Source organism: Streptomyces sp. NPDC033177 (genome assembly GCF_055577715.1).
The window spans coordinates 1-57,671 of record NZ_JBVIPS010000014.1; the positions used below are offsets into that span (position 1 = coordinate 1).

Sequence of the window (57,671 nt, forward strand, 5' to 3'; positions counted from 1 at the left end):
GCCTCGACATACGAAGACGCGACCGCCTGGGCGGCATCCTCCACGAATACCAACATGCAGCCTGACCTGCACGGATGAGCTTTTCGGCAAGGACAACGTCCTCGATGTGTACGCCCGGCATTCCAACAGTCATCGCCCCCACCAGGCTCGCCGACAGCTCCCTCCCCTCGCCCGGAAGCACCCGACGCCCATGACCGCTGTGCCCGCTCACCGCGCTCTACGCACCCGAATACTCGGCGGCGTCACCAACGAGTACAGATATGCAAACTGACCAGGGGCGATGAGTTTCCGAACGGCACAAGATGGCGCAGGATCCGGACCCCGGATCATAGCCCGAAACGCAACGAATGGGCGTCCGCAAGAATTGACGTCGAAATCGTTGGCCATGAATTGGCAGGTTGCGGCTTATTGAAATTCACTTCGACCCCACCAGCATCGGGAGATACAGCCTCCTCTAAGGAACGTCACAGTCCAGCCACAAGCGGTCCGTGCCGGTGAAAAGAGTTCTTCCGGGCGTACCCTCTCAGCAGGCTGTACAAGTGGTTCTTTGGGAGTGGATGTGAGCGGACCCGGACCCAGCGGGGGAATCGATGCCAAGTGAATCGCACTTGCAGGCGCGATTCTGGCTGCGATAGGTCACATTGAGGGGCTCGCGACAAGGATCGTAATTTTCTCGACCAATGTTGTGACACTGCGTTAATAAATTAACACAGAAGCCTACTTGAATCGAAGGGTGACTGCGCACGTTCGAACAGCAATAGTCCCGTTTCGGGGCCCGATGATGCATGGCGGGACGATCGATGAGTCTGTTCGGTGACGGCCGTTCCTTCCTGGAGGCCCTCACACCCCAGGACCGCAGCGGGCTACTGGCGCTGGGCATGAAGCGCACCTACCGGCCGGGCGAGGTCATGATCCGGGAGCGGGCCACCGACACCTTCGTACTGATCCTGCGCTCCGGCTGGTCGGTGGTCTCCGTCGAGACCGAACGGGGTGCCCGGCTCATTCTCGCATTGCGTGGCGCGGGCGAACTCATCGGTGAGCTGGCCGCTTTCGACCAAGGGCCGCGCAGCGCCACCGCGACCGCCCTCGGCGAGGTCGAGGCGATCCTGATCGCCGGTCAGCGCTTCCGGAGCTTTCTCGCCGCGCGACCGCAAGCGACCGGGCTCATCATGCGGCAGCTCACCACGCGGCTGCGCCACGCCGACGTGGAACGCCGCGCGCTGGCCTCGGAATCGGTGCTGCGACGGCTCGCGGTGCGTCTGGTAGAGCTCGCGGAGCGGACGGGCCGGTCGGGCCGGGACGGCACGGTCGTGGAACTCCCGCTGCCGCAGCACGATTTGGCAGCGGCCATCGGGGCGACCCGGGAAGCCGTGGCCAAGGCGCTGCGTGTGCTGCGCGACCAGGATGTGGTGCGTACCGCCCACCGCCAGGTGACCGTCATAGACCCACAGGTGCTGCTTCTGCTGGCTGCAGGGCAGCAGAAACCGCCCCGCAGCGGCCTGCGAGGGAAATCCCCGCCGACTGTGTAAACGGATACATCGCCGGTCGCGCCAAGCGGCCAGGCTGTTCCTGTCAGCACGGCTAGCAGGGGGGCTCGAGTGAGCAGCACGGTGGGAGCGGTCACCAGATTCGTCGTCTTCGGTGACGCCTGTGGCTCCGGGCGCCTGGGGATGGATGCCAAGACGCGGATGCGCAGCGGCATGTACAACGTGTTCACGGAGGCGTTCGAGGCGATCGGGGTGGCTCCGGTCCATCGCCACCAGGAGGACCGGGGCGACGGGATCCTGGTCGCTCTCGATCCAGGGGTGCCGCCAACCTTGATGGTCGGCCGCTGGATCGAGACGCTGCATCAGGGGCTGCGGGCATGGAACGCGGGCAGTGCGCAGCGGCTACGGATCCGGGTCGGCATGAACGAAGGGCCCGTCCTCAACGACGGCCAGGGCCTGGTCGGCCGCGCTGTCGATCTCGCCTGCCGGCTCTGCGACAGCGGCCCGGCCAAGCAGATCATGGTCACCGCCGCCGGATCCAATCTGCTGGTCGTGGTCTCCGAGCGTCTGTACGCGGACGTCGTGGCCGAGGGCGGGCGCTATGTCGAGCCCGAGTGTTATCGCGACGCGCAGGTCACCGCCAAGGAGACGAATGAGCGCGGCTGGTTCTACATACCGCGGCTGGCTCAGCCGCCCATGGAAGGGCTGAGCGGTCCGGGCACCGACGCGGGGTCGGGCGCCGGTGAGGACCCAATCGCCGTCCAGGGGCCGGCCGCTGAGGACGGACCCGTGGACGGGAGCGGGTCCGGGGCGGGGGGTGGGCCAGTGGACGGGGGCGGCCCACCGCCTGCTCCGCCGGTACCACCTGCCGTGCCCAGGACGCAGATCCACGTCGCCGGTGATGCGATCCAGGTCAGCGACAGCACCTTCCACGGGCCCTTCACCGGGATCCGCAAGGACCGGCTGCCCGAGGGCCGACAGCCTCCGCACACCGATGAGGGAGGCAAGCGATGAGCAATCAGCCCGAACCGGCCGCCGTCGAACCGAACCCGCCCGCGCCGGCTCAGCCGGCGCCCGAGCCCGAGCCCGCCCCGGACGCCCCGCCCGCCGAACCAGAGCCCAACCCCTTCGACCTGGCGGGCCGCAACCCTCTCAGCGGATCGGGCGGCACCGGAGGATCGGGCACCGCCCACGCCGCGCGCCGTACCTTCGCGGCGGGCGGTGCGGAGCGGACCGTCGAGATCGGCGGCGACGGTCAGTACTACGAGGGGAACTACTTCTTCCAGATCGGCGCGGGACCGGTCCCGCGGTTGCTCAAGGGTGCCGTCCCCGCGCCGGAACTGAAGGAGTTGGGCGACGTCTACTGCGAGGCCGCCGGCTACCGGGGGATGAAGGAGCGGCTGCGGGCCGGGCGCCTCCTGGTGCTGTGCGCGGAGCGCGGCAGCGGGCGCGCCGCCACGGCCCTCGCCCTGCTCGCCGAGCTGACCGACAACCGGGTGACCCGCCTCGACCCCAGCCACGCCGTCCACCAGATCGAGAAGGAAGAGCTGAAGAAGGATTCCGGCCATCTTCTCGAAGTTACTCTCGGCGACGACGGCCGGAGCCCCGGACTGCCGACCGAACCGCCGCGCGGCCCGACCCGGCTGTCCGAACTCCATCTCGACCGACTCAGCGGCCTGTTGGAGGAGACCAAGGCATACGGCGTGGTGCTCGTCGAGAGCGGGGACCTGGCCGACCGGGTACTGCGCGGGCGCTACGGCATGCGCTGCCCGCCGCCACCGTGGCGGGACGTACTGGACCGGCATCTGCGCAAACTCCTCAAGGACGCCCCCGCGGACATCCCGGCCGCCGCCGCACTCGCCGACCGCGCCGATGTGGTGGCCGCCCTGGGGCTCGACGCACTGCGTCCCAGGGAAGCGGCGCGGCTGGCCGGGCTGCTGGCCCGACGGCAGCAGGGCAAACTGTCGGACGGGCAACTGCGCGACGAGTGCGGCACGTTCGTACGGGCCCAGGCGCGCACCTGGTTCGCGGGTGCCGACCGGCCCGGCACCTTGCCCGAGGCGCTGCCCGCGCTGAGTGCCGCCGCGTTCCAGATCGCCGTGGCCGTCTTCAACGGCTCCTCCTACAGCCTCACCAGCGAGGCGGGCGAACGCCTCGCCTGGGAGCTCGCGGTGACTCTCGACCCCGGGGAACCGGTCGGGCGCCGGCTGTTCGGCACTCACGCCGAGGACCGTCCCGCCATGGCCCGGTCGGTCGTCGAGGACGGTGAACTCGACCTGGGGGACGCCCAGGTGCCGGTACGCGCGATCCGGTTTCACGGTGCGGCGCTGGCCACCGCGGTGCTGCGGGAGGTCTGGCACTCGTATCACAACGTACGCGGTCCGCTCGCGCGGTGGCTGCGCGACCTGTGCGACGACCCACGGCCACTGCTGTGGGTGCGAGCCTCCATCGCCGCCGGGGTGCTGTGCTCATGGGACTGGGTGCACGGATCGGCGGAGATCATCCGGCCCATGGCGGCGTCGCCCGACAGCGCGGTCCTTCGGATGTCCGCGGCGACCGCGCTGGCGGAGGCCTCCCGTGAACCCTCGGTGCAGCAGGCCGTGTCCGTGCTGCTGAAGGACTGGGCACAGAGCGGGGACGACGCCCTGACTCAGACCGCGGCGCTCACCCACGGCTACGGCATGGCCGCCGGTTCCGTCGACGCCTCGCTCGACGCGCTGGCCGGCCTGGTGCGTGGCGGGGACGCCGGGGTGCTGTCCACCGCGGCGTTCAGCCTGACCCGGCTGCTCGCGGGCAGCGAGCCACAGGCCGTGCTCGGCCGGCTCGTCCACTGGCTGCACGGGGACCGGCGCGACCTTGCCGACCTGGTGCTGCTCACGGTGATCGGCACGCTCAAGACCCGCACCACCTATCTGTGGGGGCTCGAAGAACTGCCGGAGCTCGAGACGCAGGGCACCAGGCCGCTGGCCGTCGCCCTGCTGGCCACCCGGCCCCAAGTGGCCGATGACCTGGCCGGGTTGGTCCGGGCCGGCCTGGGCACCGCCCGCTCCGGTGCGGCGACGCTCACCGCTCTCAGTGCCGTGCTGCGACAAGCGGCCGGCGACGAGGAGCAATTGGACCTTGTCTGCGGCTTCCTGCCGCAGCTCGCCGGTGAACTCAGAGAGCGCAAGCGCCTCTACTACGAGCTGGACCGCATGGTCGGCGACCCCGAGGAACCGTTGGACAAGACCGCCGCGCGCCGGATGTGGGACGCGGTGCAAAAAGGAGCTGAGTCATGACCCCACCAGGGGCCGCGGGGGACAACCGCGATGAACACGGCACCGGACGGTACGGCGCCCAGGGCGGAGCACGCCCCGCCGGGCCGCTCGTCAAGGAGTGCCCGCCGCCGTACAAGAGGCACAGCGGCCAGGTCGCCGCGGTGCTCCTGTACGGCAACGGCGGGCACAGTGTGCTCTGGCCCGACCACCGGGACGATGTGAACAAGCCCTGGCTCCGCACCGAGTTCACAGCGTTCGAGGTGCTGCTCGGGCTGAACGTCACCGACTTCGAGCTGTCGCTTCCCGCCGCCGGTGACGCCCAGAACTTCGAAGCCAAGGTGAGCGTCGAGTGGGAGGTCGAGGACCCGTATCTGGTCGTCAGCCGTCGCGTCTGGGACGTCGAGGAGCTGCTGCGCGGCGCACTGCTCGACGGACTGCACCGGGTGTCCCGGCGCTTCCGCCTCACCGAGGCGGAGCTGGTGGACCAGGCGGTGCAGAGCGAACTACGCACCAGCCGCCTCGACTTGGGCCGCCCGCTGGGGCTGTGCACCACCATCCGGGTCATTATCGCCCTGAGCGAGTCGGTGCGGCGCAAGGTCGGGGAGCGCGACGAGGTCGACTTCGAGGTCTCCCTCGACGAGCGGAAGCTGAACGCGCAGCGACGCCGCGAGGACGCCGAGCGGCGGCTGTTCTGTGACCGTACCCGCGTGCTGGAAGAGGTGTTCCGGCGGGGCGAAGAGGCCGAGATCATCCACTTCATGGTGAAGAACCCGGAGAAGGAGTGGGACATCCGCCAGGCCGTCCGCAGTGAGAAGCGGGAGCGGCAGACGGACTTCCTCAACCTTTTCAACCGGATGATCGACACCGGGATCCTGGAACGCCATGACATCGGCGAGCAGATGTACGAAGTGCTGCAGTACCTCAAGGAGAGCACCGGCAGTGTGATCGACGGTGTCACGGACCGGCGCCCGGTCGAGGCGCCACTGCGGCGGGCCATCGGCGAGAGGACGCCCGGACGCGAGCCCGAGCAGCCCTCCTGGGAAACCGACGAGACGGGCGACGAGCCCGGACGAGAGCCCGCCGGGCGGAAGGCTCCCGGTGCGCCTGCGGACGAACCCTGGCCGCCACCGCCACCGCCACCGACGGCGGTGCACGAGCCGACGCGCGTCGAGTCCTCCTCGGAGCGCGACGCATACACCGAGTGGGCAGAGCAGGAGGAATCGGACGACTCCCACGCTTCCGGATCCTCGTCCCGCGAGTCACATCCACTGCCTTCCAACACGCTTGATTCCAGGCCCAGTTCTGCCTTCGACTGGGGGGACGACGAGTGAACGGCACACCTTCGCCTGCTGCCGCGGCCGATACCCGCTTCGTGGCGGAGCGGCTGCTGACCGTGGCCCGCGAGGACATAGGGCGGGCCGACACCAAGGCTGCCATCCTGCTGTCCGGCAGCATCGCAGTCCTGGCCGTCGGGTTGCCCAAGCTCCGGTCCGGGGCCCCGCGCACGGCCGCCGGTGGGGTGCTCCTGGGCGCCGGGGCGGCGCTGTGCGCGGCCGGGATGCTGATGCTGGTCTGCGTAATCCTGCCGCGCACCCGGATCGGCGCGGACCGCACCTTTCTGCGCGACTTCGCGCGCGGCGCCCCGGTCGAAGAGCTCCTCGACCGGCTGGCGGTGAGCAGCGCGGACGTCGTGGCCTGGCTGATGAGCCAGGCAAGCGTCCACGGCGCCGTCCTCGCCGCCAAGTACCGGTGGCTGCGCTGGGGGGTCGTCTTCCTGTCGGCCGGTACGACGCTGGCAATTCTCGGCGAGTGGTGGTGAGTGACGATGCGCAGAACACATAGCCGTACCCACGGAAGTTCCGCCCGGCGGTACGGGGTCCTGAGCGCGGCCGCCGCGCTGCTGACCCTGTCCGCGGTGCTGCCCGCGGGGGCAGACCCGGCCGCGGAACCGCGAGCGGCGCGGCCCGCTGCGGCCTCCGACGCACCCGCCCCGATCGACTTCGCCGTGGTCGTGGACCAGTCCAAGAGTCTGACCGACAACGACCTGGGCCTTGAGGTAGAGGCCGCTTCGCTGCTCACCCAGGGCGAGATATCGGAGCGTTCCCGGGCCGCCGTCATCGGCTTCGGCAGCTCCGAGAAGGACGGCCAGTCGCCCGTGCGGGAGGTGTGCGGGCTGACCGCCGTGGATGCCGCAGGCCGGCAGCGGCTCAGCGACTGCGCCAAGGAGTTGAATCACCGTGACTCCCAGCGGATGGGACCGGGCACCGACTTCCCCGCCGCCCTGCGCCAGGCGGTGGATCGGCTGACCGAGGACGGTCAGAAGTCCATTCCGAAGGTGGTGTTCCTGCTCACCGACGGCAAGCTCGACGTCCGCGACAGTCCCGAGTACGGCACCGACCCGGACAGCCGGCAGGCCAACGGGGCCAAGCAGCTCTCCGAGGAACTCGCCCGGGCCCGCCGGGAGTCGGTGCAGGTCTGGCCGCTCGGCGTCGGTGGTGACATCGACCGCAAGGCGCTGGCCGCCATGGCCGCGGGTGGCTATCGCAACGGCTGCGCGGACGTGCCCGGCGCCACCCCGCGAATGCGGGTGGTGGGCACCGCCGCCGAGATCGACAAGGCCCTGCAGGAGACCTTCGCCGCGGCCCGCTGCGCCCGCGTCGCGCAGGGCACCGTCGGCCGGCCCCCGGCCGATCTGTATGTGAACATTCCGCCCGTCGCCACCGACGGCTCGATCACGGTCAGCAAGCACGACCCGAAGGTCTCCGTCACCTACTACGACCCGGGCGGGCACAAGGTGCTCCCGCCCGGCGAGGCGAACGGCTCACGCTTCGAACTCAGCGGGCAGGACGGCCCGGTGGAGGCCCTGCGCGTACAGAACCCGGTGCCGGGCCGCTGGCGCGTCCATGTGACGGCGCCCGAGGGACACCGGGGCAAAGAGGTCGCCGTCCGCGCCATCTGGCAGGGTCGGCTGCGCTCCGTCGTGACGCTCGACCCGGCCGCCCCCCGGCCGGGAGAGCGTGCCGTGGTCGAGGTGCGGTTGCAGACCAGGGACGGTGTCGTCATCACCGACCCCGCACAGCTGGGCGGGCTCAAGGTCTCGGCCCAGATGTCCGGCAGCGGCTTCGACCCGTTCGTGGTGCCCCTGCGGGACGACGGCGGCAAGCCGGACGCGAAGGCTGAGGATGTGCGCTACACCGGGGAGTTCAAGGTGCCTGAAGAGGCGTCCGGGGCGCTCAAACTCATCACGGAGATGACCGCGCCCGGCGTGACCAGTGACCACCGTCCCCTGTATGCGCGGATCGCCATCGGTCAGCCCAAGATCACCGCAGGCCTCTCGATCGACCAGGCCACTGCGAACCGGGGCAGTTCGGTGAGCGGCAGCCTGAACGTCACCAACAGCGACTCCGTGCCGCACACCCTGAAGCTCGAACTCGCCGACCAGCCGCCGGGTACCGATCTACGAATCTCCCCGGCCGCCGAGCGCATCGCATCGGGTCAGCGCGACCAGGTGTCGTTCACCGTCAGGCTGGGGAACCGGCTGCCGTTGGGGGACTTGGCGGGAAAGATCACCGTCACCGACACCGGTGACAGCACGGTGCTCGACGAGGCCTTCCTCAACATCCGGATCACCTCCCCGCCCACCTGGTGGGACCGCTTCTGGTGGACCGTCATCGGCGGAGCCGCGCTGGCCCTGCTGCTCGCGGCCTTCCTCGCAATCCGGTGGGGCGAGAGGCGCAGGCGACGTGATCTGCGCGGGGTCAGGATCGAGCTGCTCGCCAAAGGCTCGCCTGCCGATGAGCTGACCGTCCAGAACGGTCAGAACGCACGCGGGGAATTCCACTTCACCGTCGCCGGGACTGACGGCGACGCCCCTGCGCTGCACCGCAGCCGATCCGGGGCGGCGGGGGCTTACCGGCTGAAACGGAAGGAGTCGGGCGAGTTCATGCTCAGGCCCAACCGAGAGCGGGAGCGCCTTCTCAAGCCCGGCGAGCCGGCCCCGCTCGACGGCGGTCTCGCGCTTCTCGTGCACGACAGCGCCGGGCGCGGCCCCTCGCGGGTCAGACGCGGCACCGGGCAGGGGGCGGGCGACGGCAAGCGGCCGAGGTGGGGCCGCCGAGGGCCGGTCGGCCCTCGCCCCGCGCGGACGCCCCCCGAGGGTCCGCAACGGCGCGCGCCCCGCAATCCCGGCGACAAGAGCAACTTCTGAATCACACCTGCGTGTTCACGAACTTCTGAGCCAGACAAGGGCGTTCACACGGCGCCTGGACGGGGAGACAGATGAAGATCAACCAGCCGATGCTCTTTGTAGGACTCGGCGGTACCGGCGGGCGTATCGGTGCCGAGCTCGAGCGGGGCCTGCGACGGGTGTTGTGCGGACCCGACGGCACCAAGATCATCGGCGACAGCCGTGCCCCCTTCCAACTGCCCGACTGCCTGCAGTTCGTGTACGCGGACTTCAGCGAGACGGACCTCGACCGGCTGCCGGTGAGGAGCGCCAAGAACACCGAAGCGGCCGCGTACGCCCGTACCTCGCGCGTCATCCACGACCTGCTGCCCACGCAGTTCGCCAACTCGCCCGAGGCCACCCGCATGCTGCGCGTGGCGCTGCACAACGAGACGCACCACTGGCTGCCGTCCGCCGAGCGGGAGCCCCGGATCTCGCCGCTGAACACCGGCGCGGGCCAGCTGCCGACAGTGGGGCGCGCCGCGCTCTTCGCGACGCTCCGCAACAGCCTCGAGCCGGTACTGCGCCCGCTGCGGGAGGCCATCAACGCGATCGGCGGCTCCGCGGGCGAACTGGGTGAGATGCGCGGAGGGCAGGGCGGGCGCATCACGGGGTGTGATGTGTTCGTGGCCTTCTCCGTGGCGGGTGGCACCGGAGCCGGGATCTACTACGACTTCATCCACCTGATCGCCCATGAATTCCAGCAGCGGGTGAAGAACCTGACGGGCCTGAAGATCTACCCTCTGGTGATCATGCCGTCGGCGTTCCCGCCGGAGGCGGGCGGCGGCCGCGAGGCCGAACTGAACTCCGCCCGCGCCCTGGTGGACCTCTCCCGCCTCGTGGACGACCAGAACGTGCCGAAGGCCTCAGCGGATTTCGGGGAGGACCAGCAGGTCGGTGCGGGTGTCTGTTATCCGGGGCACGGCCTAATCCAGATGCGCTCCTCCACCGTGGAGACGGCCATCCTGCTGGGCCTGACCGCCGGTCTGCAGCCCGAGGACCTGCGCCGGTCAATCACGGCGATGGTGATGTCGCTGATGGCTGCGGAGCTCGGTGACGAGCGGCCTCAGGGCCGGACGGGCAGTGACTACCAGTCGTTCGCAGCGAACTTCGTCAACAAGTCGACTGAGCGGTCCAAGCCGGCCAAGTCCGGTATCGGGCACCGGGGTTTGTCCACCAGCCTGGCCGCGTCGCTGACCGTGCCGGTGGACGACCTGGCGGAGCTGGTGGCGGGGCGGCTGCTCGCGCAGGCCATCATGGTCATGGACGAGGATGCCCAGCGGGCGGGTGACAACGGCAAGGCCCGGGTGATCGAGACGTTCGAGCGCTCGGGCATCCTACGGCTGTGGAACCGGGAAGCACCCGAGGTGCCCACACCCGACCCGCTGCCCAAGGGAACCGCGCTGATCCGTCAGGCGCTGCGCGACCGGATCGGCGACATGACGGCCCGTCTGGGCAAGCTGGAGCGGCAACTGGACCGGGAGATACCCGAACTGGTCGACGGGCTCAAGCCGGACGTGGCGGTGCGTGAACTCCTGGCCCATGTCAGCCCGTTCCAGCTGGAGAAGATCCTCGGCGGGCTGCCGGGACATCCGCAGCGCGAGACCGAGGCCGGATTCGTCGGCATGCTGGAGAACCGCAAGAACGATCCGGAGCAGCCCGAGGGCATCGGCATGAATGCGCCGCACATCCCTGCGATCAGGCGCCGGGCGGGCGGCCTGGTGCCTGCCCGCTGGGGCGACCCGGAGGTCCAGTACGCGCTGGACGAACAGGACGAGTGGTACTGCTGGCGGGCCAACCGGCTGTGGCACGAGGGCTGGCGGGGACTCGAGCGCCGCTGGCGTCCGCCGCTGCTGCGGGCGACCAACGAGGTCGCCGACCTCGTGGCCGCGCTGCGCGCACACCGTGAGGAGGAGGACGATCAGTTCAAGGACCGCCGCAAGGAGCTGTACCGCGACGACCGCAAGGGCGTGATGTATCTGCTGCCCCCGGCCAACAGCCTGCGCGGCTTCTACGACGACGTGTTCCGCCGGCTGAGCCAGCACGAGAATCTGCCCGACAACCCGGGCGCCGACACCCTGCTCGCCAAGCTGATCAGGCCCGAGCACTGGACCCGCGCGCTGGAGGCGGCGCATCGCTCGCCGCGCGCGGCCGTCACCGTCCTGAAGCAGGTCATCGAGGGCCGGGTCAAGGAGCTCTTCGGGCAGGTGGGTGTGGTCAACGACCGGCCGCTGCTGCCTCCCCTGGGCGAACTCCTGAAGGCGGCCGCGAGCGGTGAGGAAGCCCAGTCGGCCGTGGACCGGCGGCTGCTCGACCAGTTCCGCTCCCAGCTCAAGGCCCTGCTGCCCGTCGGATTCGTACCCGATGGCAGCGGCCCGCTGAAGGTGCTGATTGTGCATCCGCGCAGCGAGGCCGACCCAGCCGTGGCCCGCTATCTGGGCGAGCAGCTCAATCTGCCGCGTGAACTCGACCTCACCACGGAGTACCAGCCCGTGGACACCGAGGCGATCACCGTGGTGCTGTTCCGCAGCGGCATGAGTCTCACCGACATCTCGGAAGTACGTCAGGCCCTCACGCTCTGGTCCAACGCCCGGGACGACGACGGGGAGGAGGACTTCCTGCACTGGCGTCAGCGGCTCGGCTACCGCGACGACTGGCTCGCCAGCACCGAGAGCGACCGGCAGGGGATCCTGCACCGCATCCTGTGCGCGGTCTGGAACTGCGATGTGGATGTGCTCGGGGACACCGCGTCTCCCGAGGCGATCCGGATCCGCCTGGGCGAGGGCAACGCGGCGACGATCCAGCTGCGTCTCGAGGCCTTCGACTACGGGGTGTCGAGCTGGGCGGGACTGCTGCGGGCCTATGAGCGCTGGGCCCTGGTCGAATCGGGCGGCAGCGGGATCATCGAGGACGTCTGCACCAGGCTGATGCGCACCCAGCCCCGTGGCCTCACCACTATGTCCGAGCCGCCGTCGCAGCTCTTCACTCAGCTGGTCCATGAGGTGGCGCCCGGCCAGCTCACCCAACTCAAACAACTGGATGGGGAGTTCGAGGGCGAGGACAATGAGTGGCTGGTGCCGCTGCGGGACTTCTGGCAGCAGACCTTCCAGGGCGCCCTCGACCTCCGCTTCCCCGGGGCGGCCCGACGCGCCCGGTCCAGCCTGCGCGCCCTGGCGGACCGGTACGCCGACGGAGGCACCCATTCGGCGGGTGGTGCCGGTCACGGCAGCGGACCGGGTGCCGCACCGAACGGGTCGCAGAAAGAGGTGCCCAGGTGGGTCACGGAGCAGCGTTCCGAGGAGGCCCCGGTGGAGCAGCCCTCTTCCTGGAAGCCGTCCTTCGAGAAGCCGTCATTCGAGAAGCCCTCCGAGGACGACTCCTGGGCCGGGGACGGCGCGGACGGCCCCCGCGGCGGGGGCGAAGAGAGCGACGAGCATGACTGGCGCGACTGGAGCGGCGACTCCGGCAAGGGAGCCGAGGGGAGCAACAGGTGATCCCGGACCGAGACCCTGGCCGCCTGTCAGCCTTCTCCTCCGCCTCCTCCGCCGCCATGCCCCCGATCTCCGTCGATCTGCGCGCCGACACGGAAGGCTCCCGGCTCAGCACGGTCAGGGCCGCCCTGGAGCAGATCAGGTTGCCGGACACCCCGCGCTTCCTGATCGTCGACGAGGCGCAGCAACTAGTTGGCCATCAACTCCTGTACGAGCAGCTCTTCTCGTACGGCCCCGCACAGATCGTCTGCCTCGCGGTGGGCGCCGGTGACGGGCACACCCTGAGCAGGCCCTCCGTGCTGCGGCCACCCGAGACGGGGGTGCTGTGGATTCCCGACGTTCTCGCGGGCGGCGCACAAGTTCCCGGCGACTCGCTGCGCCCGCTCCTCGAACTCCTCGGGGAACCAGAGGTGTTCGACGCGGTCCTGGCCGGCCTCGCCTCCGTGCCGCACTCGACCGCCATACCGGCGGTCAGGGTCGTCGAGCACGATCTGGCACCGGAGGCCGCGAGCCGGTCCTGGCGGCAGGCCCTCGAGGCCCTGATCGGCGAGGACGTGGCCGTGCCCACCCTTGTCACCGAGGCGGTTCCCGGCGCCAGTGACGACGCCGTCCCCGGTGAATTGGCGCCGCTCCTCGGCGAGTCCGTGCCCCGGGGCCTCGCGCAGCGCAACTGGCTGCGGCCCGATGGCCCGGCAGCCGCCCAGCACAGGCAGTGCGACGAGGCGCTGCGGGACGCCTCGGACGGTTACGTACGGGTGCGCGGCGCGGCCGGGCTGTTCGGCACGGCACGCCGGGAGGTGGACCTGCCCGGCGACCTGGAGCGGCTCTCCGCAGGGCTGGCCGCATACCGCGACACCATCGAGGGCGCCCTCACCGACGCCGGCGGTGATCGGCTCCGCCCCGAGCAGCGCAGCCAACTGCTCAAGCGGGGCATCGCCCTGCCTGAGGCCACAGAGGTCATCGAGGCCTCCCGCGCCACCGTCGGGCCCGCCCTGCGGCGCTATGCGGAGCGGCTCCTCGCACGGCACCTTCCGCTGCGCTCGGTCGCCGCCCGTCTCAGCGCGGTCGCCAGCCGGTCCGCCCCGGCGGGCGGCGCCGTCCTGTTAGACCGGCTCGACGAGGTCTGCCCGCAGCGCACCGTGACCGCCCTGGCCGTACCTGTGCCGTTCTCCGCCGGCGGGGGCCCCGTGGTGGAAGTCGTGGGCGCCGCCCTGGTGCCCGCTTTGGCCGGACTGTGGCCTGGGCTCGGCTGGGCGCTCGGCCCGCTGATGGGCCTGGCCGTCGCGGCACTCGCCGTGCTCATCGTGCGGCGCAGGCCCAACCGTTCGCACGACGGCCGGCTGGACGGCGGTGGCCACGCGCGTACCGGGCTCCGCCTGCTCGCGGGGGTCGCGGGAGGCCTGCTCGGCGCGTTCGCGGGGCAGCTCCTCGCGCCGCCGACCTGGGTCGGCGCACTGTCCTTGCTGGTCGCGTTCGCCGCGGGCGCCCTGTGGTCGGTGTGGGACTGGACCGCGGCGGTCGACGACTGGTGGGCGCGGACCGACGCGGACTTCGGGACCCGGGCAGTGGCCGGACTCGATGAGCTTCTCGTCGAAACGGCCGTCCAGGACTGGGTGTTCGCCGATGCCCGGCGCCACTGCTCGGACGGTGCGCGCGCGGTGGCGGTACTGGTGCGCTCGCTCGCCGACACCGCCGAGGAGCGCCTCGAGGACCGTACCCACACCGATGGACCGGCAGGGCGGACCGAGGCCGCAGGCCGGCCCGCGACCGCTGGGCCGGACACGACGTGGGGCTCGGCGCACGGCGGCGTACCGGATCAGAGCGAGGGCGAGGCGCAGTCACTGGCTGATTCCTGGAGCTGGAAGAGCTGGAAAGACAGCGCCGCCGACGACGACTGGGAGGGTCTCGGCCGGCCTGCCGGGGCGCCGCAGCAGGGGCACACCGGGACGGAGCCGGCCCAACCGCAGCCGGTCGAGGAGGTGCCCGCCGGTCCCAGCACTGGCGTACGGCCCGAATCCGATCCGCCATGGCTGGAGCGGGAACGGGGCAATGGTGGCGCGGGTCTCGTCGAGACCCTGATCGGGGATCTCGCGCACGGTGTCACGCTGATCCTCGCGACCCACTGGGCCGGCCTCGAGCGCGACCCGTCGGCCGTCGCCCGCCTTCCGGTGCGGGAGCCGATGGACGCCCTGCTCGACGAGGAGAACGCCCGCCTCTTGCGCGACGGCGCGGCGGCACCGCCGCCTTTCGCCCCGGATACCCAACTCCGTCCGGGAGCAGCGGAGTTGCTGGGAGTGTCGGCGGATCGCGTGGTCCAGCTGCTTGACGCCGAGAGGGTCGCGGACCACACCGTTCCGCTGTGCGGTGCTCAGTACCGTCGCCTGCTCTCCAAGGGGCCGACGGCGTATCACCAGGTGCGGTTCGCGCCGGAGGCGATGCGCCGCGGCATCGAGGCGGAGACGGCCGAAGACGATTGGCACGGCGAGGGGAACATGGGCGTGGTGTGGACCGCGAGCGGCCGGCACGCAGGGGTGCTGCGCCTGGTGCCCCTGCGTGCCGGCACCGTGCGCGTGGTGCGCGGGCAGGAGGGTACGACGCCATGACCACACCGCCACACGACCCAGGCGAGGAAGACGACGGGTCGGAGGAACTGGAGTTCCACACCCACCGGGGGGCGACCGTACGGTTCGGGGCCCGCTTCGGCCCCGACAACCCGCTGCCGGGGCGCGAACCGATGGTGGCGCGGGAGGTGATGCTGGGCTCCGGCTGGCGGGTGCTGCAGCACCGGCTGCCGAAGTCCGCGCGGGGCAACACGGCGGCGTACGCGGCTCTCGAGCGCGAGATCAGCGCTGCCGTCGCCCTCGAGCGCCGCTATGGGTCCGAGCCGTACGTGGAGCTGTTCACCCGTGTCGTCGGCTACAACTTCGAGGCGATGGAGCCCTTTGCCCTGTACCGCGTCCCCGACGGCAAGCCGATCGGCGCGGGAGGGGCCTCCCTGACAGGTCAAGAGCAGCGCGAGATCATCAACCAACTGACCCTGACCGTACGCCTGCTGGAGGACGTCGGCCTGGTCCATCGGGCCATCACTCCCTTCACGGTCCGCTGGGACGGCAAGCACATCCGGCTCGCCGAGCCGCACTACGCGCTGCGCACCGGGGAGCTGAGAGGACCGCTGGGCGCCGCGCCCTGGGCGGCGCCCGAGCAGCGTGACGGCACCGGGACCGCGGACCCGAGGGACGATCTGTGGTCCGTCGCGCAGCTGGTGTACTTCCTGCTCTCCGGAAGGCAGGCGCCCGGCGACGGGCCACCCGCGGACCTGGCCGAGTTCCGGCAGCTGGGGGCGGTGCAACAGGGTGGCGTGTTCGCCGCGCGCGCGGCCGAGCGGCCATCGCCGGCCCAGCTGATGCGGTTGCTCAATGTGCCGGACCCGCAGCAATCGGCTCCCGTACCAGCCGATCCGCTGGCCGGCCGGCGTCTCGAATTCGACAGCCGACTGGCCGAAAAACGGAGCGACTTGGGATTCGACCAGCCTCCGGTCGCGGAGCCGGAGCGCACCAGGCCGGGGCGCGGCCTGTTCGGCAAATGGGTTGCCGGCGGGCAGCCGACTCCCCCGGAGCCGGTCACCGCCCCGCGCCCCTTGGTTTCTGCGGCGGTGCTGTGTCCGCACTGCCTGCTCCCGGTGACGTATGACGAGAACAATCTGTTCGTGTACGACGCGATGGGGCGTCCCAAGTCACTGGATCTCAGCGGCAAGCGGAGTCCGCTGCACACCCAGGACGCGCTCGGCAAAGCCTTCCAGCGCTGCCCGCACGCGGAGCACTACCTGCCGGTGCCGTACCTCACCAACGGCGAGCCGCTCACCATCGCCATGGTGGGCAGCTCGGGAGCGGGCAAGACGCATCTGCTCGCGGCGATGCTGGGCGAGGTCGAGCAGGGCGGGCTGGAGCCCTACGGGCTGAAGTGCCGTCCCCTCAACCCACGTGACCACCGGGACTTCCTCGTACAGGTACAGCGCCTGCACCACGGCGAGGCGCTGGAGCGCACACCAGAGGCGGAAGGCAAGTTCGCACACTACGCGGACGGGCTGCTGGTCTCGGGGCAGGGCCGGACGCGGCCGGTGCTCTTCTACGATCTGTCGGGCGAGGACCTGAAGCGGGACGACGACGTCACCACGTTCCTGATGGGCACGGGCGCGTTCCTCTTCGTCGTCGACCCGCTCCGCGCGCTTAACCTGGACCGGCTCGATCCGGTGCGCGACCGGGAGCGGCTCGCGGTGCGCAGTCTGGGGGACGAGGCAATCAACACCGTCCTCGGCCGGATCCCGCGCGACGGCCGCTACATCGAGGCGCCTTCTGCTCTGGTGCTGAACAAGAGCGACCTGATCCGGCTCGATCCGTCCGTGGACCGCTGGCTGGGCCGGAGCCTGCCGCAGCGGCTCGATGCCGCGGTGTTGCGTGAGGAGTCCCGGGACGCCTACGCGTTCATCAGGGAGCACAGCAGCCCGGCGTGGTTGCGGCCGTTCCAGGATTGCGCCCGCTGCACCCTGCACTTTGTGACGGCCACGGGCAGCCAGCGGGTGCGTGACGGGTTCCCGCACGGTGTACGCCCCCGGCGGATCCTCGCGCCACTGCTGTCGATCTTCTCCATGACCGGGGTGCTGCCGGGACCGGAGCTCAGGGAGGTGGGGCTGTGATGGCCCGGCACGAAGAACAGGTGGAACGCATCGTCTTTCGCTGGGATCCGTCCAACGAGCTGGGCACCACCGGCTTCGGCCCGGTGGCCTGGTCCTGCGGCCGGAACCAGGTCGAAGCCCTCTTCAACGGGGTGGGCTCGCTGCTGCGGGCCCGAGGCGGCACGACCGTACCCGCCCTGATCCGGCTGGAACGCCCGGACAGCTGCCTACTGATAGGACGGCTGCCCTGGCGCGGCGCCGACGGCCGTACGGACACCGTGTGCCTTGCGCTGCTCGGTGCTCCCGGGGTCCTCGACGCGGATACCTGTCTGGGGCTGCACTCCTGGCTCTGGGAGGGCGGCGACCTGCCGCTCGGGGAGATCACGGGCGTTCTCGACCCGCTGGCGGTCGGGCCGTTGCTCGCCGCCGCCGATGACGGGCGCCGTGCCCTTACCCAGGGTCTCGCGGAGGCCGAGCGGCCACTGATCGGGCTGACTGCGGAGTTGTTGCGCCGACCTCGGGGCCGCTTCACCGCGCTCGAACGGCAAGGCGGGATCCGGCCGTTGCAGCTACTGTCGGGACTGTACGGGATCTTCCGCGATACGCACCCGCGCTGGACGTACGCCACCCACAACACCGCCGAGGCCGAGCTGCTGCGCTTCCAGTTCGTGGACAGCTGGTCGACGTCGACGCCCCCCGATGCCCAGAGGACCAGAACGGACCCGCAGGAGCGGGTGTGGGACAGGGAAGAGGAGCTGGCAGCAGCTCTCGTCGCCCATCACCTGCGGGATGTGGCGCGCGGCGAACAGCAGGAGTACGTGGTCGCCAACGCGCTGGAGGACGCGTTCGCCCGCCACCGTGAGCGAAGCCGGCCCGCCGCGGTGCTGCGCGACGCGGCACAGGACGCCTTGCTCTCGCTCGAGCGGGATGGGCGCGCGCAGCGGCAGGGGCGGGTCACACTGGACCACCCGCGGCCGGCGCCGACCCAGCAGGACCCGCCCGCTTCGGAGATGTACGAGACCGCACGTGAAACGTACGACACCCCGGCAGCGTACGGGACCGCGGGGGAGGCGTACGGCGCGCAGGAGACATACGAGTCCGACCCGCGTCCGCACATGGCGCAGAGCCCGAACGAATCGCAGGTCGAGCAGCAACCGCCCGGGCCGCCCGTCTTCCCTGACCCGCACCCCGAACTCACCACCCCGTACGCCGAACCCACCACCCCACACCCCCATACCGTCTCCGCCGCGGACGACGTACAGGCGGAGCCGACCGTTGGTCCCCCATCCGTCCCGGCCACCCCCGGTCTCCGGCCCGTCCTCCCCGAATGGCGTGCCCCGGCCCGGAGTTCCGGGCTCGTGTGGTGGCAGTTTCGGCGGCCAGGGAAGGCTTCGACGCTCCGGCAGGTCTTCGACGCCCTCAAGTCGCTCGACCGCCCATACGTGGGCGGCAAGGAACGCGTACAGGCCGTGGTGCGCGAGGCGCGGGACAGCGACCTGCTCGACGCGCTACGCGAGGATCTGCACTACGACGCCGTCACCCTGGTCCTTGGTGAGATTGCCCGGCGCTGGGGTTCGTGGCGGGCCCCGCTGCGCGAGGCCCTGTGCGATGTGGTGCTCGAGATGGACCTCTTCCTAACCCACCACTGCGGTCCGGGGACCAGGGGGTACCCCGGAGACCAACTCCAGGCGTCCAACGCCGCGGAACTCTACCGCTGGGCTGTCCGCCCGTCGGCCGATACACAGAGGGCCTACACCGTCCTGGTCGAACTGCTGCCCAGAATCGGATTCGGCCCCGAGCGGGTCGGCCGAGCCGCCGTACGCCAGATCCTGGAAGGAGAGGGCGGCCCCGGACTCGTCGAGCCGGTCTGGCTCGCCCTGCTCGACACGGCCCGCGCGGCACCGCCACACCAACCCACCTCTATCGGCCCGCCGCCCTCCGGCCGCCCCCTGATGCCTGCCCCGGTTCACACGCCGCCCATGCAGCTCGGCCCGCACCGGATGCCCACTGCCCCCCGAGCCCAATCGCTGCCCCCGACCCCGCAAGCTGGCGGCGACCCGCAACCCCCCTCCACCGCAGGGGACGCCACGCCGAACGACGGTCGGTTATTCGTCATGCTGAGCGCAGGCACCTTGGCAATCATGATCATGGCTCTGGTGATTGTGCTGATCTTCAGGGTCGCCTAGGCGGTGTTTCTCGGATCTCGGGACGAGGGTGGGGTGTTGGGGTCAGGCTGGGTGTATGGGTCGTGAGGATTTAACGAATGCGGACCGAGACCGCCTGGAGTCGCTCCTGCCTCGTGGCGGTGCGCGTGGAGGTCGGTGGAGTGACCATAGGCGGGTGATCAACGGCGTGCTGTACCGGGTGCGGAGGGGTGTGCAGTGGCGTGATCTGCCGGAGCGATTCGGCCCGTGAGAGACGGTCTACAAACGCCATTGCCGCTGGTCGGCGGACGGAACGTGGGCGATGCTGCTCTCTCGCGTCCAGGCCGCCGAGGGTGCTGAGGGCCGGATCGACTGGGACATCTCGGTGGACTCCACCTCCGTGCGGGCTCTGCGCCTGCCGAGAATGCCATCCATGCAGCTCAGGAGCTTCTGCGACGGTGCGGCAGGATTAGCACTTGTGCTGCTGCGTCTTGTCTACTTGACCGTCACCAACCTGTTCGGCGCGCTGCGGTTGCTGCCGGTGAGCGACCGCGACAAGGTCACGGAGATCCCCGCCCTGCGCCACCAGCTCACCGTCCTTGAGCGACAACTCGGTCCGGGACTGATCAAGTTCGCACCAGCAGACCGAGCCTTCCTCGCCCCACTCCTCCGCCCTCTCCCCCGCGAGGCACTACGCCGCCTGCGGCTGCTCGCACGACCCGACACCGTCCTGCGATGGCACCGCGACCTGCTCAAACAGCGCCAGGCGAACGTCTCTCGACCTCACCGCCGAGGCCGGCCCCGCACCGTACGCTTCCTGCGTCATCACGCACGAGTTCTTGACGACCTGCCACGCCGAACGCGACCTTGTCCAGGACCTCGCGTCGCTCGACTTGCCCACCAACGAGCAGTACCGCAACAGCTCGATCGGGGAGTGTTGCTTCCATCTCCTCGAATTCGGCCTCGGCATCGACCTGAGTGAACGCCTGGCAGAACTGCCCGAACTGCGGCGCCTCAACACGCTGGTGGCCCGCCACAAGATCGGCGGCAACGACATCTTCTCCTACCGCAAAGAGCTCGACGGCGGCGACACCATGAACGAGATCCAGCTCGCGCTCGCCGAGAACGGCGGCAACCACCAGGCGGCCGTCGACCGCATCGCCGCCACCGTCCACCGCGTCGAAACCGGCTTCGACCACCTCACCGGCCAACTGTGCACCGGCCCGGTAGCCCCGGGCAGCGACCTCGGCGCCTACCTGGACGCGCTGGAAGCGATGATCGCCGGGAACCTCGAATGGTCCTACCTCACTCCCCGCTACAACGGCCGCGGCCACACCTGGAACGGCCTGACCGACGCAACCGTCATCCTCCGCCCCCATGAGCACGCTCCCGCCCCTCACATCATGCGACTCACCCACTCACGCCCAGCCGCCGAGAGGACAGAGCCCAAAACGCCAGGCACACCCCTCTCATGATGCAAAACCTGCTCCTGAATCAGCCCATGCCAGAGACCCGCACCCCTTGATTGGGGATGCCCTCTGCGGTGCACGAGTGAATTTCGGCATGCAGGTCCCCAGGCGAGCAGCCTTCCCGAGCGTAATGCTCACCGCAGAACCTTCTGACACTGCTCGCACTAACAGACGGCTTGGAACGTGACGTTCGAGCCGGGGCGGCTCCCATCGACGAAGACCGCGTCGCACCGCTTCTGGAACACTCGCGTACGCAAGGTCTGCAAGGAAAGTACCGCTCGGTGCGCCTATTGGGCGACAAAGCCCTGCGGAGATCTGGCTATTCTGCGCGTCGCTTCCTGCGGCCACTTGACGGCCCGTTACCGCAGGAGGGCTCTGGACGACAGGCAAAGCATGCCTCTGCCGGTACGAAAACCACTTCGCGGGGCGGTGAAGACGGGTGGAGTTGATCAGAAGGGACGGAGTTCCTGCATTCTGTACGGTCTCCGCCACCCTCCGCTCTGGCACGGCTCACGCCTCGTCGGCGGTAACCGCATACGACAGGCACTGATGGGGCCCACCGGCCACTGGCGCCTGCCACGTTCCCGGCGGGATCGTGGCAGGCGAGACCACACGCGTCGGTCAGCCCGCCAGGAACGCCGCGGTAAGCGAACCTGTGCCCACCGCGGCGGCCATAAAGGAGAACTGAACCAAGTGCTGTTTGCGCCACACGATCTGCGACATCACCACCAGTTGGCGACTGAGGTCGGGTAGCGGGTCGGTGGTACGTAGCGCCTCGGTGAGCTGCTGCGGCTCGCGGCGCCGCAGGTCACCGAAGTACACAATGTTGGACCGACCTCCCTGGTCGCTCAAGGAAGGCTTCGTACGGGGCAGGACAGCCCACATGGACAGCGAAGCCGCCGAGGCCAGCAGCACCACACCGAGCCAAAGCAACAACAAAGGGAACAAGCCCGAGATGTCCCCGAACGACGTGTCCTTCGACAGAGCGAACACGGCGCCAAGGACCACCGACTCGACGCTGAGAGCGAAGGCGGCCTTGGTGTCCGCCTTCCCCGTCAGGTCCGCGAGGGCGGCGTGGACGCGCCAGGCCGTGTCCGCTGGATCGGGGATCGGGGTCATGGCGTTCTCCTGTGACTGTGGGGACAGTTGCCAAGTTCATACCCCGCAGAGGCCGCCAGTGGTGCGCCAAGTGGCACACAGCGAGGGGGTGAGGCATGCAGCGGCATGGATTTACGGAGCACTTCTCCCCGGAGGACCTTCTGCTGCTCCGGGGAGCGGGCCGGGTACGCGCGTGGGACCGCAATGAAATGCTCATGTGTGAAGGCGACCCACCGGACTTTCTGGTCCTGATCATCGGTGGGCTAGCCAAGGCCACCGTCGGCTCTGCGAACGGCTACACCAGCCTGCTGGCGCTTCGGGGCCCCGGGGAACTCTGCGCCTGCCGAAAATGTCATCCATGCAGCTCAGGAGCGTCCTCGATAATGCGGCAGGATAAGCACTCGTGCTACTTCGTCTCGCCTACCTGACCGTCACTAGCCTGTTCGCCGCGCTGCGGTTGCTGCCGACGAGCGACCGCGACAAGGTCACGGAGATACTCGCCCTGCGCCACCAGCTCACCGCCCTGGAGCGACAACTCGGCGCGGACCGGGTGAAGCTTGCTCCACAAGACCGGGTGTTCCTTGCCGCTCTGCTGGTGCCATTGCCCCGCAACGCCCTGCGCCGATTGCGCCTACTGATACGGTGCTGCGCTGGCATCGCGACTTGATGAAGCGGCGTCACGCCCGCACCTGCTGGCCCAAGAAGCCCGGTCGGCCACCCACGGTCCATTCGATCCGCAAACTGGTCCTGCGCCTGGTGCGGGGGAACCCGTCGTGGGGCTACCGCAGGGTGCACGGCGAACTCGCCACCCTCGGCATCAAGGTCGCGGCCTCCACCGTCTGGGAGATCCTCATCTCCGAGGGAATCGACCCCGCGCCCGACCGGAACGCCACCACCTGGGCCGATTTCCTGCGCTCGCAGGCAGACGCTCTCCTGGCCTGCGACTTCATCGAGACCTTGACTTTGACCGGCCGACGCCAGTACATCCTCGCGGTCACCGAACACGCCACCCGCCGCATCCGGATCCTCGGCACCACAGCCCACCCAACCGCCGCCTTGGTCACCCAGTCCGCCCGAAACCTGGCCATGGACCTCACAGACGCACAGGCCACCCACGCGTACCTGGTCCGAGACCGGGACGCGAAATACCCCGCCCTCTTCGACGACATCCTGACCAACGCCGGCATCCAAGTCGTACGCACCGGCGTCCGGATACCGCGCATGAACGCGATCATGGAACGCTGGGTCCAGACCTGCCGCCACGAACTACTGGACCGCACCCTCATCTTCAAACGAGCAACACCTGCGCCAAGCACTCCGCCAGTTCGAACTGCACTACAACCACCACCGGCCCCACCAAGCGATAGACCAGGCAGCACCACTGCGCACGGCCCCGGAACCGCTCACCCCCGCACAGACCACCCGGCTGAAGGTACGGCGGAAAGACCGCCTCGGCGGAATCCTGCACGAGTACCAACATGCCGCTTGAACTGCACGGATGGAGTTTTCGGCAGGCGCAGTCTCGGCGTACCCGCACGGCCCTGCCACACGGGCGGCAGTGCCACACAGGCCGTGCCGACGGGCTGACCATCGGCGTCATGCCGTATGGGATGCCGCCCGGCCCGCGACGTACCGGCCGTCTTCGAACGTTCAGCGGCCGAGATGCACAGCACCCGCCCAGTGGCTCGGCGAGCCAAGCGCGATCACGCCGCTGATCTGCTCCAGCTGCCTCGCGAGCCGGTTCGCGGTGGTCCGCGGAAGGCTCTCCGGGATGCGGCGGTCGGGCTGTCGCATCCACTGCTGTGCACGGCGCAGAGCCTCCGAGGGTTCGTGTCCACGCCCCATGAAGTGGTGAAACATCAGCATCACGAATGCCGTGGCGGCGTTCTGCGACGGCCAGAGCGAGCCCAGGACGGTTGACGCTCCCGCGGAAAGAAAGGCGCCCGCGACGGTGAATCCCTCGTCGGGGTAGCGATCGCTGAGGTTGCTGGTGCAGCAAGCCAGCGACACGCATACGCCGCCGGGATTCGCCTGACCCGCGGTGTTCACCGAACTGGGTGCTCTGATCACTGTGTTCGCGATCTGGTCGACACGGAGGCGCTCTTCTCCCAGGTGGATACACGAGCGCCACGGTTCGGCCAAGTCCTGCGCCAGGTGAGCGGCGATGTCGATCATTGTCCAGCCGGCGCCGATCGAGATCTCGGTGAGCAGTGACGCACCGATCTTCTGCTGTTCTCCGTCCTCGTTCCGGACGTTCAGAACGGTGGCTCGGGGATACAACCCGCCGTGCAGGAGAGCGGTGGCGGTCCATGCCGCCGCGGGACCGGTCAGGCCGTTGACCAGCAGTGCCTGTTCGTTCGGTACGGGACGCGGCCTGGCCGTGGCCGCGATGAACTGCCGGGCGGAAGGGGCGTACGAGATCACCAACCGATCGATGGCCAGGACGTCCGGTCCGACCGGCACCGCGGCCCAGGGCACGGCTGCCAGGTCGCCCATCGGTATCAGGACGGTGCGTGCCCTGCCGTCCGGGCGGGGCGGACAGTGTCTGTCCAGTTCGGCCAGGACGGGTTTGAGCATGGTCCGGCCGGCCCAGTCGCACATCTCGGACAGTGCTCGCGCCCACTGCTCATTGCCCGCGGGGTTCGCGGCTCCCCCTGCCGAGGAACTCCAGAAGCGCAGGGCGGCTCGGTAGCGGTCCAGGGCCGGAGAGCCGGCCGCCGCTGTGCCGGGGAAGGGGACCCACGAGGCCTTGCCGGTGGCTGTGAGCACCAGGGCACCGCCCCCGGAGAATCCGGGCGGGGAACCTTCCGCCGCTGGACCGGGGCCCGGCGGCAGCAGGTAGACGAGCGCCTGGGAACTCACCCCTGCCAGCGCGTTGCTGATGCCCGCGACGCGGGGCGGGGTCGCCAAACCGTCCAGCGCCCCGTCCGCCTCGAGAAGGTCCATGACGACACCGGTCAGACCGCTCGGCACGGTCAGGTCGGCGCCGGGGTCACCCGCGACATATTCGGGGACGCGAAGCAGGCCGGTATCCCTGACGTGGCTGTTCCAGGATTCGGCAAGGTCGCCGCGTCCCATCGCGCGCAGACGCGCGGGGGTATCACGGTGCACATGGGCACTGTGCAGGACGAGGGCCCGCCCCGACTCCAGCGCCTGTACGGCCGCGTCCCACGCACGATCCGCGATGGCCCAGTGGGCGACTTCGAGCGCCTCTCTTCCCGCGTCACGCGCCGAGAACAAGGCGTCCGCGGTGCCTTCCTGCAGAAGCACCTGCCGGGCGTTCTCCCGCAGGATCCGCACGCCGATACTCCGGGACTCGGCCAGGTCGGCACGTGACCCGTGCCCCTGCTCGGCCGCCGGAGAGGACGGGCCGAGGGAGGGTGCGACGGCGTCCAGCAAGGGGCCCAACCCCGGCATCACGTCCACCTCGCTCCGAAGGCGGACGAGTGTCTCCTGTGACGTCCGGGCGACCGCGGCCGCTCCTCTGACCCGTAACGCACGGGCGAGGCGCAGTTGCGCCACCGTGCGCACTTTCGGAAGGGGTTGGCCCTCGGACGCCATGTTGATCGCGCGCAGTGTCTGAATGGCGTCGTCCGTCGTGCCCTGGAGCTGGCTCCGCACGGTACGAATCAGGGTGAGCATCGCTTGGAGCATGCCGTCTGCGCCGCCGCTGCTCCATGCTGCCGCCTGCGCCATGTTCTCGTACTCGGTCAAGCGCTCGTCCAGCCCACCTTGTGCCCGTATGTGCTCCACCCCACGCGCGCCTATCCGGATCGCTTCGAGGGTCACCCCGCGGTGCACGCGTTCGGCGGCGTTCGTGGCCAGGGCGTAGGACCGCTCGGCCCACGGCAGGGCCTGTTCGGCATAGACGGCGGTCTTCCGGCCCGGCAGCTCGCCGGCGAGTACCAGGGCCTGGGCGAAGACCAGCGTGAGCGCCCCCTCGATTCCCTGTTTCAACTCCGCGGCGGCCTGGCTCTCCAGTGCGGTGCGCATCAGCGCCAGCGCCGACCCGGTATGGCTTCTGTCCGTCGCTGCCGGGATTCCGCAGTCGGCGTCGTCGGCGCCCGCGCTGTTGTGGAAGCGGACGTGGGCCAGACCACGGAACACGTCCATGACGAGGTGTCCGACCCCGGAACGTGGCATGTCGTCGGCGTAACTCTCCAGTAGTGCCAGGGCACTTCGGCTGTCCTTGATCGAGCCGCGCCTGTTGAGACGCCCGAGGAGCGAATGGCAGAGCATCATCAGCGCGTTGGGCACGCCCGGGTGGTCCGGCGGCAGGGTGCGCAGCGCCTGGGTGATGTCCTTGAGCGCGCGCTCGATGTCGTCGGCGCCGAACGAGTACGCGGCCCGCGCGCCTCTGGCCATTCCACGGACCAGCAGAGAACTCGGGAAGTCGACGCCCCGCGGGTCCAGTTGCGTTGTCCCGTACTCCGCCGCTTCGATCGCCTCGGTCAGGGCCGACGGCGGGAGCAGTCTCTCGACCACCGCGTGGATGAGGCCCTCGGCATACACCGATGCCGCGACGGCCGAGGGTTCTCCACCCGCGAGCCAGACGTCCTTGAGTCCGTTCAGCCCTTCCAACAGGTTTCCGGACTCTTCCGCTGTCGCCGGACCGTGCTCCACGGCCCGCTTGAGTACGAGTTCCGACTCCATCTGTCGAAGGGTCACCGTCACCTCGTCCGGGACGTCGGCCCGGACTCCGAGGGCGGACAGCGCGCTCAGCCATTCCCGCCATTCGGTGCCGGCCAGCCGCTCCGGGTCCTCTCTGAGCAGATGGGCCCACGTGACCAGTCGACAGGCCTGGATCCGCACCAGGTCCGGATCCTGCGGGTGGAGCAACGGCAACAGCTCGTCAAGCAGTTCGAGATGGTCATGGCGCAGGCCGGACAGGGCGTCCCGTATCGCCTTGGCCATGGCACGTACCTCGGACGGCGCTGTGGTGGGACGGTATTCGGCGGCGTGCTCCAGCAAAGTGTCGAGTTCGACATGAATCAGGTGCGCCTGGAGGCCGAGGGGCACGAGGCCGGGTCGCGGCGGATCCTGAGTGGTCTCCTCCGTCCGCCATGCGCTCTCACCGGCGACGGCCGCTCGCGCGGTGGACAGATGGTGCAGTGCTTCCCTCAGGTCCCTGATCCTCGGGCCGTCGAGACCGTCCACAGCCGTCGCGGGTACGTTCGGCGCGTGGCTCAGCAAGCGGGCCAGGTTCAGGCAGTCGGCGGGATCCACGGTCACGTGCGGGACGTCGTCGGGCATCTCGGACCTCATGTGCGCCACCACTCGCCCCCGCAGTCGGTTCAGCGCCTCCGGTACCGGACCCCGGCAGGAGAAAGCATCGGTCTCGTCCGCGACCATCTCGGCGAGAGCGGAGAGGTAAGGGCGGCATGCGCCTCCGGAGCTCCGTGTCAGCCCGGCAAGCGCGGCGAACTCAGCGGCGACCCAGCCGATCTCGTCATCGGCGAACGCGCCTGAGAGCACTCCCCTGTTGTGCGGCTCGGTCGACCGGCCTTCCCTGCCGCTCATATGGTCGGTCCTGCCGAGGTCGAAGCCTGGCCCGCGTCGAGGGCGGCCTGACCGATGTCGACGGGGTACGTCTGCGGGGTGAAGGTGAGGGCGGTGGCCTGCTCGGCACGGCGGCTGAGGTAAGCGGTGAGCAGGCGTCCCGTAGCCCGCTCCGCGGTGATGTCGGTGGGCTGTGGCCAGCCTGCTGTCTCGTAGAGTGCCGTCCTGGATGCCACCAGGACGGCCTCGATGCTGTCGCAGTAGTCGTCCACCGCGTCGCCCAGACCGCGGTGCAGCAGCGCCGTGGCGCCCGCGGCCACGGCTGCGATGAGGATGCACACCGCGAGCAACGTCCCGTCGCCGGCGAAGAGGGATCCTGCGGCGAAGGCGAGTGCGACCACACCGGTGCAGACGGCCCAGAGCAGGTTCTGCACCCGTGAAGCGACCACCTCCGACTCGCGCTTGAGTCCCGCCAGGTGCGGCTGGCACAGACTGATCTCCAGGAGCGGCCAGCAGACGTCCAGTTGCAGGCCGTGCCTGGTCTCCACTCGCTCGGTCATCGCGGCGAAGCTGTTACCCAACCGCGTTGGAGCCACCCGGGAGTTGCTGTGCGGCGACGGGCCTCCGGGGCTCGGGTAGCGCATCCGCCGCGCAAGCGCCCGGGCGTCGCGGGCCGGCGTGAGCACGTCGTCCGCCGCCTCCGAGTCACGCGCCCTGTGACCTGCGGCGGAGGCGAGCCGGCCTACTGCCGCCGCGTACACACGCTGATGGTGGCGCAGGCGACGGGCGGTCAGCCTGGCCAAGCGCCCGTTCAGGGGCCACGAGGTGCCCGCCAGCCAGGCGAGAACGGGCTTCGTCGCCGCCGCGATGATGAGCGAGGAGCCGACGGCCAGCGTGAGTGCCAGGACGATGCCCACGACGACGGCCACCGGATCGACGGCCGAACCCTCGCACCACAGACGCGTGACCCGCCCTTCGGCGGAACCGGAACAGTCGGTGGCTCCGGGCAGCCGGGCGCTGAGGCCCACGACCACCACCGCCCAGAAGGCGAACGCGCCTCCGCTCACCCTCAGCAGCCACCTGTTCGCACGCCCGCCGATCAATGTGCGCGCCAGTTCCACCGCGAACCCACCTCCCCGGGGTCTCCTCGAGCCTCGTCGGCGTGCCCCTGAATCTCTAATGGAGCGGTCGGTCAGTCGCTGTCGAGAGGCGGTTTCAACGAACCGTACTTGAGCGTCACGGCCTGACCGTGAGCACTGCAGCTGACGATTCCGCTGTCCGAGTACTCAGAGGTGCCGGTGTCCCGGGTGAGACACCCGGCCACCTCGCAGTACCACCCGAACTCGCCTCCCCCCGAGGGGAGACCGCCGAGCGGGCTCACCAACGTACCGAGTTCGTCGAACGCGCCTTCCAGGGACTGCGGTTCGGCTCTCCCCCCGGGAGCTGCGGCACCGTCCTGGGACTCTGAGGACACCATGGGTGAAGCATGGGACTCGTACGGTTTTGCGTCAAATATGCAAAAGCGCAAAATAGAGAACAGATTCTGCCTCAATCGCACTTATGGTGACATTGCCAGATGAGGTGGACCGCTGTCCGCTAACTTGCCCTCACGGAAAGCGAGCTCACGCAGGCCCACGCGGGGCAGTTCGGGCTCAGCTCGGGGGCATGGGGGCATATGAGTTCGTCCGTCGTCATCGACTGGAAGCTGCTCGCAGAGCAGGAGCGATCCGCCTGTCTGCGTCATTGGGAGGCGTTCGTCGAACTCCGCCGCAGAGCAAGAACCCTGGAACGTCGCGCCGCCGTCGTCGGTGCGGTCACCGGCAGCAGTATCTCTGTCCCTTCGGTGAGGGAGCCCGACCTCGACGCCGATTCCGGCAACCTCGCATCGGCACTCGACGCCACCTCGGCGCTCCTCGCCCGAACCGAGGAGAAGCTCCATTCCGCGATCGCCGTCCACTCCTCATCCGCGCGTCCGGCAGCGCGACTCCTGGCCACGGAGACCGCCCCGCCGCCCGTCGGCCCCAGCGCGGCAGAGGAACTCGCCCGCTGGCGAGAGCGACAGGGGGCCCGGCGCGACCCGGAACACAAACCGTTGAACAGCGCCGAGACCGAGAAGGCGTACACGCAGGCGGCAGAGGTGATCGAGGTGTTCCCGGATCGGAAGGACCAGATCCTCGAACTCGTCCGGACCTCCGTCGCGGGAGACACCGGAGACGCTCTCGCCCTGGCACGGGTACGGGCCGAGGCAGACGCCGCGATCGAGGAGCGGAGGGACGGGGAGCGGGCCGCGTCCTTACGTGAACGGATCCAGTTGCTGATCGGCCGGATCGCCGACTCGACCCACGGGCACGACTACGCCGCCACCCTGTCCAACCGGGTGGCGGCTGCCGGTCTCGACAGCCCTCGGTTGCAGCGGCTGTACGACCAGTCCCGCACGCTTCTCGGGGAGTTGACGTCGTGGCAGGACAGATCCGATCTCCTCGCGACCATGGAACAGGCCATGGCCGATGTGTGGGACTTCGGCCCCGAGACCCCCATGGTGATCCTCACCGCCGCCGGCACGGACGACCGGGCGCTCGCCGCCCCGCTCCCGACCCGGACCGCACACCCGACGCAGGCCGGTCACGCCGTACGGCTGACGATCGAGCAGAACTCCCTGGTCCACGCCGAAGTGGTACGGCTTCCCGGCGGCAACCCCGCCGGTGACACGGAGGCCCAGAACCTGCTGTGCGACCGGATGGACGAGTTCGCCGCCCGGATGGCCGATCACGGCTGCCCCGTCAGCTGGACCGAAGGACCACCCGCCGGGGCCGTGGCGGCGGAGGCCGTCCAGGCAGAGGTCGTGCGAACCAGCTCCGAAGGCTCCGTGGAGGCGAAAGCGCAAGCGGCCGAAAGCGCCCGGCGCAGGCTTCAGGCGGCCGAGCTGCGTCGCCGTGCCGCGGCGATGAGGAGCCAGCAGCGCAGACCGACGGGAAGTGCCTGATGAACAGTGCCTGGGCCGAGTACGACATCACCGAGGACCGGGCGCCCAACGCCTGCTTCAAGGGCGTCCCGGAATTACCCGAGGCGTGGATGCGTGAGGTGGACCTCTCCCTTTCGCTGGCGCCTCAGCTGCTGCTGACCGGCAACGTCCGGGACCTGCACCGCGTCATGGTGCTTCCGAAGGGCGATCCGGCCGTCGACGGCGCTCTCTCCCCGGTCGAGCGCATGCTGCCCCTGTCCGAGGTGCTGGCGACAATCTGCCAGGCCAGGGGGTACGCCGGACTGCTGCAGCTGGACCCACTGAGCGGACTGACCCCGATTCGTCCTCCGGGGCGAGGAGACGGCCGCGCGCTGCCGGCCGCGCTGACCGAGGTGGTCAAGTCGTACGAGCAGAACGACGATGAACTCGGAGGCCCAGACCTCAGAGCGCTGCTCATCGACCTGCACGCGGCCAGGACCGACCCGGAGGACGACGGCGCGCCCATCGGCCTCGTCGTTCCGTACGCGGCGCGGATCATGCCTGCGGACGGGATGCCCGATCCCGCGGAACGCACCCTGATGACCACCATCGAAGCTCTCGGTCACAGTGCGAGCACGGTGCCCTCCCCGTTGAGTGCGTCCCAGGAGACGTTCGCCGTGACGATCTTCTGGATCTGTGAGCAGCAGGAGCACCTGCACAGCGGTTTCCCGATCGGCAGCGGCGCGTTGCGCGTGATCAGGGTGCCGCTGCCGGACCTCGACCGGCGCCACACCGCTGCCCGCTATTTCACCAGGGCCGACAGCCCTCCGCCCGAGGACATCGAGGCGATCGCCGGCGCCACCGACGGCATGACGGCGCGGCATGTACGCACCGCGGTGCTCACCGCCGCGAGCCTGCCGTCCGGCCCTTCCAAGTTCTCCGACGCGGCCCGGCTGGTGCGCGTCGGCATCACCGAGGACCCGTGGGCGAGCGCGACCATCAGGGAGCAGTTGTCGAACGCCTCCGCGTATCTGTCGAAGAGTGTGCTGGGCCAGCCGGAGGCCGTCGAGAAGACCGTGGACATCCTGGTCCGCGCCGCCGTCGGGCTGACCGGCGCCCAGTCCTCCAGTACGCCCAACCGGCCACGCGGAGTGCTCTTCCTCGCCGGCCCCACCGGAGTGGGGAAGACCGAACTGGCGAGGTCGATCACCAAACTGCTCCTGGGCAAGGAGGCGTCTCCGGTGCGCTTCGACATGTCCGAGTTCCGTGCCGACGAGAGCCGCCAGCGGCTGATCGGGGCGCCTCCCGGGTATGTCGGATACGACTCGGGAGGCGAGCTGACCAACGCCGTTCGCGCGCAGCCCGCCAGCGTTCTCCTCTTCGACGAGGTCGAGAAGGCGCACGAACGGATCCTCGATCTCTTCCTGCAGATCCTGGACGACGGCAGGCTCACGGACAGCCGCGGCGCCACCGTGTACTTCACCGAATGCTTCCTGATCTTCACCTCGAACCTCGGCGCCACGGAGAGCACGGCCGACGGTGAATCCGGGGACGAGGACGCGGACAGTTCCCTTTCCGTACAACCGCCCACGGACTTCCAGAAGGATCCGGCGCGATTCGCCGAGCACCTCAGGCAGGCCTATGTCGAGTACTTCGACAAACAGATCGGCCGGCCCGAACTGCGCAACCGCTTCGGCGACAGTTACGTCTCCCTCGGCTACATCGATTCCGGGATCGCCCGGCAGATCCTCGACCGGGCGATGGACATCTTCGCCGAGCGTGTCCTGCTCACCCACAAGGCCCGGCTGTCGTTCTCCCAGGACGTACGCGAAACCCTGGCGGAGAACGCGGGGGGGAACCTCGCGCTCGGTGCTCGCGGAGTGCTCAACCTCGTGGAGAGCGCACTGGTGAATCCGGTCAGCCGCCGCATCTTCGACCAGCCGTGCCGTCCCGGGGAGGAACTGCGAGTGACCGGGCTGTATCTGGACGGCACCGTGTGGAGACTGGAGCTGACACGTTGAACGACCGACCCGCGCCCACGAGAAGCGAATCCGTCCTGCGCGTCAGCCGGGTGGTCTTCCCGGTGACCGCGCTCGGACCGGGGACGCGGCTCGGCGTCTGGGTGCAGGGCTGTTCGATCCGCTGCCACGGCTGTCTGGCTCTCGACACCTGGAACCCCGAGACCGGTCTGGAAATGACGGCGCCGCAGCTCCATGACGTCTGGCGGGACGCGCGGGCCGCCGGCGCGGAGGGTCTGACGATCAGCGGCGGCGAGCCGGGCGACCAACCCGAGGCCCTCACCCTGCTCCTGGAGGGCGTGCGGAAGATTTCCGGATCCGCAGCCGAGGACATCCTGCTCTACACCGGATACGAGTGGGAGGAGTTCCAGCGGCGGATGCCGCGGGTGAGCGAACTCGCGGACGCTGTCATCACCGGACCGTTTCGCGCCGAGCTTCCGACCACGCTGGTGTGGCGCGGATCCGCCAACCAGATCCTCCACCCGCTGAGCGAACTCGGCGAGCTCCGCTACGCGCCGCACATCGACAGTCGGCCCGAACGTCCGCCCATGCAACGAGTCGTCACGGACGAACGCGTTTGGATGATCGGCGTACCGAGGACCGGCGATCTGCCGCGGTTGGATCGTGCACTGCGCCGATCGGATGTGACGGTCGGACAGACGTCCTGGCGTCCGGCGCGTGACGACAAGGACGCACAAGCACCCGACCGTCACCGAAGTCACGGTGTCGCTCCCTTCGGACCTGCCGCCGATCCCACGGAACCGGAATAACCACATGCATTACTTCTGCACCAGGGGCAGACACGAGTGGCACTCCTCATACTGCGACGTGCACGACAGCAACACGGCTCCTCAGCGCTCGCGGCGCACCTCCGCCACTGACCGGACGGGTTCCGCAGAGAGCCCGGTCACGGGCACGGCCGGCCCGGACGACGCCGCGGTCCGAGCCCGTCTGGGATCGATCCTCGATCCCGACCCGGAAACGCCGCGCGCGGGAACAGCCGACGGCACGGCGCCGGATGACCGGGCTGCCACGGTGATACCCCCCGGCCTGGGCAGGCGCTACCGGCTGCTGTCGTCCTTCCCCGAGGAGATCGGCGTCGGCGGACGGCTCTGGATCGCGGCCCCCACACACGGCCGGAGCAGCCAGGTGCTCCTGAAGGTGCACCAGCCGGGCTTCTCCCCCGACGACGTCCTCAAGGAACGCGTGCGCTCGCACTGCGGTGCTCATGTCGCCGCTCTCAAGGATCACGGCATCGAGGCCGCTCCGGACGGGCGGCCGGTCTCCTGGGAGGAGATCGAATGGCCGGCGGGCGGGCGTCTGCGGGACGTCCTGGAAGGGGTCAGGGGCTCTTCGGGTGCCGGACCCCACGGCGGTCTTCCCGAGCAGACGGTCCGAGCGATTCTCTTCGAACTCACCGCGCTGCTCGAGGCCTGGAACTCGGACGCCAAGGCGATCGTGGCGGATCTGTCCACGCACACGTTGCTGTGCCGGATCCCCGGCGGGGCCGGGCTGCTCGTCGCCGACCTCGACGGTGCGGCCTCAGTCGGCGCCTCGCGTTCGCGCGGTCCGGAACTGCCCGTGACGCCCTATCTCACGCCACGGCATCTGGTGCGCCAGGGAAGGTGGCACGCCGCCGACAGCTGGCCGAGTGTCGCTGTGATCATCCACGAACTGCTCACCGCGGAAGCGCCCTTGGCGGATGTCGTCGGCAACCAGGCGATGACGGATGCCGTCCTGGCCCGGCAGGCGCCGCCGTCGATCGGTGAGCCGGCCTGGGACGAGCTTCTGCGCAGGCTGTCCGCGGCTGATCCCGCAGAGCGATGGGGCGCCTCGGACGTACGCGAGTGGCTCGAGAACAGTTCGGCCCACCGCCCGCAGCAGGAGCCGTTCGTCTACAAGGGCGTCGGACACCTGGATCCGGCGGACCTGGTGGTGGCGCTGGTCGACGACGGCGACCGGGCGACGGACTGGCTGCGCAACAACGACAACGCCGGTGACCTGCTCATGTGGCTGGTCGAGGGCGGTCACGACGAAGGACTCGACGGGGGCACTTTCCGTCGCCCGGGGGCACGCAGGAGCGGCCCCTGGGCAGCGGAGATGTGTCTGGCCGTGCTCTCCGCCCGGTTCACACCGTTCGCCGCGCCTCGCTTCCACGGTCGGCCCATCGATGAGGACGGCCTGCGTCGCCTCGCCCACGGCCACGCTGTCACTGTCATCCGTGATGTCCTGGACAGTGGGGTTCTCCAGGAGGCGGCACGTCACCAGTGCGCCAGGCACTCGACGGGAGCCCAGGGCTGCCCGGTCCTGGGACGGCTCGCCGAGTTGGTCCCGCGAGCCGCTGAGGCGACACGGGAACGCGCGGTCAGGGCTCTGGCCGCCGTCCGCGACGAGGCCGCCGACACCGACGCCCGGCTGAGGGCCGACATGGCGGAGCTGTTCGCAGCGCACCGCGACGACGCCCGATCCGTACTGGATCTGCCTTCGGTCAACGACGACCAGCTGTATCCGACGGTCCTGCTGCTGGCGCTGGGCGACGAGGAGTTCCTGGCGAGCGCTGCCGACAGCATCGGACGGGCCCGGCCGAACCACTTCACCATGGCCTGGTGGACGCCACTGTATGAGGAGGCCCTCGCCGCGCTGCGGACTCAGGAACCGCAGGCGGCGGTGGGCGAAGCAGCACCACCGCCGAAGGCGTCGGCCCCGCTCGGTGCTCCGGCGATCAGCGCTGTAGCTCTCGCGCTGATGCTGGCGGAACAGGTGGCTCTGCACGCCCGCCATCACCGCCGAGCCCGCCGGGCACAACTGCGGGCCGTGCTCCGGCGCAAAGCCATTGAAGTCGGCGTACGGATCCGGCAGGTCGCCGGACGCGGATCGGTGGAAGACCGCCAGGCGGCGGTGGAGCGCCGCAGGGAAACGGCCCGGCGGGCCCACCAGGGGCTGCTCACCGTGCGGTGGCTGTGGCTGCTGGTCATCACTGTGGCGCTGCTCGACTTCGCTGGTTACGTCGCGTACGGCTGGCAGCCCTACACTCCGCCGCCGGCCGCCGTAGCGGCCGCCCCCGATCGCGGCACGCCGAAGAAGGCGAGCGGCACCGATCCCCCGGCCTGGCGCTCGGCTCCCCTCCTGTGGCAGGAGGCCAGGACCGAGGTCGACGGCGACGAACCGCCCGGCTGGGTCGACTCGCTGGAGAACGCGTCCGTGGAGGTGGCTGAGACCCGGCCCGAGTGGCTCGACGACGGGGCCGTGTTCGGCTGGAAGGCTCATCTGTCAAGTGTCCAGCCATGGTTGCCCGCCCTCTGTTCGCTGCTCGCGATGGCCGCTGCACTGCGGTGGGCGGTGAGTACGGTCCGTCTCCGTACAAGGGTGGCTTTCGCAGTCCTGGGCAGCGTCGCCGCAGTCGCACTCGCCTGGCACCTGTGGGCGGACGGGCTGATTCACGCACTGCTCGGCGTGACGCTGGCACTGCGTTGGCCGTGGCCCGCGCTGTTCCTGCTCGCCGGCCTGATCCTCTCTCTTTGGCTCCTCGGCCCCAGAGAGAGGTCGCGGCCCGCCACTGACAACACCTACCGACGATGACGATCCACCGAAGCTTCCAACCACCGACGGAGAGAGGACCGATGGCAACCGCAGAACAGTACGAGAGGGCTCTGGTCAAGGCCGAACGGCTTGGCATCGGATCGCTCGACAAACACGATCTGGACCTCCTCATGACCCTGTACAAGGAGAGCGGTTCCCGTGGAAACCGCGCCCGTCGAGCCGTCGACGGGAAGTAGTGGCGCTCCGGTCCCACGTCGGCATCCGAAACTCAGGAGTGAGTCATGGGATTGTTTTCAAGCACCGAGGAGATCGACCTGAGCCCTCCCGGCCTTGTCGCGGTGAGTGACCGGGTAGCCGAGCAACTTCCCGATCCGGGGGAGCACTTGCTGAGACTTCTCAGCGGCCTGTCCCCCGAGTCCTACGAGTTGGCCGCCGCGGAGATCGATCGGGTTCGGCACGCCAATGGGGCCGTCACGGGCGCTGGGCTCAAGGGTGTCGCATACCGGGACTGGAAGAGCGGCCCTCTCACCTTGCTTGTCAGCCTGCGGGTGGCCGACGGGATCACCACCGGAACCTGGGCGTCCTTCGGCCTGGGAAGGAAGCAGAACCGAGAAGTCGGAGCGATCGTCGAGACGCTCGTCCAGGAGCAGGGTGTCCCCGCCGCAGCAACGTGGGCCGTCACCCACCGGGCCGAGAAGTGCGATGTGGACTTCCTGGCCGAAAGCCTGACCGCCTCCTACGAGAAGCAGGCGGGCCTCATCACGAACGGAGATGTCATCAAGGCGTTCCGCAAGTGGCAAAGCTAGCCCCGCAGAAGCCCGGCTTCTTCCAGGCGTAGGAAGGGCGCCTGGTCAGGGCGCACGCCCGGCGGCTCGTCAGGTGTGCGGGTCGGCCACCGGATACGGGACGAACATGCTGCTGTTCTGGTCGATCCGCAGGGCGCGGCTGAGCGGCGGCGCGGCGCGCTGCGGGCAACCGAGGCCTTCGCAGACGCGGCAGCCCATGCCGATGGGGGTGGCCGCGGAGGCGTTGTCGAGGCCGTCGGACGAGCCGGTGGGCGTGGCGGATCTCGCAGCCGAGGCCGATGGCGAAGGTCTTGCCCGGTTCGCCCCACCCTGTGCCGTTCGAAAACTCATCGCTACTACTCGGAGGTGGTCTGGCGCGGCATCGCTGTCTGCTGGAACCCTGGCCGGGTGATCATTTCACTGGTGTACCAGGTCTCGCGGAAACTGCTCGCGGTTCCGGCGGTGCTGCTACGCAAAGGGGTGGCCAAGGACGCGGAATTGCTGGTGCTGCGGCACGAGGAACGCGGTGCTGCGCAGGCAGCTCACGAAGCCGGTGCGCTACGAGCTGGCGGATCGACTGTGGTTTGCAGGGCTTTCCTCGCTGATTCCGCGACGCCGGTGGGCGCAGGTGTTCCCGGTGGCACCCGCGACGCTGCTGGCGTGGCACCGCAGGCTGATCGCCCGGAAATGGGACTACAGCAAGCGCCGGAGTAGGCCCGGTCGACCGTCGACTGCGAGTGCGGTGAAGGCTCTGGTACTGCGGCTCGCCAAAGAGAATCCGCGCTGGGGCTGCCGACGGATCCAGGGCGAACTCGTCCGGCTCGGGCGTCCGGTCGGCTCGACGACGATCTGGGAGATCCTCACTGCAGCGGGATTTGATCCGGCCCCACGCCGCAACGGTCCGACGTGGCGCGAGTTCCTGACCGCGCAAGCTGAGGGCATCATTGCCTGCGACTTCGTCCATATCGACCTGGTCGACCTGGTCAACTTGCGCCGGGTGTACGCGCTCGTGTTCCTCGAGCACGGCACACGCCGGCTGCACATCGCGGGAGTGACTGCCCATCCCACCGGGCCCTGGACGGTGCAACAGGCGAGGAACCTTGCCGTCGAGTTGGGTATGCGGGCGGACTCACTGCGTTTCCTGCTCCGAGACCGGGACGCGGAGTACACCGACCCCTTCGACGCGGTCTTCGCGGCCGACGACATCCAAGTTGTGAGAAGCGCGCCGCAGGCCCCTCGGATGAACGCCCACTGTGAACGGGTCATCGGCACCCTGCGGCGCGAGGTCCTCGACTACCTCTTGATCTGGAACGAGTCCCACGCCCGGCACGTCCTCGATGTGTACGCCCGGCATTACAACAGTCATCGCCCCCACCAGACTCGCCGACAGCTCCCTCCCCTCGCCCGGAAGCACCCGACGCCCATGACCGCTCCGCCCGCTCACCGCGCTCTACGCACCCGAATACTCGGCGGCGTTATCAACGAGTACAGATATGCAACCTGACCAGGGGCGATGAGTTTCCGAACGGCACAGGCTTCGACGCCACCGACCTGCCCAACCCGAAGCGAGAGACACGGGGCCACTGCTCATCTCGGTGGGCGAAGAGGTGCGAGAAAGCGGCTCGGCTCGCCGTGCCAGGTGATGGCGAGCGCGTCACGGGCGCGGGTCGCCGCGACGAAAAGAAGCGACCGGGCGCGGTGCAATTCTCGCCGGTGGCGGCTCGGATCCGTGTGCTCCCAGGCGTCGACAGAGGCCCGAGGTACAAGCCCCTCGGCTGCTCCGGCGATGATCAGGCAGCGGTATTCCAGTCCCTTGAAGCGGTACATGGTGCCGATGTGGACGCCCTGGTCACCCCGCGGCCCGTCCTGAGTGATCTCCGAAGGGGTAATCCCGCTTCGCACGAGACGGTCGGCGAGCTGGGTGACCATGTCGTTGGTCGGAACGCAGATCGCCATGGCCTCCCGGGGCACGTCGTGCCAGGCCCGCAACTGTTCGACAACGAGGTCCATCTCCTCGTCCCAGCTCCGTGCGCCGCGCAGCGATGGTTCCGTGCCGTGGAGGACCGAGCGGTAGCCGGCGAGCGTGTCGGTATCGCCGTCGAGGTCGTCGTAGTCGGCGTCGCCCAGTACCCGGATGGCGTCGCGCAGGATCTCCCGAGTCGTGCGGTAACTGAGGGTCAGCCGGGAGGATCTGCCGCGGATGTGGACGCCGAGGCTGCCGAGGGTGACCTGGTTGTCGTAGATGCGCTGGTGGGTGTCGCCGACGAGGAAAATGTCGTCGGGCTCGGACGGCACCATGGCGCGCAGCATCTTCCAGTGGGCGGCGCTGAGGTCCTGCGCTTCGTCGACCACGATGTGCCGGTACCGGTAGCGCAGCCAGGCCCCGGAGCCGGCCTCGACGTGGAGGTTGTGCAGGCCGCCCCGCTCCTCGCGTTCCTCCGCACGCCGGTCGATGCGGACCTTGCGGGCCATCTCCAGCCGCGCGGCCCGCTCGGCAACCTGACGGTGGGTCTCCAGGCCCTTGGTCTCGAGCCGCTGGGTGAAGCGCTCGGCCAGCTGCCAGATGCCGGCCCGTTCGGAGCGGGTGACGCTGCGGCCCCGCCCCGCGCGGCGGGCCTGGAAGTAGTCGCTCCGGGAGGACACGGCCTGGCCGAGGATGACTTGGTTCCACTCGTCGCTAAGAAACTCGGCGGTCCATCGGGTCTCCCCGGTCTCCACCAGCAGTTCCCGCCACTCGCGGAGGGCCGACGTGTCGTCGATCCGCCGCTTCGTGTTGCCCGGGTCGGCCTCGCTCACGATGCGGGTAGCCAGCTGGTCGACATGGGTGATGTCGACGCGTGCGAGGACGTCGGGTCCGCCGAGGGAGAGCAGCCGGGCCCGCAGGTCGGCGGCGAGGTTCCGGTTGAAGGTGGTGAGTAGGACGGGTTTGGTGTGGCCGGGGGGAAGTTGGCTCACCAGATGGCAGACGCGATGGAGGGCTACGATCGTCTTGCCGGTTCCCGGCCCGCCGCCGACCCGGGCGGGGCCGGAGTACCGCCGTCGGACCAGCTTCTCCTGGGTGGGGTGGAGGAAGATCTTCCAGCGGCCGAAGTCGCGCTCTTCCAGGATGCTTTGCAGGGATTCGTCGTCGGTGATCACTACGGTCTGGGAGCGGTCGAGAGCCGCCTGCCAGTCGTCGGCGTCGAGGTTCCGTTCGGGCTCGGCGACCGCGACGGGCGCGGTCACCTGTTCCATGACCTCTTCGTAAGGGATGCCGTCGCGCAGCCGGAGGAGGACCTCCCCGGTGTGGCGGGGCGCGTACTCGGCGAGGCCGAGCAGTTCATCGTCGGTGGTGAGCTTGCGGACGATGGGGATGAGGGGCTCGGTGACGCCGAGGTCCGCGAGCTGCCGGTCGGTGTAGGCACCGAAGAGCGGCTTCTCCGGCTGCGATCCGACCGGCTCGGGCGCGGGAGCGGAGGGCGGTGCAGACACCGGTGCGTGCGCGGCGGGCGATGTGAGGCCGCGGCGCAACAGGCTCTCCTCGACGACCTGGAGGTCGACGTACTCGATGGCGCCGGTGATGTGGTTAATGCCGTAGTTGAACCGGTCGAGGTTCTTGTGGACATGACTGCGGTGCTTGACTGAGACGAGCAGCCAGTCGTCACCGCCGAGGCGAATCATCAGCGCCCGCCACTCCCGGTTGACGCGCGCCGACCAGAGACGGTCGTGCCCCTCAAGCGGTTTCAGGTCGAATCCGCCGGCGGCGGGATTGCGGCGGAAGTCGTGCTGGAACTTGTAGAACGCCCCGAGGACCGCGCGGTCCAGTTTGACGATCTCCTTGTCCGCCTTGTCGAGCAGGCGCAGGGTCACGCCCGTCCGCGGCGTGCTGGTGACCGTCATCGCTCGTTCTCCCCGTGGTCGTTCGTGGTTCCGGCCGCGTCGCCCCGCACCAGGATGGCGAGTTCGTCGGCGTTCCATTCCGTGGCAGTGCGGACCTGCCAGCCCGCGTCGCGGTAGGCCGCGTCCCGTTGTTCCGCATCAATGTCCCGGCTGCTTCCCGAGTCCGGGCGGTGGGCGAGGACGACGCCCACGCTCCGTTCGGGCCAGGCAAGTTCGGCGGGCCAGGCGGCCGCTCCCAGCTCGTAGCCGGCCTCGGGGGCGGGCACGCCCCGGTCGGCCAGAGCGCGGGCGAGCGCGTCGAGCCCCGGATCCTCGACGAGGTACCCGATGACTTCGTCCCAGCCGGGATCACGGACGAGTGCGGCGGCCGCAGGCCCCTGCCGGTTCACCGACGGCTCGGGGGCCTCCGGCACCGGCGTGTGCGCGCGCCGCTGGGAGGTGAGCCATCCGGCTCCGCCGGTGACGGCCAGCTCGGCCGCATCGAATCCGGGCAGCATGCCGGTCGTGAGCTGGACCCCGTCCCCCTCCCCCGCGTCGAGGAACTGGAGCAGGTTGCTCCAGTAGAGCCACGCCTGCCAGCGCCTGCGATGGGCGGTCTCATCAGCCGCGACCGTGTCGGGGCTGTCGTCGAGGACGATCAGAGCCGTCCAGACCGCCCCGCTCTGCCCCCTGCGCAGATCGAGCGCGATGATGAGCGGGCATCCCGAGGCGTCCCGGGTCGCCATAACCTGGACGGCTCCCTGCCCTCCCGCCAGTCGTCGCCCGTGCAGCGCCTCGCTGATCCTGCGCCCGGTCTCCGCGCCGTCGGCCAGCGCCCGGCTGGTCGCCGAGACGGCCGCGAAGCCGGCGAGGGCGCTCTGGACGCGGCGCCGCCAGGCGTCCGGGTTCGGGTCGGTGAGGTATCCGATCAGCGTCTCGACCGGGTTGGCCCACACCAGGCGTGTCAGGTCCCGGGTGTCACCCGTGTGCATACGTCGGTGGACGTCCATGGCGGTCTTCTGCGCGGTGTTCGGGTACGGCTTCCAGACCGGGTCGGCCTGCGGCACGGAGTGTCCCGTCCAGGCCTGTACGTCGTCCCACGTGAGCTGGAAGACCTGCCACCCGTCGGCACGCAGCCGTGTGCGCTTCGCCGCGTCCTCCTCGGCGGTGAGGTGAACGGGGCTCGCATGGTAGCGGTAGCCGTCGAGGAAGACAGCCACTTTGCGGTCGTCCACGGTGCTGCGGAAGACCACGTCCGGCCGGGTGAAGCCGAGCGGTGTCTGGGTCTCCATCTCCCAGCCGCGGACGGTGCCGTCGGGTGCGGTGAAGCGCAGGCTGGTGTCCCTGGTGCCGTCGGCGGTGAGCGCGGTGCGGACGCTGACGTCGTCCACGCGGTCGGCCCATTCCAGCAGCCCGCGCCGGAAAAGGGCCTCCAGTTCGCTCTCCACCTGGTGCACGAGGGTGATGTCCCGGGTGGTGGCCACCGGTTCGGTGCTCCAGCGGTCCGCGGTGCGGCCGAACAGCTCTCCAAGCATGTCGAGGGCGTGCTCGCGGCTCACGAGCTCGTACTCGCCGTCGGTGACGTGGCGGAGCAGACAGCGGTGGCAGGCGGGCCGTCCCTGGCCCGCGCACACGCAGGTCTCGATCACCTGCCGGGCGTCCTCCAGAACGCCCCGCAAACCGTCGCGGCCGGCGAGGCGGTGCAGGTATCCGGTGCCGCCGGGCAGCGTGTCGTACAGGACGAGGAAGTGGCGGCGGAGCGGGCTGTCATCGCCTTCCTCGGGCATCGAGTCGGTGACGACCGCAAGGTGGTCGGGGTCGCCGCCGTAGCTGCGGGCGATTCCGGCGAGGAGCAGCGCCTTGAAGGACGCGAGCCGTTCCCTGGTGTGGGCGGTGACGGCGGGGATGAGGATGCGCAGGGCGTCGGTGCGCAGCTCGTGGGCGAGCAGCACCCGCTCTCCTCGCCGTCCGACGTCGGCTCCTGCTCGTCGCCGGGGGCACCAGGGCCGGTGGTACCGGGCATGGGCCGTCGCGTCGGAGGCGTCGTGGGCCGCGGGGCCGCCGTCCGGGTCGGCGAAGCCGCACGCGTCGCAGACCCAGAACGGGTTGAGACGGACCTCCTGCCCGGCGAAGGTCGAGTCGGTACCGCCGTCGACCCGGGTGGCTCCGACGTTGATGTGCCGGATCCGCGCCTGGCGGGTGAACTCCCATCCGAAGGTGGCGTGTTCGTGCTTCCATGCCTGTTCGATGTCGTGCGCGTCGATGTCTACGGCCGGGACGACGGTGTAGTGCCGTCTCTCGCGCTCGTCGCTGTCGTCGCGTACGCGAACGTCGTCGCGTTCGTCGCGGGAGGTGACGCGGCGCGGTACGAGGACCTTGTGCAGGCAGCCGATGTCGCCGATGGCCGCGGACCGGCAGCGGAGGCAGGGGGAGGCGTCCTGTTCGGCGCGGTGGGTGCGGACGTGGCCGCAGTCGGGGCAGACCCGCCACCAGAGCCAGGCAGGGCGTCCGGGGCTGCCGATGTCGAGGCCGGTGACGCGGTGCTTGTATCCCTGGACGTAGTAGTGGTTGCCGGGGGCGAACTCGGAGAGCGCGAGGCGGGCGGGACGGCTGTGGCGCAGAGTCTTGCTGTGGTTCGTGCGGGACTCGTCGGCGCCCTTTTCCGTCCAGGTGAGCGTGGCCTCCAGCTCGGTGGTCGAGTCGATCAGGCTGTAGTTCGGCAGCAGGCCGAGGTCGACGAGGGCCCCGTGGGCGGTGGTGCGGCTGATCTCCCGCGAGACGCGGGCCACGTCCCGGCGCTCGGCCCGCAGTTCGCGTCCCTGCCGCTCGTGATCGGGGTCGCCGGCGACGAGCAGTCCGTGGGCCCGGTCGATGGCCTCGGTCCGGCGCTGGAGGTCGGCGCGGCGGTCCTCCCAGCGTCGGCGTGCCGAGTCGAGAGCGGCGCCGAGTCCGTCCTCGCCGGGGTCGGTCGCGTAGGTGCCGAGGGTGGCACGGGCCTGGGGGCTGACTCCCGTGCCTCGGCTCTCGTCGTAGGGAGGGAACAGCTCCAGAAAGCCCTTCACGAGCCGTGTACCGGCGGCGAGCGCGGCTTCGGCGAACTCGGCCTGCCAGGCCGAGGCGCCGAAGAGTTCGGTGGCACGTCCGGGCAGGGGTTGCAGGCGTGCCCCGTCGGGAGCGGTCAGCCGTCCGGCTCCGACGAGGTCGAGGAGGTGGGCCAGGTACTGGCGTCGCAGGATCTCAGCGGCGGACAGGTAGCAGCCGGGGGGCAGGACCTCTCCGGCGATCATAAGCCGGGGGTCTTCGAGGAAGTAGCGGTCGCGCGGGCCGCGGTCGACCATCGTGAGCAGGTAGGCGTTGCCGGTGGAGCGCCCCGCACGGCCCACCCGCTGGATGTAGTTGGCCGGTCCCTTCGGCAGCGAGGCGAGGACGACGGCCGACAGGTCGCCGATGTCGATGCCGAGTTCGAGGGTCGGGGTGCAGGACAGCACCTGCGGGTTGGCGTAGTGGACGCGGGTGCCTTCGCGGAATGCCTTCTCCACCGCCTCCCGCTTGGCGCGGCTGAGGGTTCCAGTGTGCTCGGCGGTGTTGATGGTGAAGACGCCGGCCTCGCGGTACATGCGGCGGTAGAAGTCGTCCGTGAAGTCCCGCTGCCGCAGTCCGCTGTCCAGGTCGCGGCCGGTGCCGAGGGTGCCACCGCACCGGTAGCGGGGACACGGCTGCCCGTGCCACTGATCGGCGAGGTCGGGGTGGATGGTCTGTTCCCAGAAGCACCGGGGACAGTGCGCGGTGGCGTCGGGCAGCGTGTCGTCGGCGAGGCCGCGAACCTGGATGTGGCCGGGCTGGAGTCCGTAGACGCGGGTGGTGCCGTCGAGCGCCGTGCGTGCGGACACGACGCCCGTGTCGGCGAGCGCGGGCAGTAGCCGGGTCAGGAAGATACCGGCCGCCTCAGGGCGCAGTCCGAGGGCACGTACGGCCCAGTCCTGGTACCAGCCGAGCCGGCCGGTGAGGACGTCGAAGTCCTCGCTGCCCTGTTTGGGGGCGCCGAGCAGGAAGGCGGGGGCGGAGACCCCGCGGGGGAAGGCGGGCATGCCGGTCTCGCGCCCGCCCCAGATCGCCCACCGGCGCACCCCGGCCTGGTCGAGCCAGGGGTCCAGCCAGGCGTGCCGGACAGCGCCCCGGATCCGCATCCGTTCGAGCAGGCCCCGGACGAATCCGGTGTACTGATCGGGTCCGGGCGCCGAGCCGTCGGGCAGCGCGATCTCCCCGGGGGTGGTGAGGAGGATCTCCCGTACGAGGTCGGCCACGGCGTCGGGGTCCTGAAGGGGCACGTCGGCGGCGACGGTGCGGGTGAGTTCCAGGGTGCGGCCCTGCCGGGAGCGGAGGCCGAATTCCATGACGGTGGCGAACGCCAGGCGCTGCGCGATCAGTTCCCAGGTGGGGCGAGACCCTTGACTGCGTCCGGAGAGCAGTGTGTCCACACCCCGGACGAGGTGGAGATCCGGCGGGATGACGGCGGCCTGCACGGCCTTGCTGTCGACGACGTCCGCGATGAGGTCGGCGGCGAGGTCGTTCAGGGCGACCGGCTCGTCCTCGCCAATGCGGCTGGCGAGCAGGGAACGCAGGGAGAAGGTGTACGAGCGGCTGGCGACGTATCCGGCGCGGTGAGCGGCGTCCTGAACGGAGTCGTTGAAGAGGAGGGTCTTGTCCTCTCCCACATTCTTGTCCAGTTCGCCGCCGGTGAAGAGCTGGGTGACGGCGGCGGCGGCGAGCGCGGCGAGGCCGGTGCCGAGGTAGCGGATGGAGTTGAAGGTGCGGCAGGCCGGGCACTGGTCGCGTTCGGCGGCCCGGTCACCGTCGAGGTCGGCGTGGACGAAGGCAGCGTTGTGCAGAGGCTTGGGCCTGCTCGTTCCCTCACCCTCCTCGGGGGCAGTGAGGTCCGTTTCGGGCGCCAGCGGCCGGAGCCGTCCTCCCATGCCTTCCAGAACCATGACGGCAGGTCCGCCACGCCGGCGGTCCGGGCCGGCGGCGAAGGCGGCCTCGTGCACCTCCCGGGGGGTCGCGGCGATCATGTTGCGCACCCGGCGCTTGTCGCGGCCGACGGAGGCCCGACGGATCTTCGTGGCGTTCAGGTCGAGGTGGGCGGGGTCGACCTCCGGCGAGTACGCGGCCCAGCCGGAGCGTCCGCATTCGCGGCAGAACACGGCGGGCAGGAAGACCTGGGCCGGCGGCGACGCGCTGTCGTCGGCCGGGGCGGGAGCCTGCCCGGCGGCGTCAGGCGGCACGGATGGGCCCTCCCCGTCGTACGGCGACGGCCTGCCACTGGAGATCCGGCCCGCACGTGCCAGCGCGCCGCCGGAGGTCACTCGTTCGTCGTCCCAGCGGAACTCGGCGCGTGCCGCGCTGATGCCGCGCAGCACGCGGGAGACCGAGCGAACCCAGTGGTGGATCTCGATGGACAGCAGGGGCCGCCCGGGGTGCTCCGGGTCGCGGGCGTACGAGAGAAGGGCGAGGTAGCGGGAGAGAGCCCGGGCGGCGAGGGCCGGCCGCCGCTGTACGTCCATGCCCCAGTGGTAGGCGTAGCGGGGCAGCACCTCGGTGATCTCGGCGAGGGTCCTGGGGGTGCCGTCGAGGATTTCCAGGACGGCGGAGGTGAGCCGGTGGCGGCGCAGGACGTCCCCGAGCTCCTCGGGGGTGGGTCCGCTCAGGCCAGTGAAAGCCGCGATGAGGTCGTCCATGACGCCCGGGTCGCGGGTGGGGTCTCCGAGGGCGTCGACCTCCTGGGGCGAGGGGAAAGGCAGGGAGAAGTCGCTCTCGCCGGTGAAGCCCTTTGCCGAGCGCCGGTCCTCGCCGACGACCGCGTCGGGCGGGAACGGCACACCGAAGACCTGCTCGGCGACCTCCAGCATGCCGGGCCGCCCGGCCTCGCCCCGCCTGGCCGCCGCGGAACCGCTGTCGTCGGGACCGCTCTCGCCGAGGGTGGCGGAGGTGGCGACCGGGCAGACGGGCCCCAGGGGTCGGCCGGGTTCGGCCAGGCCGGTGACCGATCCAAGGCGGCGCAGCAGCATCGCGACGTCGGTGCCCTGGGCTCCGTCGTAGGTGTGAAACTCGTCGAGCACGACATACGCGAGCGGGGAGTCGTCCTGCCACAGCCGCTGGTCCTCGGGCCGCTGGAGGAGCAGGTCAAGCATCTTGTAATTGGTGATCAGGATGTCGGGCCTGGTGCGGCGGATCTCGTCCCGGTCGACGGCGATCGCGGGGTTGGCCTGCTTGAACTCCTGAGACGGCGTGTCACCGATGTAGAGCGCAGCCTGCACGCCGACGTCGCGCAGCCGGGTGTCCTTCCTGTCGTCGAGACGCTTGCCGATCCGGTGGGCCTGGTCGGTGGCGAGGGCGTTCATGGGGTAGAGCAGGATCGCCTTGACGCCCTCCCGGCCGGCCTCGCGCTCCCGGAGGCAGTGGTCGAGGATCGGAACCAGGAACGACTCGGTCTTGCCCGATCCGGTTCCGGTGGTGACCAGGGTGGGCCGCGCCGGGCCGTGCAGGGTGGACAGCCGCTTCCAGGCGCGCTCCTGGTGGCGGTACGGGATGAGGTCGGGGTGCCAGGCCAGGTGCCGCTTCCAGTCCTCACCCTCGGCAGTCCTGAACGGCGTGCGGACGCGGAGGTAGGGGCCGCGGAAGATGCCGTCCTCGGCGTCGCCGAGGAAGCCCTCCAGGGCACGGCGGGTGGACTCGTCGGCCAACGCGTACGTCGTCGCGAGGTACTGGCTCAGACTGGCCCGTACCTGGTCGGCGGCGAGAGTGGGACGCACGCGCGGTTCCTCCTTGGGGCGGATGGTGCTGGTGGAGCCGGTCAGTGGCCTACGTTAGCCGGGGCGGTGGGGCGGGTTCCGCCTCGGATCACCTGTTGCCGAGTTTCCGACCGACGTACGCGATGCGCAGGGTGCGCTCCTCGTGGACCAGCCGGAAGTGCACGCGGCCCGGCATGCGCCCCTGCTCCGGCAGGAACTCGCTGTGCCAGTCGAAGAGCCGGTTCTCGCCGTCGGTGTCGGTGAACCAGCACAGCTTCCGGCGCATCTCGAACTCGGTGCGAACGTAGGAACGCCACTGGGGCGCCATCGGGTGCCGCTCGGGGTCCCAGTCGCTGACCGCGTCCTGAAGCTCCCCGAGCCGCTCGCCGACCGGGCGGACCCACGTCTCGGACAACTCGGCGAAGTGACGCTCAGCATCTGGCGTGAACTGGACGAGGGGGAAGAGGTCAGGACATCGTGCCCAGAGCTCAGTGCCTGACCGCAGACCTTCGACGACCTTCTGCCTGGCGGTGTTCGCCCCGCGCTCGATCCACTGCAGATGGGTGTCGACGTGCTGGGTGCGGGCCGCATGCCGGACCTCGACCTCGGTGGAGACGGAACCGGTGTCCTCGCCGTCAGCGAGCCGTTCCTGGATCAGCGTGATCCGGTCGGTGTTCCAGCGGGCTTCCAGCGGCAGGGAGATCCCGACACCGCCCAGCAGATGTGCGTAACCCAGCCCTTCCACGGTCTCACCGTCGTACTCGTACCCGACGTCGGAGAACGTCTCTCCTTCGGGGAAGACCGTCCGGTACGGCGACCTGTCGTCGAGTCGCTTCAGCCTCAGCCTCAGGACCTCGTCGGTGCCCGGCGCTCCCATCCACTTGCCGATGGGGTGGCCGGGAGCGAGCTCTAACGCCAGCAGACTGTCGGCCTGGGTGATCAGCGCTGTGCCCTGCCGGTCGGCAGCAGCGACGGCGAGTACGGCCTTGACCATCTCGGTCATGGCGTGGTTGACCCGGTTCGGGTCCGCCGTCGTCCCACAGGATTTCTCGTTCAGGAACAGCTGCGGCACGTCTTCCCCTCCGCGATGATGTGTGCACCTGTTTCCGGCCCCCTGGCGGATCTCAGGCGATGAGTTGGTCGAGCGTGTTCTCCAGCTCGTCGAAGAACCCGGTGGGCCACTGGTCGATCCGACCGTCCGCGTTGACCCGCGGGGTGACGACCTCCGCGCCCGTTCCGTTGCCGCGGAAGTAGTGGAGCACCACCTGTTCCGGGGCGACGCGCCCCTGCTTCACCGCGAGCCGCACTCCGTTGAGCACATGGTCACTGTGCGTCTCCGTGATCACCTGCGCGCCCTGCGCGGCGGCGGAGGCGGCGAGCATGGCCATTCGGGTCTGCCCCTGCGGGTGCAGGTGCGCCTCCGGGTTCTCCAGGAGGATCAGAGTGCCGGGACGGGCGCTCAGACAGGCCACTACGACGGGCAGGACATAGGTGAGGCCGAAGCCGACGTTGCTGGGGCGACGGCGCTTGGTGGCGCCCAGCGTGCCCTGGAATCCGTACGAGAGGCTGACGGCGTCGGTGCCCTTGATGGCCTCGGCCTGGACGTCGACTCCGGGACACAGGTCGCCCAGCCAGGCGACGGTCTGGTCGATGAGCCGGTCGGAGGCGGCGTTCGGGTGGCGGAGCGGACCCTCGGGAACGACGTCGTCGGCGTGGTGCCGCAGGAAGTTGACCGTGTGCTCGCCGCGTACGCCGAGGAAGCCTCGGCCGATGGCCACCTGGTGGTCGCGTGGGTAGAACTCGGCGGGCGAGATGCGGTCGGCGTGCAGGTACTGGAAGGGGGCGGTGAAGAACGCCGGGGTCACGGCCACGGGACCGGCCGGCCGCTCCTGTCCGCCCTCGGAGGTGTCGGGAAGTTCGGCGTCGACGAGCGGCAGGAGGTTCTGTTCACGCTCGGCGGCACCGGTCCACCCGTACCGGTAGGGCCCCTCGTCCACGGTGAAGCCGACTCGTTCCTCGTCCCCCGTGAAGTCCTCGTGGAGGACGTCGTCTCCGGTACCGAGGCCGACGAGTTCGCCGTTGAGGAGGAAGCCCTTGTCGGCGATGTCCGTGGGGCGTCCGGCCCGGTGCTCCTCGTCCGTGAGCGAGGAGAGTGCCAGGTCGCCGGACTCGTAGGACTGCCGGAGGAGGGCGAGCGCCTGGAGGACGCTGCTCTTGCCGGACGAGTTGAGTCCGGTGAGGAGGGTGAGCGGGCCGAGGGGGATCTCCGTGTGCCGGAACGCCTTGTAGTTGTGCAGCGTCAGTCGGTCGATCACTGTTCGGCCACCCCTCGGAACAGTCGTGCCACTTCCTGGAATCGGGTGCGGATCTTCGCCGGGTCCCCGGTGCTCGCGGAGATCGACCGGTTGAATTCCCAGTCGTTCATGAGCTCGAAGAAGCGGTCGTGCACCTTCGCCCGCGACGCTACCAGCCTGTTCCGCTCGTGATCGTCGAGTAGCGCGAGATGCACGGAGATCGTCTCGAAGAGAGCCTTGTTGACTGCGGGAGAACTGCGCTTCCCGCCACGCCACTTGCGGAAAGCGTGTTCACCGAAGAGGTCCCGTGCGCACCGCATGGCCGTCCTGAACTCCCGTGCCCGCTCCTCTCGCCGCTCCTCGGTGAACGCGTTGATCCGGTACATGGCGTCGATGAGGAACTTGTCGAAGTCCTTCTCGGTGTGCGCGGCCGGATTGGTGTCGCGGAAGGCGAGGAAGCGCAGCACCATCTCGCGGTCGGCCATCCGTTCGTCGGACACGCTCCACCGGGTGGCCTCACCGAAGGCCGGGTCCTCGGCCAGGTCGGCGAGAAAGCTCCGGACGGGCCCGCTCACCAGTGCGTGTCGCAGTTCCTGCGGCTTCAGCGGCATGCCACCGGTGTTGATCCGTGAGAAGACGTTGTACTTGACCTCCTCCGGGGTGCCCTGCTGCATGATGTGGACGGTGATCTGGGTCTCGCGCAGTCGCAGCCTCAACCGTCCGCTGAGGTCCTGGTACGTCTTGCCGTCGAGCTGCCAGAGATAGTCCATGCCCCGAAGGACCAGCGGTCCCAGGTCGGTTAGTTCGGGCTTCATGAACCGGGCGAGAGCGGTGAGCCGCTGGACGCCGTCGACGACGGCCCACGTGTCCTCGTCGCCGTACGCCATGTGGAAGTTGGAGATCGGGATGCGGAGCAGCAGCGACTCGATCAGTCGGCTCTGCGCACGGTCGCTCCAGATGCCGGAGCGGCGCTGGAAGTCCGGTGCGAGATCGAGCAGGCCCTGCTCCAGTCGGGACAGCAGCAGTTCCGGGGTGGTGATCTGGGTCTGGATCTTGATGTTCTCAGGCCGGAACGGAGCGGAAATACCGTCCTCGTCCCGGTAGTCGCCCCGCCCCTCGTCCTCGTCGTCGGCGGGGAGCTCCAGCTCGACACCGGTCGGGCGGCCGTCGGAGCCGATCTCGAGCGGCGAGCCCAAGGGCAGGAGGAGCGAGTCCGGCTGGTCGACGTCCTCCGCCATGGCGAAGCCCCGGGGTGCCGGCGGCCGGCCCCCTCCGGCGCCGTCGGCGCTGTCCTCCAGGTCCGTCATGGTCCCCGCTGCCCTCCGCCGCTGCCTGATGCCGTGTCCGGCAAGCCTATAGAGGGCGTCGTGGCCTGTCAGCGCGACGTCCGGGGCATCAGCCGGGCAGGTCGAGCTCGGCGACGACCGTCTTGCCGACGGGGACGCGGTCGAACACGTCCCCAGCGGCCGGCGAGCGCCTCCACGAGGAGCAGGCCCCGGCCGGTCTCCGCGAGCGGCGGAGGCGCGGGGCGGGCCGCGCCGGGGGCAGGAAGGCGCCGCTCGCTCCGGGTGTCGGAAACCTCGATGCGTAGGGTCGGGCCGAGGAGCTTGACGGCAAGTTCGAAGTCCCGGCCGGGGACGCGGCCGTGTGTGACGGCGTTGGCGGCGAGTTCGGCGACGAGGAGGGCGGCGGTGTCGGACGCCGGGCTGCCGTGTGGCACGCCCCAGGTGTCGAGCTGGTGCAGAGCGAGCCGGCGAGCGAGGCGGGCACCGCGCGGGGCGGAGCTGAAACGCTGGGTGAACACACGTACGGTGGCGGGTGCTGGGTGGGCGGCGGGAGTGGGCGGTGCTGTCATGCACCCAAAGTGCCGCGAGGAGCGCTATGAGCACGTCCGAACTGGCCTGGTTCAAGATCAGTTACAGCGGCTCGCAGGGTGCCGACTGCATCGAGTGGCCATGGGCACGCAGGCGATCCACGTCCGGGACTCCAAGGACCAGCGGAGACCCGAACTCGCCCTCTCCCCCACCGCGTGGAACGACTTCGTCACGTATGCCGCCCAAGCCTAAGCCTCACGCAAGTGCCCCGCGCCGGACGAGTCCGGCGCGGGGCACCGTCGTTCACGTCGTGGGAGGCGCCCACTCCCCCTTGTCGATGGCCTCCTTGAGCCTCGCGGAGAAGTACGCGTGCGCCGCACGCATCTCTTCTTCGCGGTTCGCCTTGTAGAAGGGGGCGGTGTAGCCCTCGGGGGGCTCGGGCCGCTCCTTCTTCTGGTAGGCGAGGAAGTGCTCGTAGTGCTCCTTGGTCTGGCCGTGCCCATGAGCGTACGGGTCCTGCGCCAACTGCCGTCCCTTGGCGTCGAACCACATCCGTGCCTCGCGGTCCGAAAGAATCGCGTAGTGAGCCTTGTGGATTGCGATCAGCTCGTCGGCACTCATGCCGAGCCACACCGCTACCAGGGCGTCGATCTCCACGAGGGCGGCGCGGCGCTCGTACTCAGTGCGGAGCGGGGTGCCGTATTCCCAGGTCTTCTGGATTCCGTCGGCGAGGGGCGCCAGGTCAGGCCATTCCACTGCCCAATCCTCGTAGCCCGGCCACGTCATGTCGTACAACTCGGCCCAGAGCGGCGCGTAGGCATCGGTAAGGCAGTTGAGCCGTAGGGTGCGGAGGAGGAGAGGGCCGGAAAGGGGGTGGGCGGGATTGGCATAGGGCATCTTCCTCGCCTCAGTAACCTGTAGGTGCGAGCGACCAGTGATACGAAGCAGGTAGTCAAACGGCAAGGACGCCCAGAAGCCGGCGTTGAGCGCGGTGGTCCGGTTATCCTCCAGAGCCATGGAGTGGACCGTATGAACATGTGCTGGACCGGGCGGCATGACACATGCAAAGAGGCTTCTCTCCGTATGGAACGGAATCATGACACGCCACGCCAGCCGATAGAACCTGGTGTATGGCCGGAAGAGCCACGACTTCTGACGCACCGGCTCCCGCTGGCCTTCTACGTCCAGCTTCAGTTCTCCCTCGCCCAGAATTCTACTGCGCGACTCCCGCTCCTCGGCGCTTGACTGCCAATCACTTTCGGGCAGCGCTCGATCCAGCCATCGTTCTTGCTCATCTTCGTACCTCCACGGCGAACATGTCTCAGGCCTTACATAGTTCGTCCGCGGAATGGCGTCCGAGGCGAGTGTGGTCAAATCAAAGGCAATCCAGTCCTGATTCTTCCGGCACGGAATCTTTGGTTGCTTGTTAAATGGGGTGGCGATATTGATGTGTGGACCTTGAATGACTAGTTCACCCAACGAGGTTGGTTGAGATGTAGACCATGCGATGAACCCGTCTTTCTTACCGTTCGCTTCGTCAAATCCCCGCGTAATCCGTGGGTCTGCGCCCTCCACGCGATCTACGACCCCAGAAAGCGCTGCGATGGCCCCCTGCTCCTCAGTCGTAACCGGCTGAAGCAAGGCGGCCTGCCGGGCCGCTCCTTCTGTGTCGCCGGTGAGTTTTTGCCACTGCGCGAGGGTACTCAGGTCAACCCGAACCACCCGAGCTGCGTGAGGGCAAAGGTCCCACTCTCCATCGCACTTGGTCCCAGGGATCTCTCCGGCACCATCGTGATCCAAGGAAGCGATGACAGGTTCCACGCCGAAAAGCCGACTCAAGTTATCAAACTCGATATGTTCCTGCGGCCTCCCATAGATATGAATACCGAACGCCATGTTACGTTGGGCCTCGAATGCCCAGTTGGCGACATTAACAAAGCTGGCATGAAGCCTCAGTCGCGGATAGGTAGCCTCTCGAATCCGACCCTCCTTGGTGCCCCCCAAGTGCGTGTCGGGATGGATAAGCCCGATGGTGCCGCCGGACCCAAGGTTTCCCCACGTCCGAGCCATGAAGGCCCGGTAGAGATTGGGCTGCGTCCCTGCGAGTACGGGATAGGTCACTGCCGAACTCAGCCACTCGGAAACGCCTGTGGTCAATGTCATTTCCCTCAGGAAATAGTGCGCTGCCGCTTCTTGATCCAGGGCAGCCGCCTTACGCTCGCGCCACAACGCAACGCTCGGCTTCTCGACCAGCTTGAACCACGGATCAAGCTCGGCCAGAACCGTGTCTTCCTCCCACCTCGGCCTGACCCACGGCGGATTCCCCACCTGAAGGTCGAACCCGCCCCCCGGCCCCCGGAACACGTGCGCGAAGTGCAGTTCCCAGTGGAAGAAGCCGTGGCCGTCCTCCGCCTTTATGTCCTTCTCCGTCGTCCCCGCGATGTCCTCGACCGTGTTCAACCACGGGTAACGGAAAGGCAGTTGCGTCGCCGGACGCATGCCGAGGAAGCCCTCCAGGCGGTCCTCCACGTCGGCAAGGAGTTCCAGAGCCTCGTCCGGCCCGAGGTTCTCGATGCCCGAGAGCAGCGACTGCTCTGGCATGTCGACCTTGCCCAGCAGGCTCTCCAGGAAGTCCAGCCAGTCCCCGAGGCTCTGGAGCGGGACCGTCGCCCGCTCCGGCGCGCGGTTGGCGGCCTTGCGGGCGGCCGGGGCGCTCCGCCTGGACGCGCCGGAGCCCAGACCCTCGCCCAGTTCCTCCTGTTCCCCGTCCAGGTCGTCGAACAGGCCGGCCGTCCGCCACAGCTGGTCCCCGGGCGCGGGACCGGACGGCAGCTCAACCGGCGTGCCCGACGCGACCGGGGCGGCAGGCTCCACCGCCCCGCCGCCCAGTATCGCCGGCACCGAAGACTCGTCGACGAGCGCGCCGCCAGTGCCGTACACCGGGTCCGTGCCATCGAGTTCACCGACTCGGTCCAGCGGCCAGAACCACAGCGCGCACCAGGCGTCCATGACGGTCTTCAACCGCCAGTACGGCGTGCCGTGCCGGGTCAGGTCGTCGAGGACCTTCTGCTTGTCCTCCGCCTCCGTGGACTGCTCCAGCCAGTCCGCACCCCACACGTCGACGCGGCGGGACACCGCCCGTTCGGAGAGTTCGAGGCGGGTCGCGACCAGCGACCACAGGAACTCGGCGCGCCGGGCCACGCCCTGGAGACGACCCTGCTCGGTCTTGTCGGCGGCCTTGCGCCAGCGGTCGTAGCGATTCTGACGGGCCTCGTCGGTCTCGTCGCCGCGCTCCTGGAACGGCCTCGGCGCCTTCGGGGCCTTCTGGACGCCCTTGCGCCACTGGCCCAGCGCCTTGGCCTCGTCCTCGGCGAGCTTCTTCGCCTCTGACTCGCCGGCGACCGCGCCCCATCCGGTCGCGGGCAGCAGGAACTGATGCACCGCGCCCTCGGGCAGTGGCCCGTCACGGAACGGCAGGTCCTTCGGCGGGAGGGTGTTCTTCTTGGCCAACCAGCCGCCGCCTGGGAGAACGTCCGCCTGGTAGACCTTGCGGCCCGCGCCGATGAGCGAGTTGCCGCGCCGCAGGTGGAGACCGAACCAGGGCGCCCGCATGCCGGGATGCATGGAGTTGAGCCAGAGGGAGACCTCGGCGAGCTCGACCGCCGTGGCGTTGAGGTCCACACCGTAGGCGTTGTGCAGGGCGATGTATGCCTTGGCCTTCTGGAGCTCGATCTGCCGCAGTTCGGGGTCCACTCGGCGGCCCAGCTCGCGTTCACGGCGCCGCAGGTACTCGGCGGCCACCTGGTCGATGGCCTCGTTGAGGAACGCGCCCGAGCCTAGGGCCGGTTCACAGATCTTCCACTCCAAGAGTTCCTTCGCCGGGGTGGTGGTGCCGTCCTGGTCGAGGCGGTGCCTGAGAGCGAGTTCGACCGTGACCTCGGTGAGGGACTTGGGTGTGTAGTAGGAGGCGGAGGTCTGACGGTCGCGGCCTGCCAGGCGGTAGACGAACGAGTCCTTAGGGTGGGGCACCCGCTCCAGGCGGCCCGTCTCCTCGTTCGTCCGTTTGACGAAGAGGGCGTCGTCGTAGTCCCCAGTGCGGACACGGGATTCGGGGACCATCCAGCTGCCGCCCGACGGGTCGCCGCCCTTGGCGACCTCGTACAGCTTCTCTTCCGCGATGAAGCCGGTGTAGGACATCAGGCCCTCGTACACCGCGCCGAGCTGGTTGATACCGAGCTGGGCGTACGAGATGAAGCCGCCGCGCTCCCGCCCCTTGCCCCTGGTGAGCATCAGGCGGCGCAGCACCTTGTGCAGGGTCTCGTTGCGCAGCCGGGTGTCCAGGAAGGGGCGGCGCTTCTCGCCCTCTCCGCCCTCGTACGCCGGGTTCTCGATCTGGTCGTCAGAGATGAGCCGGACGGCCTCCTTGGTGAACAGCTCGGAGTGCAGGGCTTCGAAGCGCAGGCCCGCGCTCGTGCTACGGGCGGCGGCGCGGCGGGCACGGTCGGCCTCGCGGACCCGCTCGGTGTACTCGGCCTGGGTGATCTCGCCGTCGGCGAGCAGCCTCGCCGCCTCGTTCTCGGCCTCCGTCGCCTCGCGGGCCGCCGCCTCCGCCGCGAGGTCCTCGGGTTCGGTGCCGTAGCGGCGGTGGCCCTTCTCGACCTTCTTGAAGAGCAGGTCGAGCGACTCATACAGGTGGAAGCCTTTCCGCGAGCGCTCGCCGACGAGGTCGCGCAGGACGAGGTCGCCGAGGCGCTGGAGTCCGTAGCCCTGCTCGTACTCGGGGTAGTCGGAGGGCAGGATGCCGAGGGCGGGGCTGGCCTCGGCGTAGAGGAGGAAAAGGATGCGGTACAGGTAGCGCAGCGACTCGCGGCTGAGTTCCTTGGCGAGGCGGGCCGGATCGTCCAGGTCTGCGGGGGTGACGCCGTTCTCCGGTTCGCGCAGGCGGTCCAGGACCTCGTTGGCGATCCACTCGACGCTCAGGCGCAGGCCCTCGCGGAGTTCGGTCGAGACGCCGACGGCGTGCTTCGAGGACCGGTCGAGGAAGGCGGCGAGCGGCGCAGTGCCGCCCTCGGCGGGGACGCGCAGCGCGTCGGCGCCGAACAGCGCCGCCAGCATGTCGAGTTCGCCGCCGTGGCGGTCGTCGCGGCGGTGCAGGGCCGCGTCCAGGTCGGCGGACAGATAGCGGCCTTCGGGCCAGGCGAGGCGGTCGGCGAGGACCGCGACGCCGCCGACGAGCAGCAGGACGTGGCGCGGAGGTGTGTCGCAGGTGAAGAGGAAGTCGGTGAGCGCCTTCGCGTCCAGCAGATCCGGCGCCGACGTCTCCGTCTCCACCGGGTGGAGCAGGCGGCCGGCGCCGTCCGGGTCGAGAGCGGCGTCGGGTTCGGTGGTCCAGCCGCAGGCGACCGCATACAGGCCGGGTTCGGCGTGGAGCACCTGGACTACGTACTCGCGGTCGGCGCGGTGGACGGCCACAGTCTGCTCGTGGGCATCGGCGTAGCCAAGGGCGCGCAGGGTGTCGACGTGGCTCTCGGTGTAGCGCTTCCGCCATCCTTCGGGTGCGAGCGTGTCGGGCGCGGCGAGCGCCGCCGCGTCCTCGGCGAGCGCGGCGCGGCCCGCGAAGTAGGGGCCGTACAGGGCGCGCAGGCTCTCGCGGGGGGTGCGGACGCGCGGCGGTACGGAGTCGGGGCCGAGGCCCTGGCGGGCGGCGTCGGCGACGGCATCGGCGTGGCGGCGGCGTTCGGCTTCCTCGAAGGCCGCCCAGCGGGTGAGGAGGCCGTCCTTCGCCTTGAGGTCCTTGGGAAGGACCTCGGCGAGGTAGTGCGGCGAGAGGTAGTCGCCATGGTTGACCAGCGAGTCGTACGTCACGTCAGTTCTCCGCCTGGGCGTCGGACGGGTGGGCGGCGTCGGATGCGGGGGCCGGGTCCTGGGCGCCGGCCGCGGGTGCGACCGTCTCGTCTCCAGAAGCGTCCGGGGCGCCGGGGCGGTCCAGGACGGCGAGAACCCGGAGCAACGGCCGTCCGGTGGTCTGGAGTTGGTCGAGGAGACGGGCCAGTTCGTCGGCGGTCTCCTCGACGAGACGCTCGCGGCGGCCGGTGATGCCGGGGAGCAGGGAGTCGGCACGCCACTGGGCGACGTGGTCGCGGTAGGCGGCGAGCGGCCCGCTGATCTGCTCCTCCCACGCGGCCCTGCCCGCGTCCAGGTGGTGGCGGGCGGCGGTGACCGCGGCCGGGACGAGGGTCTGGAGCCGGTCCAGGTCCCGCGGGCCTCCGGCGCGGGCGAGCCTCGGGCCGA

General features: G+C 69.6%; 27 protein-coding genes and 6 pseudogenes (1 of these 33 running past the window's edge). 21 read left to right on the forward strand and 12 right to left on the reverse strand.

The window, feature by feature from the left end; translation table 11 throughout:
* Positions 1 to 800 precede the first annotated feature (800 nt).
* From ACZ5U5_RS37985 to ACZ5U5_RS38040, 12 genes and pseudogenes are all read left to right on the forward strand, one after another.
* Positions 801 to 1,529, forward strand: coding sequence for a Crp/Fnr family transcriptional regulator (locus ACZ5U5_RS37985; RefSeq protein WP_469031038.1), 729 nt, complete (start codon positions 801 to 803; stop codon positions 1,527 to 1,529).
* 69 nt (positions 1,530 to 1,598) lie between these two features.
* Positions 1,599 to 2,501 (forward strand): nucleotidyl cyclase domain-containing protein, encoded by a 903-nt coding sequence (locus ACZ5U5_RS37990; protein ID WP_469031040.1) that lies wholly within the window; start codon positions 1,599 to 1,601, stop codon positions 2,499 to 2,501.
* Positions 2,498 to 4,765, forward strand: a complete 2,268-nt coding sequence (locus ACZ5U5_RS37995; RefSeq protein ID WP_469031042.1) for a hypothetical protein — start codon at positions 2,498 to 2,500, stop codon at positions 4,763 to 4,765. Before ACZ5U5_RS37990 ends, ACZ5U5_RS37995 begins: the two co-directional genes overlap by 4 nt.
* A complete protein-coding gene (locus ACZ5U5_RS38000) occupies positions 4,762 to 6,075 on the forward strand; it encodes a hypothetical protein (RefSeq protein ID WP_469031043.1) in 1,314 nt (437 codons plus the stop codon). The genes ACZ5U5_RS37995 and ACZ5U5_RS38000 overlap by 4 nt, the downstream gene beginning before the upstream one ends.
* On the forward strand, positions 6,072 to 6,563 hold the full coding sequence (locus tag ACZ5U5_RS38005) for a Pycsar system effector family protein (protein ID WP_469031045.1): 492 nt from the start codon (positions 6,072 to 6,074) through the stop codon (positions 6,561 to 6,563). Before ACZ5U5_RS38000 ends, ACZ5U5_RS38005 begins: the two co-directional genes overlap by 4 nt.
* Before the next feature lie 6 nt (positions 6,564 to 6,569).
* Positions 6,570 to 8,951 (forward strand): VWA domain-containing protein, encoded by a 2,382-nt coding sequence (locus ACZ5U5_RS38010; protein ID WP_469031046.1) that lies wholly within the window; start codon positions 6,570 to 6,572, stop codon positions 8,949 to 8,951.
* Between the two features lie 71 nt (positions 8,952 to 9,022).
* The gene (locus ACZ5U5_RS38015) at positions 9,023 to 12,463 is read left to right on the forward strand and encodes a tubulin-like doman-containing protein (RefSeq protein ID WP_469031047.1); all 3,441 of its coding nucleotides are present in this window, start codon (positions 9,023 to 9,025) and stop codon (positions 12,461 to 12,463) included.
* Positions 12,460 to 15,063 carry a hypothetical protein gene (locus ACZ5U5_RS38020; RefSeq protein WP_469031049.1) on the forward strand — a complete coding sequence of 868 codons (2,604 nt, stop codon included), beginning with the start codon at positions 12,460 to 12,462 and terminating at the stop codon, positions 15,061 to 15,063. The genes ACZ5U5_RS38015 and ACZ5U5_RS38020 overlap by 4 nt, the downstream gene beginning before the upstream one ends.
* The gene (locus ACZ5U5_RS38025; protein ID WP_469031051.1) at positions 15,060 to 17,153 is read left to right on the forward strand and encodes a hypothetical protein; all 2,094 of its coding nucleotides are present in this window, start codon (positions 15,060 to 15,062) and stop codon (positions 17,151 to 17,153) included. The genes ACZ5U5_RS38020 and ACZ5U5_RS38025 overlap by 4 nt, the downstream gene beginning before the upstream one ends.
* A complete protein-coding gene (locus ACZ5U5_RS38030) occupies positions 17,153 to 19,318 on the forward strand; it encodes a hypothetical protein (protein ID WP_469031053.1) in 2,166 nt (721 codons plus the stop codon). The genes ACZ5U5_RS38025 and ACZ5U5_RS38030 overlap by 1 nt, the downstream gene beginning before the upstream one ends.
* 55 nt (positions 19,319 to 19,373) lie before the next feature.
* Positions 19,374 to 19,685: pseudogene (locus tag ACZ5U5_RS38035) on the forward strand (transposase); the annotation flags it as partial.
* Between the two features lie 430 nt (positions 19,686 to 20,115).
* Complete coding sequence (locus ACZ5U5_RS38040) at positions 20,116 to 20,751, forward strand: terpene synthase family protein (protein WP_469031054.1); 636 nt, start codon at positions 20,116 to 20,118, stop codon at positions 20,749 to 20,751.
* Between the two features lie 615 nt (positions 20,752 to 21,366).
* Here the strand turns inward: ACZ5U5_RS38040 and ACZ5U5_RS38045 are convergent.
* Positions 21,367 to 21,864, reverse strand: a complete 498-nt coding sequence (locus ACZ5U5_RS38045) for a Pycsar system effector family protein (RefSeq protein ID WP_469031055.1) — start codon at positions 21,862 to 21,864, stop codon at positions 21,367 to 21,369.
* Positions 21,865 to 22,246: 382 nt separating this feature from the next.
* Between ACZ5U5_RS38045 and ACZ5U5_RS38050 the strand changes: the two are divergent.
* Positions 22,247 to 23,332 (forward strand): annotated as a pseudogene (locus tag ACZ5U5_RS38050) (integrase core domain-containing protein).
* Between the two features lie 161 nt (positions 23,333 to 23,493).
* Here the strand turns inward: ACZ5U5_RS38050 and ACZ5U5_RS38055 are convergent.
* On the reverse strand, positions 23,494 to 27,363 hold the full coding sequence (locus ACZ5U5_RS38055; RefSeq protein WP_469031057.1) for a CHAT domain-containing protein: 3,870 nt from the start codon (positions 27,361 to 27,363) through the stop codon (positions 23,494 to 23,496).
* A complete protein-coding gene (locus ACZ5U5_RS38060) occupies positions 27,360 to 28,409 on the reverse strand; it encodes a hypothetical protein (RefSeq protein WP_469031058.1) in 1,050 nt (349 codons plus the stop codon). Before ACZ5U5_RS38060 ends, ACZ5U5_RS38055 begins: the two co-directional genes overlap by 4 nt.
* A gap of 608 nt (positions 28,410 to 29,017) precedes the next feature.
* Here ACZ5U5_RS38060 and ACZ5U5_RS38065 point away from each other — a divergent pair.
* From ACZ5U5_RS38065 to ACZ5U5_RS38090, 6 genes are read left to right on the forward strand one after another with little or no spacing between them, the layout of a single operon-like run.
* Complete coding sequence (locus ACZ5U5_RS38065; RefSeq protein ID WP_469031059.1) at positions 29,018 to 30,325, forward strand: hypothetical protein; 1,308 nt, start codon at positions 29,018 to 29,020, stop codon at positions 30,323 to 30,325.
* A complete protein-coding gene (locus tag ACZ5U5_RS38070; RefSeq protein ID WP_469031061.1) occupies positions 30,325 to 32,304 on the forward strand; it encodes an AAA family ATPase in 1,980 nt (659 codons plus the stop codon). The genes ACZ5U5_RS38065 and ACZ5U5_RS38070 overlap by 1 nt, the downstream gene beginning before the upstream one ends.
* Positions 32,301 to 33,071, forward strand: a complete 771-nt coding sequence (locus ACZ5U5_RS38075) for a 4Fe-4S single cluster domain-containing protein (RefSeq protein WP_469031063.1) — start codon at positions 32,301 to 32,303, stop codon at positions 33,069 to 33,071. Before ACZ5U5_RS38070 ends, ACZ5U5_RS38075 begins: the two co-directional genes overlap by 4 nt.
* 58 nt (positions 33,072 to 33,129) lie before the next feature.
* Positions 33,130 to 35,880 (forward strand): hypothetical protein, encoded by a 2,751-nt coding sequence (locus tag ACZ5U5_RS38080; RefSeq protein ID WP_469031064.1) that lies wholly within the window; start codon positions 33,130 to 33,132, stop codon positions 35,878 to 35,880.
* A 41-nt stretch (positions 35,881 to 35,921) separates the two neighbouring features.
* Positions 35,922 to 36,077, forward strand: coding sequence for a hypothetical protein (locus ACZ5U5_RS38085; RefSeq protein WP_469031065.1), 156 nt, complete (start codon positions 35,922 to 35,924; stop codon positions 36,075 to 36,077).
* 45 nt (positions 36,078 to 36,122) lie between these two features.
* Positions 36,123 to 36,647, forward strand: coding sequence for a hypothetical protein (locus tag ACZ5U5_RS38090; protein ID WP_469031067.1), 525 nt, complete (start codon positions 36,123 to 36,125; stop codon positions 36,645 to 36,647).
* A 69-nt stretch (positions 36,648 to 36,716) separates the two neighbouring features.
* Here ACZ5U5_RS38090 and ACZ5U5_RS38095 read toward each other — a convergent pair.
* Positions 36,717 to 36,957, reverse strand: a pseudogene (locus tag ACZ5U5_RS38095) (short-chain fatty acyl-CoA regulator family protein); the annotation flags it as partial.
* A gap of 77 nt (positions 36,958 to 37,034) precedes the next feature.
* Here ACZ5U5_RS38095 and ACZ5U5_RS38100 point away from each other — a divergent pair.
* Positions 37,035 to 38,130 (forward strand): annotated as a pseudogene (locus tag ACZ5U5_RS38100) (integrase core domain-containing protein).
* A gap of 83 nt (positions 38,131 to 38,213) precedes the next feature.
* Here ACZ5U5_RS38100 and ACZ5U5_RS38105 read toward each other — a convergent pair.
* From ACZ5U5_RS38105 to ACZ5U5_RS38130, 6 genes and pseudogenes are all read right to left on the reverse strand, one after another.
* A complete protein-coding gene (locus ACZ5U5_RS38105) occupies positions 38,214 to 40,505 on the reverse strand; it encodes a UvrD-helicase domain-containing protein (protein ID WP_469031068.1) in 2,292 nt (763 codons plus the stop codon).
* Entirely contained in the window at positions 40,502 to 47,293 is a 6,792-nt protein-coding gene (locus tag ACZ5U5_RS38110; RefSeq protein WP_469031069.1) for a DEAD/DEAH box helicase, read from the reverse strand. Before ACZ5U5_RS38110 ends, ACZ5U5_RS38105 begins: the two co-directional genes overlap by 4 nt.
* An 88-nt stretch (positions 47,294 to 47,381) precedes the next feature.
* Complete coding sequence (locus tag ACZ5U5_RS38115; RefSeq protein WP_469031071.1) at positions 47,382 to 48,344, reverse strand: hypothetical protein; 963 nt, start codon at positions 48,342 to 48,344, stop codon at positions 47,382 to 47,384.
* 52 nt (positions 48,345 to 48,396) lie between these two features.
* Positions 48,397 to 49,587: an AAA family ATPase gene (locus ACZ5U5_RS38120; protein ID WP_469031072.1), complete on the reverse strand. Its 1,191-nt coding sequence runs from the start codon at positions 49,585 to 49,587 to the stop codon at positions 48,397 to 48,399.
* Positions 49,584 to 50,873, reverse strand: a complete 1,290-nt coding sequence (locus ACZ5U5_RS38125) for a DUF262 domain-containing protein (protein ID WP_469031074.1) — start codon at positions 50,871 to 50,873, stop codon at positions 49,584 to 49,586. The genes ACZ5U5_RS38120 and ACZ5U5_RS38125 overlap by 4 nt, the downstream gene beginning before the upstream one ends.
* An 88-nt stretch (positions 50,874 to 50,961) precedes the next feature.
* Positions 50,962 to 51,421 (reverse strand): annotated as a pseudogene (locus ACZ5U5_RS38130) (ATP-binding protein).
* A gap of 26 nt (positions 51,422 to 51,447) precedes the next feature.
* On the opposite strand from ACZ5U5_RS38130, the pseudogene ACZ5U5_RS38135 reads away from it, so the two are divergent.
* Positions 51,448 to 51,632 (forward strand): annotated as a pseudogene (locus ACZ5U5_RS38135) (DUF397 domain-containing protein).
* A 51-nt stretch (positions 51,633 to 51,683) separates the two neighbouring features.
* On the opposite strand, the gene ACZ5U5_RS38140 reads toward ACZ5U5_RS38135, so the two are convergent.
* Complete coding sequence (locus tag ACZ5U5_RS38140; protein WP_469031076.1) at positions 51,684 to 57,245, reverse strand: DNA methyltransferase family protein; 5,562 nt, start codon at positions 57,243 to 57,245, stop codon at positions 51,684 to 51,686.
* Between the two features lies 1 nt (position 57,246).
* Positions 57,247 to 57,671 carry the 3' portion of an SNF2-related protein gene (locus tag ACZ5U5_RS38145; RefSeq protein ID WP_469031078.1) on the reverse strand. Its footprint extends 2,620 nt past the window's final position, so only the last 425 of its 3,045 coding nucleotides appear in the window; its start codon lies beyond the right edge, outside the window — the gene reads right to left on this strand; the stop codon is at positions 57,247 to 57,249.

Excerpts from the sequence above, each read along its gene's own strand:
- ACZ5U5_RS38125 (WP_469031074.1), bottom strand. The coding sequence starts at position 50,873 with ATGACGGACCTGGAGGACAGCGCCGACGGCGCCGGAGGGGGCCGGCCG.
- ACZ5U5_RS38105 (WP_469031068.1), bottom strand. The coding sequence starts at position 40,505 with ATGACGGTCACCAGCACGCCGCGGACGGGCGTGACCCTGCGCCTGCTC.
- ACZ5U5_RS37995 (WP_469031042.1), top strand. The coding sequence starts at position 2,498 with ATGAGCAATCAGCCCGAACCGGCCGCCGTCGAACCGAACCCGCCCGCG.
- ACZ5U5_RS38015 (WP_469031047.1), top strand. The coding sequence starts at position 9,023 with ATGAAGATCAACCAGCCGATGCTCTTTGTAGGACTCGGCGGTACCGGC.
- ACZ5U5_RS38025 (WP_469031051.1), top strand. The coding sequence starts at position 15,060 with ATGACCACACCGCCACACGACCCAGGCGAGGAAGACGACGGGTCGGAG.
- ACZ5U5_RS38010 (WP_469031046.1), top strand. The coding sequence starts at position 6,570 with ATGCGCAGAACACATAGCCGTACCCACGGAAGTTCCGCCCGGCGGTAC.
- ACZ5U5_RS38070 (WP_469031061.1), top strand. The coding sequence starts at position 30,325 with ATGAACAGTGCCTGGGCCGAGTACGACATCACCGAGGACCGGGCGCCC.
- ACZ5U5_RS38055 (WP_469031057.1), bottom strand. The coding sequence starts at position 27,363 with ATGAGCGGCAGGGAAGGCCGGTCGACCGAGCCGCACAACAGGGGAGTG.
- ACZ5U5_RS38030 (WP_469031053.1), top strand. The coding sequence starts at position 17,153 with ATGGCCCGGCACGAAGAACAGGTGGAACGCATCGTCTTTCGCTGGGAT.
- ACZ5U5_RS38085 (WP_469031065.1), top strand. The coding sequence starts at position 35,922 with ATGGCAACCGCAGAACAGTACGAGAGGGCTCTGGTCAAGGCCGAACGG.
- ACZ5U5_RS37985 (WP_469031038.1), top strand. The coding sequence starts at position 801 with ATGAGTCTGTTCGGTGACGGCCGTTCCTTCCTGGAGGCCCTCACACCC.
- ACZ5U5_RS38045 (WP_469031055.1), bottom strand. The coding sequence starts at position 21,864 with ATGACCCCGATCCCCGATCCAGCGGACACGGCCTGGCGCGTCCACGCC.
- ACZ5U5_RS38090 (WP_469031067.1), top strand. The coding sequence starts at position 36,123 with ATGGGATTGTTTTCAAGCACCGAGGAGATCGACCTGAGCCCTCCCGGC.
- ACZ5U5_RS38065 (WP_469031059.1), top strand. The coding sequence starts at position 29,018 with ATGAGTTCGTCCGTCGTCATCGACTGGAAGCTGCTCGCAGAGCAGGAG.
- ACZ5U5_RS38000 (WP_469031043.1), top strand. The coding sequence starts at position 4,762 with ATGACCCCACCAGGGGCCGCGGGGGACAACCGCGATGAACACGGCACC.